The organism is Ezakiella massiliensis, from assembly GCF_059862345.1.
On sequence record NZ_JCBCEO010000002.1, the window covers coordinates 173,014 to 228,820 of the forward strand.

The 55,807-nt window shown below is 35.9% G+C and carries 71 protein-coding genes and 1 other annotated feature (2 of these 72 running past the window's edge); of the genes, 64 read left to right on the forward strand and 7 right to left on the reverse strand.

Annotation, left to right across the window (positions count from 1 at the left end):
* From AC6FXG_RS03705 to AC6FXG_RS03750, 10 genes are all read left to right on the forward strand, one after another.
* Positions 1-28, forward strand: partial view of an L-2-amino-thiazoline-4-carboxylic acid hydrolase gene (locus AC6FXG_RS03705; RefSeq protein WP_500571629.1) — the final stretch only. The gene continues 599 nt to the left of window position 1, outside the view; the window shows 28 of its 627 coding nt (coding positions 600-627); its start codon lies beyond the left edge, outside the window; it ends in the stop codon at positions 26-28.
* A gap of 68 nt (positions 29-96) precedes the next feature.
* Positions 97-843: an alpha/beta fold hydrolase gene (locus tag AC6FXG_RS03710; RefSeq protein ID WP_500571630.1), complete on the forward strand. Its 747-nt coding sequence runs from the start codon at positions 97-99 to the stop codon at positions 841-843.
* 10 nt (positions 844-853) lie between these two features.
* The gene (locus AC6FXG_RS03715) at positions 854-1,360 is read left to right on the forward strand and encodes a hypothetical protein (protein WP_500571631.1); all 507 of its coding nucleotides are present in this window, start codon (positions 854-856) and stop codon (positions 1,358-1,360) included.
* Positions 1,361-1,483: 123 nt separating this feature from the next.
* Positions 1,484-1,921 carry a GNAT family N-acetyltransferase gene (locus AC6FXG_RS03720; protein ID WP_500571632.1) on the forward strand — a complete coding sequence of 146 codons (438 nt, stop codon included), beginning with the start codon at positions 1,484-1,486 and terminating at the stop codon, positions 1,919-1,921.
* Positions 1,922-2,253: 332 nt separating this feature from the next.
* The gene (locus AC6FXG_RS03725; protein WP_500571633.1) at positions 2,254-3,957 is read left to right on the forward strand and encodes an ABC transporter ATP-binding protein; all 1,704 of its coding nucleotides are present in this window, start codon (positions 2,254-2,256) and stop codon (positions 3,955-3,957) included.
* Positions 3,947-5,677 (forward strand): ABC transporter ATP-binding protein, encoded by a 1,731-nt coding sequence (locus tag AC6FXG_RS03730; protein WP_500571634.1) that lies wholly within the window; start codon positions 3,947-3,949, stop codon positions 5,675-5,677. The genes AC6FXG_RS03725 and AC6FXG_RS03730 overlap by 11 nt, the downstream gene beginning before the upstream one ends.
* A complete protein-coding gene (locus tag AC6FXG_RS03735; RefSeq protein WP_500571635.1) occupies positions 5,667-6,698 on the forward strand; it encodes a FecCD family ABC transporter permease in 1,032 nt (343 codons plus the stop codon). Before AC6FXG_RS03730 ends, AC6FXG_RS03735 begins: the two co-directional genes overlap by 11 nt.
* Positions 6,698-7,471 carry an ABC transporter ATP-binding protein gene (locus AC6FXG_RS03740; RefSeq protein WP_500571636.1) on the forward strand — a complete coding sequence of 258 codons (774 nt, stop codon included), beginning with the start codon at positions 6,698-6,700 and terminating at the stop codon, positions 7,469-7,471. Before AC6FXG_RS03735 ends, AC6FXG_RS03740 begins: the two co-directional genes overlap by 1 nt.
* Positions 7,472-7,482: 11 nt before the next feature.
* The gene (locus tag AC6FXG_RS03745) at positions 7,483-8,544 is read left to right on the forward strand and encodes an ABC transporter substrate-binding protein (protein WP_500571637.1); all 1,062 of its coding nucleotides are present in this window, start codon (positions 7,483-7,485) and stop codon (positions 8,542-8,544) included.
* A 15-nt stretch (positions 8,545-8,559) separates the two neighbouring features.
* Positions 8,560-9,828, forward strand: a complete 1,269-nt coding sequence (locus tag AC6FXG_RS03750; protein WP_500571638.1) for an MFS transporter — start codon at positions 8,560-8,562, stop codon at positions 9,826-9,828.
* Positions 9,829-9,972: 144 nt separating this feature from the next.
* On the opposite strand, the gene rpsR is transcribed toward AC6FXG_RS03750, so the two are convergent.
* The 6 genes from rpsR to AC6FXG_RS03780 form a co-directional block, all read right to left on the reverse strand.
* Entirely contained in the window at positions 9,973-10,197 is a 225-nt protein-coding gene (gene rpsR / locus AC6FXG_RS03755) for a 30S ribosomal protein S18 (RefSeq protein ID WP_075574159.1), read from the reverse strand.
* Positions 10,198-10,213: 16 nt separating this feature from the next.
* Complete coding sequence (locus tag AC6FXG_RS03760) at positions 10,214-10,672, reverse strand: single-stranded DNA-binding protein (protein ID WP_075574158.1); 459 nt, start codon at positions 10,670-10,672, stop codon at positions 10,214-10,216.
* Between the two features lie 8 nt (positions 10,673-10,680).
* A complete protein-coding gene (gene rpsF, locus AC6FXG_RS03765; RefSeq protein ID WP_075574157.1) occupies positions 10,681-10,965 on the reverse strand; it encodes a 30S ribosomal protein S6 in 285 nt (94 codons plus the stop codon).
* A 100-nt stretch (positions 10,966-11,065) separates the two neighbouring features.
* Positions 11,066-11,722 (reverse strand): hypothetical protein, encoded by a 657-nt coding sequence (locus tag AC6FXG_RS03770; RefSeq protein WP_500571639.1) that lies wholly within the window; start codon positions 11,720-11,722, stop codon positions 11,066-11,068.
* Positions 11,715-12,815, reverse strand: coding sequence for a M50 family metallopeptidase (locus AC6FXG_RS03775; protein ID WP_500571640.1), 1,101 nt, complete (start codon positions 12,813-12,815; stop codon positions 11,715-11,717). The genes AC6FXG_RS03770 and AC6FXG_RS03775 overlap by 8 nt, the downstream gene beginning before the upstream one ends.
* A gap of 101 nt (positions 12,816-12,916) precedes the next feature.
* Positions 12,917-14,215 (reverse strand): GntR family transcriptional regulator, encoded by a 1,299-nt coding sequence (locus AC6FXG_RS03780; protein ID WP_500571641.1) that lies wholly within the window; start codon positions 14,213-14,215, stop codon positions 12,917-12,919.
* Between the two features lie 183 nt (positions 14,216-14,398).
* On the opposite strand from AC6FXG_RS03780, the gene AC6FXG_RS03785 reads away from it, so the two are divergent.
* Genes AC6FXG_RS03785 through AC6FXG_RS03795 form a run of 3 tightly spaced genes read left to right on the forward strand, consistent with a single transcriptional unit; the run spans position 14,399 to position 15,778 of the window.
* Positions 14,399-14,971: a hypothetical protein gene (locus AC6FXG_RS03785; protein ID WP_500571642.1), complete on the forward strand. Its 573-nt coding sequence runs from the start codon at positions 14,399-14,401 to the stop codon at positions 14,969-14,971.
* Positions 14,972-15,027: 56 nt separating this feature from the next.
* The gene (locus AC6FXG_RS03790) at positions 15,028-15,372 is read left to right on the forward strand and encodes a hypothetical protein (protein WP_500571643.1); all 345 of its coding nucleotides are present in this window, start codon (positions 15,028-15,030) and stop codon (positions 15,370-15,372) included.
* Positions 15,362-15,778: a hypothetical protein gene (locus tag AC6FXG_RS03795; RefSeq protein ID WP_500571644.1), complete on the forward strand. Its 417-nt coding sequence runs from the start codon at positions 15,362-15,364 to the stop codon at positions 15,776-15,778. Before AC6FXG_RS03790 ends, AC6FXG_RS03795 begins: the two co-directional genes overlap by 11 nt.
* Before the next feature lie 67 nt (positions 15,779-15,845).
* Here AC6FXG_RS03795 and AC6FXG_RS03800 read toward each other — a convergent pair whose 3' ends face one another.
* The gene (locus AC6FXG_RS03800; RefSeq protein ID WP_500571645.1) at positions 15,846-16,862 is read right to left on the reverse strand and encodes a 3D domain-containing protein; all 1,017 of its coding nucleotides are present in this window, start codon (positions 16,860-16,862) and stop codon (positions 15,846-15,848) included.
* Between the two features lie 151 nt (positions 16,863-17,013).
* Between AC6FXG_RS03800 and AC6FXG_RS03805 the strand changes: the two genes are divergently transcribed.
* The 51 genes from AC6FXG_RS03805 to obgE all read left to right on the forward strand — a co-directional run.
* Positions 17,014-18,639, forward strand: coding sequence for a putative manganese-dependent inorganic diphosphatase (locus AC6FXG_RS03805; RefSeq protein ID WP_500571646.1), 1,626 nt, complete (start codon positions 17,014-17,016; stop codon positions 18,637-18,639).
* Between the two features lie 207 nt (positions 18,640-18,846).
* On the forward strand, positions 18,847-19,947 hold the full coding sequence (locus AC6FXG_RS03810; RefSeq protein WP_500571647.1) for a hypothetical protein: 1,101 nt from the start codon (positions 18,847-18,849) through the stop codon (positions 19,945-19,947).
* A 13-nt stretch (positions 19,948-19,960) separates the two neighbouring features.
* Positions 19,961-21,049: a 6-bladed beta-propeller gene (locus AC6FXG_RS03815; protein ID WP_500571648.1), complete on the forward strand. Its 1,089-nt coding sequence runs from the start codon at positions 19,961-19,963 to the stop codon at positions 21,047-21,049.
* Positions 21,050-21,245: 196 nt separating this feature from the next.
* Positions 21,246-21,503 carry a hypothetical protein gene (locus AC6FXG_RS03820; protein WP_500571649.1) on the forward strand — a complete coding sequence of 86 codons (258 nt, stop codon included), beginning with the start codon at positions 21,246-21,248 and terminating at the stop codon, positions 21,501-21,503.
* 40 nt (positions 21,504-21,543) lie between these two features.
* The gene (locus AC6FXG_RS03825) at positions 21,544-22,635 is read left to right on the forward strand and encodes a 6-bladed beta-propeller (protein ID WP_500571650.1); all 1,092 of its coding nucleotides are present in this window, start codon (positions 21,544-21,546) and stop codon (positions 22,633-22,635) included.
* A gap of 214 nt (positions 22,636-22,849) precedes the next feature.
* Positions 22,850-23,092: a hypothetical protein gene (locus tag AC6FXG_RS03830; protein WP_500571651.1), complete on the forward strand. Its 243-nt coding sequence runs from the start codon at positions 22,850-22,852 to the stop codon at positions 23,090-23,092.
* Between the two features lie 44 nt (positions 23,093-23,136).
* Complete coding sequence (locus AC6FXG_RS03835; RefSeq protein WP_500571652.1) at positions 23,137-24,228, forward strand: 6-bladed beta-propeller; 1,092 nt, start codon at positions 23,137-23,139, stop codon at positions 24,226-24,228.
* A gap of 5 nt (positions 24,229-24,233) precedes the next feature.
* On the forward strand, positions 24,234-25,049 hold the full coding sequence (locus AC6FXG_RS03840; RefSeq protein ID WP_500571653.1) for a hypothetical protein: 816 nt from the start codon (positions 24,234-24,236) through the stop codon (positions 25,047-25,049).
* Positions 25,050-25,072: 23 nt separating this feature from the next.
* On the forward strand, positions 25,073-26,188 hold the full coding sequence (locus AC6FXG_RS03845) for an ABC transporter permease (RefSeq protein WP_500571654.1): 1,116 nt from the start codon (positions 25,073-25,075) through the stop codon (positions 26,186-26,188).
* Positions 26,188-27,414, forward strand: coding sequence for an ABC transporter permease (locus tag AC6FXG_RS03850; protein ID WP_500571655.1), 1,227 nt, complete (start codon positions 26,188-26,190; stop codon positions 27,412-27,414). Before AC6FXG_RS03845 ends, AC6FXG_RS03850 begins: the two co-directional genes overlap by 1 nt.
* 53 nt (positions 27,415-27,467) lie before the next feature.
* Positions 27,468-27,746, forward strand: a complete 279-nt coding sequence (locus AC6FXG_RS03855; RefSeq protein ID WP_500571656.1) for a hypothetical protein — start codon at positions 27,468-27,470, stop codon at positions 27,744-27,746.
* Between the two features lie 95 nt (positions 27,747-27,841).
* The gene (locus tag AC6FXG_RS03860) at positions 27,842-28,804 is read left to right on the forward strand and encodes a DUF4300 family protein (RefSeq protein ID WP_500571657.1); all 963 of its coding nucleotides are present in this window, start codon (positions 27,842-27,844) and stop codon (positions 28,802-28,804) included.
* A gap of 266 nt (positions 28,805-29,070) precedes the next feature.
* Complete coding sequence (locus AC6FXG_RS03865; RefSeq protein WP_075574140.1) at positions 29,071-29,676, forward strand: CadD family cadmium resistance transporter; 606 nt, start codon at positions 29,071-29,073, stop codon at positions 29,674-29,676.
* 507 nt (positions 29,677-30,183) lie between these two features.
* Positions 30,184-31,929, forward strand: a complete 1,746-nt coding sequence (locus AC6FXG_RS03870; RefSeq protein WP_500571658.1) for an ABC transporter ATP-binding protein — start codon at positions 30,184-30,186, stop codon at positions 31,927-31,929.
* Between the two features lie 912 nt (positions 31,930-32,841).
* Positions 32,842-33,153, forward strand: a complete 312-nt coding sequence (rpsJ, locus tag AC6FXG_RS03875; protein ID WP_075574137.1) for a 30S ribosomal protein S10 — start codon at positions 32,842-32,844, stop codon at positions 33,151-33,153.
* 50 nt (positions 33,154-33,203) lie between these two features.
* Positions 33,204-33,830, forward strand: coding sequence for a 50S ribosomal protein L3 (gene rplC, locus AC6FXG_RS03880; RefSeq protein ID WP_075574136.1), 627 nt, complete (start codon positions 33,204-33,206; stop codon positions 33,828-33,830).
* Positions 33,831-33,841: 11 nt separating this feature from the next.
* Positions 33,842-34,462, forward strand: a complete 621-nt coding sequence (gene rplD / locus AC6FXG_RS03885; RefSeq protein ID WP_075574135.1) for a 50S ribosomal protein L4 — start codon at positions 33,842-33,844, stop codon at positions 34,460-34,462.
* Positions 34,462-34,752: a 50S ribosomal protein L23 gene (rplW, locus tag AC6FXG_RS03890; protein ID WP_407920181.1), complete on the forward strand. Its 291-nt coding sequence runs from the start codon at positions 34,462-34,464 to the stop codon at positions 34,750-34,752. Before rplD ends, rplW begins: the two co-directional genes overlap by 1 nt.
* A gap of 10 nt (positions 34,753-34,762) precedes the next feature.
* Positions 34,763-35,593, forward strand: coding sequence for a 50S ribosomal protein L2 (gene rplB / locus AC6FXG_RS03895; protein ID WP_075574133.1), 831 nt, complete (start codon positions 34,763-34,765; stop codon positions 35,591-35,593).
* 11 nt (positions 35,594-35,604) lie between these two features.
* Positions 35,605-35,886, forward strand: a complete 282-nt coding sequence (gene rpsS / locus AC6FXG_RS03900) for a 30S ribosomal protein S19 (protein ID WP_500571659.1) — start codon at positions 35,605-35,607, stop codon at positions 35,884-35,886.
* Between the two features lie 9 nt (positions 35,887-35,895).
* Positions 35,896-36,228: a 50S ribosomal protein L22 gene (gene rplV / locus AC6FXG_RS03905; RefSeq protein ID WP_075574131.1), complete on the forward strand. Its 333-nt coding sequence runs from the start codon at positions 35,896-35,898 to the stop codon at positions 36,226-36,228.
* 10 nt (positions 36,229-36,238) lie between these two features.
* Positions 36,239-36,958 (forward strand): 30S ribosomal protein S3, encoded by a 720-nt coding sequence (gene rpsC, locus AC6FXG_RS03910; protein ID WP_500571660.1) that lies wholly within the window; start codon positions 36,239-36,241, stop codon positions 36,956-36,958.
* A 16-nt stretch (positions 36,959-36,974) separates the two neighbouring features.
* Positions 36,975-37,418 (forward strand): 50S ribosomal protein L16, encoded by a 444-nt coding sequence (gene rplP, locus AC6FXG_RS03915; RefSeq protein WP_075574129.1) that lies wholly within the window; start codon positions 36,975-36,977, stop codon positions 37,416-37,418.
* Positions 37,408-37,614, forward strand: coding sequence for a 50S ribosomal protein L29 (gene rpmC, locus AC6FXG_RS03920; RefSeq protein ID WP_099950088.1), 207 nt, complete (start codon positions 37,408-37,410; stop codon positions 37,612-37,614). Before rplP ends, rpmC begins: the two co-directional genes overlap by 11 nt.
* Before the next feature lie 2 nt (positions 37,615-37,616).
* Positions 37,617-37,871, forward strand: coding sequence for a 30S ribosomal protein S17 (gene rpsQ, locus AC6FXG_RS03925; RefSeq protein WP_099950872.1), 255 nt, complete (start codon positions 37,617-37,619; stop codon positions 37,869-37,871).
* Between the two features lie 12 nt (positions 37,872-37,883).
* Positions 37,884-38,252 (forward strand): 50S ribosomal protein L14, encoded by a 369-nt coding sequence (gene rplN, locus AC6FXG_RS03930; protein WP_075574127.1) that lies wholly within the window; start codon positions 37,884-37,886, stop codon positions 38,250-38,252.
* 10 nt (positions 38,253-38,262) lie between these two features.
* Positions 38,263-38,574: a 50S ribosomal protein L24 gene (rplX, locus tag AC6FXG_RS03935; protein WP_075574126.1), complete on the forward strand. Its 312-nt coding sequence runs from the start codon at positions 38,263-38,265 to the stop codon at positions 38,572-38,574.
* A gap of 11 nt (positions 38,575-38,585) precedes the next feature.
* On the forward strand, positions 38,586-39,128 hold the full coding sequence (rplE, locus tag AC6FXG_RS03940; RefSeq protein WP_075574125.1) for a 50S ribosomal protein L5: 543 nt from the start codon (positions 38,586-38,588) through the stop codon (positions 39,126-39,128).
* Positions 39,129-39,137: 9 nt separating this feature from the next.
* A complete protein-coding gene (locus AC6FXG_RS03945) occupies positions 39,138-39,323 on the forward strand; it encodes a type Z 30S ribosomal protein S14 (protein WP_075574124.1) in 186 nt (61 codons plus the stop codon).
* A 13-nt stretch (positions 39,324-39,336) separates the two neighbouring features.
* A complete protein-coding gene (gene rpsH / locus AC6FXG_RS03950) occupies positions 39,337-39,732 on the forward strand; it encodes a 30S ribosomal protein S8 (RefSeq protein WP_075574123.1) in 396 nt (131 codons plus the stop codon).
* A gap of 10 nt (positions 39,733-39,742) precedes the next feature.
* Entirely contained in the window at positions 39,743-40,279 is a 537-nt protein-coding gene (gene rplF / locus AC6FXG_RS03955) for a 50S ribosomal protein L6 (RefSeq protein WP_075574122.1), read from the forward strand.
* Between the two features lie 9 nt (positions 40,280-40,288).
* Positions 40,289-40,651, forward strand: a complete 363-nt coding sequence (gene rplR, locus AC6FXG_RS03960) for a 50S ribosomal protein L18 (RefSeq protein ID WP_075574121.1) — start codon at positions 40,289-40,291, stop codon at positions 40,649-40,651.
* A gap of 14 nt (positions 40,652-40,665) precedes the next feature.
* Complete coding sequence (rpsE, locus tag AC6FXG_RS03965; protein WP_075574120.1) at positions 40,666-41,169, forward strand: 30S ribosomal protein S5; 504 nt, start codon at positions 40,666-40,668, stop codon at positions 41,167-41,169.
* 10 nt (positions 41,170-41,179) lie between these two features.
* Positions 41,180-41,356 (forward strand): 50S ribosomal protein L30, encoded by a 177-nt coding sequence (gene rpmD, locus AC6FXG_RS03970; RefSeq protein ID WP_075574119.1) that lies wholly within the window; start codon positions 41,180-41,182, stop codon positions 41,354-41,356.
* A gap of 11 nt (positions 41,357-41,367) precedes the next feature.
* Positions 41,368-41,805 (forward strand): 50S ribosomal protein L15, encoded by a 438-nt coding sequence (gene rplO, locus AC6FXG_RS03975; protein ID WP_075574118.1) that lies wholly within the window; start codon positions 41,368-41,370, stop codon positions 41,803-41,805.
* Entirely contained in the window at positions 41,805-43,085 is a 1,281-nt protein-coding gene (secY, locus tag AC6FXG_RS03980) for a preprotein translocase subunit SecY (RefSeq protein WP_075574117.1), read from the forward strand. Before rplO ends, secY begins: the two co-directional genes overlap by 1 nt.
* A gap of 1 nt (position 43,086) precedes the next feature.
* Entirely contained in the window at positions 43,087-43,737 is a 651-nt protein-coding gene (locus tag AC6FXG_RS03985) for an adenylate kinase (protein ID WP_500571661.1), read from the forward strand.
* Positions 43,734-44,024: an RNA-binding protein gene (locus AC6FXG_RS03990; RefSeq protein ID WP_500571662.1), complete on the forward strand. Its 291-nt coding sequence runs from the start codon at positions 43,734-43,736 to the stop codon at positions 44,022-44,024. Before AC6FXG_RS03985 ends, AC6FXG_RS03990 begins: the two co-directional genes overlap by 4 nt.
* Complete coding sequence (gene infA / locus AC6FXG_RS03995; protein ID WP_075574114.1) at positions 44,003-44,221, forward strand: translation initiation factor IF-1; 219 nt, start codon at positions 44,003-44,005, stop codon at positions 44,219-44,221. The genes AC6FXG_RS03990 and infA overlap by 22 nt, the downstream gene beginning before the upstream one ends.
* A gap of 18 nt (positions 44,222-44,239) precedes the next feature.
* Positions 44,240-44,353: a 50S ribosomal protein L36 gene (gene rpmJ, locus AC6FXG_RS04000; RefSeq protein ID WP_075574113.1), complete on the forward strand. Its 114-nt coding sequence runs from the start codon at positions 44,240-44,242 to the stop codon at positions 44,351-44,353.
* A 12-nt stretch (positions 44,354-44,365) separates the two neighbouring features.
* Positions 44,366-44,707 carry a 30S ribosomal protein S13 gene (rpsM, locus tag AC6FXG_RS04005; RefSeq protein WP_500571663.1) on the forward strand — a complete coding sequence of 114 codons (342 nt, stop codon included), beginning with the start codon at positions 44,366-44,368 and terminating at the stop codon, positions 44,705-44,707.
* 10 nt (positions 44,708-44,717) lie between these two features.
* Positions 44,718-45,116 carry a 30S ribosomal protein S11 gene (rpsK, locus tag AC6FXG_RS04010; protein WP_075574111.1) on the forward strand — a complete coding sequence of 133 codons (399 nt, stop codon included), beginning with the start codon at positions 44,718-44,720 and terminating at the stop codon, positions 45,114-45,116.
* 27 nt (positions 45,117-45,143) lie between these two features.
* The gene (locus tag AC6FXG_RS04015; protein WP_075574110.1) at positions 45,144-46,097 is read left to right on the forward strand and encodes a DNA-directed RNA polymerase subunit alpha; all 954 of its coding nucleotides are present in this window, start codon (positions 45,144-45,146) and stop codon (positions 46,095-46,097) included.
* Between the two features lie 14 nt (positions 46,098-46,111).
* A complete protein-coding gene (rplQ, locus tag AC6FXG_RS04020; protein WP_075574109.1) occupies positions 46,112-46,450 on the forward strand; it encodes a 50S ribosomal protein L17 in 339 nt (112 codons plus the stop codon).
* Between the two features lie 650 nt (positions 46,451-47,100).
* The gene (locus tag AC6FXG_RS04025; protein WP_500571664.1) at positions 47,101-51,336 is read left to right on the forward strand and encodes a copper amine oxidase N-terminal domain-containing protein; all 4,236 of its coding nucleotides are present in this window, start codon (positions 47,101-47,103) and stop codon (positions 51,334-51,336) included.
* 257 nt (positions 51,337-51,593) lie between these two features.
* Positions 51,594-52,850, forward strand: coding sequence for a hypothetical protein (locus AC6FXG_RS04030; RefSeq protein ID WP_075574107.1), 1,257 nt, complete (start codon positions 51,594-51,596; stop codon positions 52,848-52,850).
* 112 nt (positions 52,851-52,962) lie between these two features.
* A complete protein-coding gene (locus AC6FXG_RS04035; protein WP_500571665.1) occupies positions 52,963-54,141 on the forward strand; it encodes a MalY/PatB family protein in 1,179 nt (392 codons plus the stop codon).
* A 345-nt stretch (positions 54,142-54,486) separates the two neighbouring features.
* Positions 54,487-54,561: a sequence feature (ribosomal protein L21 leader region), on the forward strand.
* Between the two features lie 11 nt (positions 54,562-54,572).
* Positions 54,573-54,887, forward strand: coding sequence for a 50S ribosomal protein L21 (gene rplU, locus AC6FXG_RS04040; RefSeq protein WP_075574105.1), 315 nt, complete (start codon positions 54,573-54,575; stop codon positions 54,885-54,887).
* Positions 54,887-55,219 carry a ribosomal-processing cysteine protease Prp gene (locus tag AC6FXG_RS04045; RefSeq protein WP_500571666.1) on the forward strand — a complete coding sequence of 111 codons (333 nt, stop codon included), beginning with the start codon at positions 54,887-54,889 and terminating at the stop codon, positions 55,217-55,219. Before rplU ends, AC6FXG_RS04045 begins: the two co-directional genes overlap by 1 nt.
* A 1-nt stretch (position 55,220) precedes the next feature.
* Positions 55,221-55,508 carry a 50S ribosomal protein L27 gene (rpmA, locus tag AC6FXG_RS04050; RefSeq protein WP_075574103.1) on the forward strand — a complete coding sequence of 96 codons (288 nt, stop codon included), beginning with the start codon at positions 55,221-55,223 and terminating at the stop codon, positions 55,506-55,508.
* A gap of 45 nt (positions 55,509-55,553) precedes the next feature.
* A protein-coding gene (gene obgE, locus AC6FXG_RS04055) for a GTPase ObgE (RefSeq protein WP_407920186.1) crosses the window boundary here: on the forward strand, positions 55,554-55,807 show its 5' portion. Its footprint extends 1,009 nt past the window's final position; 254 of the gene's 1,263 nt are visible here — the first part of the coding sequence; it begins with the start codon at positions 55,554-55,556; the stop codon falls past the right edge of the window.

The window sequence follows — 55,807 nt, forward strand, 5'->3', positions numbered from 1 at the left end:
TTACTTCATCGTGGGAGATAAAGAGTAATAGATAATTTTATTATTAGAGAGGATATTTTTACTTGCTTTTGAAAAAATTAAATAATGAGGAATTAAATGAAATTTATTAGCTACGGAAATAGAAATAATAAGTCAATATTATTTATTCATGGGCTTGCCTCTACTGCAGACCTATGTTTCAAACCCCTTCTGCCTTATTTGCAAGATTATTTTGTGATTTTCTGTGAATTGGACGGACATTATGGGACTAATCCCAAAGATTTAACTTCAATGGAAGAAACCATAAATTCCATCGAAAGCTATATATTAAATGAAATGGGCGGGAGTGTGTATGGAATGTGCGGATTTTCTATGGGAGCGACTATTGCGGTTGAACTAATTGGAAGAGGAAATATTTCTGCTTCGAAAGTCCTCTTAGATGCGGCGATTACTACTGAGTTGGGCTTGATGGCAAGGCCATTTACTTGGGCTTTTATCATTGGGACAAGTAGGATTAAAAATAAAAAACCCATTCCTAAATTTTTATTAGATAAGCTTATGGGCAAGGATAATCTAAGCATAATAGAAATGATGTATCCGCAAATTTCAAAAAACACTATTAAAAACGCCTGTAAGTTTATCTATCATTACAAGCCTCCAAAAAATTTAACCAAGTTTTCAAATCCGGTACTATTTTGGCGAGGAAGCGATGAGCCTATACCTGAAAAAAGTGAAAAAATATTAAGAGATTATCTTCCGCAAATGGAAACAGAAGTATTTGAAGGAAGGGGCCACGGACAATTTCTCCACGAACATCCCAAAGTATACGCCGAGAAATTAAAGATATTTTTGGAAAATAAATAAGGAGATTATTATGGATATAACAAGAGCAATATTAGATGGAATTGCAATGGCTGCTATCTTTAACGGTTCGGTGGCAGCTTTTGTACTGATTAACCCAAGATTTTTCTTCGATTCCTATCCAAAAGAAATACAAAATTCGGCACCGGAAAAGATGACCAAAGAAGAAAAAAGAATAAATGCAATACTTACGATTATAATTTCAGGAATCGTATTTATATATGGAGTGACCTCTCTTTTACATACTGGAATAAGAGAGCTTAGAGATCTTTTTTGGATGAGCTATATTCAGTGGATAATATTAAACTTGGGAGATTTCTTTTTATTGGATGTACTTTTGTTCCAAGGAAAGTACAAGAATAAGATAGTCATACCAGGTACAGAAGGACATGAGGACTACGAATTTGGAAATTGGATGAAGCATTTGGCTATTAAAGAACATTTTATCTTAATGCCATTTTTGATAATTCCAATCGTATCTATAGTCCAAGCGTGGCTAGTGATTCTACTTGGATTATAAAATAAAATTGACAAAAGTTGTGACACAAAAGAAGTTAGAGAAAGAAATAACACTTTTAAAAATGTGACTGATATACAATAATAAATAAAATAAATTTAAGTAAAGAATCACAAGGAGAACAATTTGGAAATTAGAAAAATATTAAAATCAGATTTAGAAGAATTAGCAAAATTAATGGTAAGTGTCTATAATGCCCCACCTTGGAATAATAAATGGACAACAGAAACAGCCCTGGAATCCTTAACCGATATTTTAGATTTTCCTAAATTTTTTGGCAATGTAATTGTCGATGGAAATAAAATAATTGGTGGGATAATTGGTCACATAAGGAGATATTCAAGTGAATCAACTTTTTATATTGATGAGTTTTTTATTGCTGAAGAATATAGGGGGACAGGTCTGGCAAAAAAACTTTACCAAACAAGTATAAAAGAATTGCAACAAAGAGGTATAAGTGGTGCATTTTTCACTACTCTAAAAAATTCTCGAGCCTATAATTTTTATATAAAACAAGGCGCCTGGGATTTGGAAGATTCTGCATGTTTCTACCATAAATTTTAGGAGTATTCCATCAAGTTGAGAGGTGTTTTTATTAAAAGTTTGTGTGCTTTAAATATTATTAAACATATAAATTCAATATTTTAAAAAACGAAGTTGTAAGTGACTTTATTTTTTGTTTGAAAAATTTAATATTATATTTTTTGCACATTAATGTTGACAATATATATATATATATATATAATGGAAGAGAACATTTTAGGATAATGATAAAAATTATTGATTAGTGCTCAAGAAAAATATTGTTAATAAGCACTATTACATTATGAAAAATTGCATAAGCAAATTAAGTATTTTAATTTGTTATTAATCGCAAAAACAAATGGGGAAATAATATGAAAAATTTTAAAAACATTTCAGGCATTATATATCATAATTCATTACAATTAATCAATTTTGCTTTAAACTTAATAATTTTAAATTCAACTTTTGTATTTATTGTATCTAACGAGAGACTAAGTATTAATAAAATATTTTTTGCGCTGGTAATAAAAGCATTTTTATATGTAATCTTATTCTATCTTAAGAGAAAAAATGAAAATTTGCATGGAAAATTCAAAAATAAAATTAGAAGAGAATTTATTGAGGCTATTTTTCTTACTAAGAACATTGATGATTCAAAGCATACTGGAGAACTAACCACTGACTTATGGATGGGCATAGAATGGATGGGGGTTTATTATTTTGAAGCCTTGCCAGATCTAATATTTAAGCTCACTCTTTTAATATGTGGGACTTTGTATATGCTTTATGTAAATTACAAACTTGCTTTGTTATTTGTTGCCACGCTAGCAATTATCTTTTTACTTGAGAAGATATTTGATCCATTAATTTCCAAAAGCAGCCAAAGTGAAGGGCAAATCAATGAAGAATATTCTATGATGTCGATGAATGCATTGAATGGATCAGAAACCTTAAAGTCTTTAAATGGTGTGGATTTTTACAAATCTAAACTTAAAAACAAATCTAAATTGCTTAAACAAGCATCTATGGGCTTTGTTTATCTAACGACATTATCACAATTATTTAAAGATGTAGTTCTAAATATAATAAAATTATTATCATTAATAATATTATTTAGATATATGATAGTTAAGAAATTTGATATGAATATAGTTATTACAAATACATTCATATTGTTTATCATTTACAATTCAATAAGCACACTTCATGGGTCATTTTTAAAAATGGCAAAGGCAAAGGTATACAAGGAAAAAATTTCGACTTATATCAAGTGTTCTGAAGATTATGGAAGTTTAGATAGAACAGATAAAATTATTTCTGATTCAGATTATATTGTTTTTACCGAGGATTTATCTTACAAATATCCTCAAAGCAAAGATAGTGTTCTTAAAAATATTAATCTAAGAATAAAAGAGGGGCATAAGTTAGCTCTAATTGGGAGCAGTGGATCTGGTAAAAGCACAATAATAAAATGCCTTAGTGGATTTTTAAATAATTTTCAAGGTGAAGCTTTTGTATTTGGATTGAATATAGCTGGGACAGAGAATTTAAAGAAAATAAAAAGCAAAATGTGTATTATTTTGCAAAAAAATCATATATTTAGCAACTCAGTATTTGAGAATATAAGAATATCCAAGAAAAATGCTACTGAGGATGAAGTTATAGATGCTTTGAAAAAGGCTAACATTTACGATTTTATATCCTCATTAAGCGATGGGATTTATACAAAAATTGGAGAAGGGGGCTTTGAACTATCAGGTGGACAAAAAAGTAGAATTGCAATAGCAAGAGCTTTTTTAAGAGATGCCTCTATAATTTTGCTAGATGAACCTACAAGCTCACTTGATAGAGAAAATGAGTTTAGAATAATCTCTAATTTAGAAGAACTGTTCAAGGGAAGAACTGTAATTCAAACAGCACATAGGTTAGAAACCATAAAAGACTTTGATGAAATATCTTATATGGAAAGCGGACAGATTATCTATTCGGGCAATCATGAAGAGCTAATAAATATTTCAAGTGAATATAGAGAGTATTTTAATAGATTAGGAGATGATATGGTTTATGAAGAATAGATTTGACAAAGCTATGTTTTTTATAAATAAATGCAAGTTTTTAAAACTTAAAATCTTCTTATCATCTTTTATAAAAGCACTTGTTTATATTTTACAAACGGTAAATTTAATCTTAGTATTTTTTTTACTATATGATTTTTATGAAAGTAATATCCTTGATAAAAAGGCCATAATTTATTTGGCAGGTCTTTATACTTTATATTTAGGACTAAGGTTTATAGATGTATATTATTCTCATTATATTTCTTATGATGTTATAGAAAAACTTAGGGGAGATGTTTTTTCCCATTATTATAAAATTTCTCCAGGAGCAGTAGAAAATATTAAAGTCGGTGACTTTGTACAGATGATAATAAATGATATCAATGTATTTGAATGGTTTATAGCTCACATACTTACTGAGTGGATAGCCTTTTTGATGTTATCAATTATTGTTATTACCCTTATAAGTTTAAAATCCATATCGAGTGGAATTATTATATTCTTGTTTTTATTTTTTGTAATTAGGCTGTTTATAGGCAGTCTGGACGAAAAAGAAAAGCAGGGGATAGAAATTAAAAACATGGGTGGAGATCTTATTGCTAATGCGACTGACGGCATATTGGGCTTTAAAGAATTATTATTTTTCGATAGGGAAACAGATTTTTTTAATAAAATTGAAAAAAAGTCTAAAGAATATAATAAGGTTTCAGGGAAGTATTCAAACAAAGAATTAAAAGACAAATTAGTCTTAGATTTATTGGGATTGGCTTTGTTTTTAATTATATTGATTGTTTTTCCCGCTGCGGCTTTTGAAAAAGTAGTTTATTTAGCCTTAGTAGTGGTATATTATTATTTTCTTAGAACTTGCATGCATCAAACTGGAAATTTTGGCTTTATTTTTGGGGCATTGAATAGATTGAAAAATTTATATGATATAAAACCTCTAATAGAGAAATACGGACCTAATGAAATAGATAGGAGTAAAATTGATCAGGGAATTGAGTTTTCAGACTGTTATTTCTATTATGAGAAAAACCCTGATAAGGCAATATTAAGAGATTTTAGCTTTAAGGCTAATAGGGGTGAAAAGACAGTTATTGTGTCTGCATCTGGCGGTGGCAAAAGCACCATCTTTAAACTCATAAATAGGTACTATGAATTAAATGGTGGACATATAAAAATATTTGATAGGGATATAAAGTCTTATACAGAGAACACGCTAAGAAAAAACATAACAACTTTTAGCCAAGACATATTTTTCTTTAATGATAGCTTGTTAAATAATTTTAAATATGCAAAGGAAGATGTGAGCATTGATGAAATTGAAGACTTATCTAGAAAATTAAACTCATACGATATGATTATGGCTAAAGAAAAAGGTTTAGATAATTTAGTTAAGGAGGCAGGGCAAAACTACTCGGGAGGAGAGTTGCAAAGATTAGCTATAATTAGAGGTCTTATAAAAGATTCGCCAATTTTATTAATGGACGAGGTTTCATCTGCACTTGATGAGAAAAACGAAGAGCTTTTAAATGAGCTTTTAGATGAGATAAAAAAAGATAAAGTAATTATTATATCTGCCCATAAATTATCAACAATACAAAATGCAGATAGGATAATATTTATAAAAGATGGAAGGGTTGAAGGCACTGGCAAGTATGATGAGCTGATTCTTAACAATAAATCTTTTAATGAATTATTAATGGGCAGTGAATGGAGAAGAGAAAATGAAAATTAATGTAAAAAGAAATTATGAAATTATGCTAGTTTTAGGCATTGTAATTATATTGACCAGTTTTTTATTCTCTGGATTTATGGGATCAGCAGATATAAGCGTGAAGTCAGTTCTTGATGTTATCAAATATAAGGTTTTTGGAATTGGAGATATTAGTGATGTTGAATCTCATATTCCTATAATATGGAATTTAAGAATACCCAGGGGATTACTAGCGATATTTATTGGAGGGGGTCTTGCCATATCGGGAGTGGTAATGCAGTCAATAACACAAAACATTTTGGCTGAACCATACATGGTAGGCGTATCAAGTGGAGCATTAGCCTTTGTAACATTTGGTTATTTTATAGGTTTGCCATTTATAAATTCTTGGCTGGGTAGGGCTGGAATGGCTTTTTTAGGCTCAATATTGGCTCTTACTCTTGTGTACAAACTTTCACATGCTGGAAGAAAAGTTGCGAGTAGCAGGTTAATCTTAACAGGAATGGCAGTCTCAACAATGCTAGCTGCCCTATCAAACTTTTTTATAATAGCAACCCCTAATACGAACATAATAAAGGGAATCCTTTCATGGACAATGGGTTCTGTTGGAAGTGCAAGATGGAATAATATTTTCTTTCCCTCGATTATAATTATAGTTTGCACCATATATATTCTCTTTCAAGCGAAAAAATATGACGTAATATCTTTGGGTGACGAGACAGCATTAAGTTTAGGTGTAAATGTTCAATCTTTAAAAAAACAATCAATTATTATAGTTTCGATAATGTCTGGCGTTGCAGTAGCTTCTTGTGGGTTAATAGGTTTTGTTGGGTTTATTGTGCCTCATATCCTAAGAAAAATCATAAGCCCCAAACACCTATATTTATTACCACTTTCATTTATTTATGGCGGAGGATTTTTATGTCTTTCTGATATATTAGCAAGAACAATTTTATCTCCTCAAGAACTACCTATAGGAATAATTACAGCATTTTTTGGAGCTCCAGTTTTTCTTTATTTATTGATAAAGGAGGAACTATAATGGATAACATTATGATTAATATAGAAAACCTTTCTTATGATATAAAGGGAAAAAAGATTTTGGAAAATATTTCATTTAATGCTTGTACAAATAAGTTTATAGGAATAATCGGAGCTAATGGTTCTGGCAAAACTACAATGCTTAAACATTTGTATAACGCGATTGTACCCTATAAAAAAACAGTTTATATAAAAGGCATCCCATTAGAAAATTATAGCCAAAATGATATTGCAAAAAATTTAAGTGTTATGAAGCAAGAGAATAATAGTGATTTTGATTATAGGGTTATAGATATAGTATTAATGGGAAGACTCCCTTATAAGAAATCGCTTGAAGATTATTCTAGGGAAGATCATGAAAAAGCTATGAGAAACTTGAATAAGTTAGGCATGAGAGACTTTGCACAAAGAAAATATAATAGTTTATCAGGAGGTGAAAAACAAAGAGTGCTAATTGCAAGGGCTCTAACACAAGACACAGAAATTATGATTTTGGATGAACCAACGAATCATTTAGATATTTATTATCAAATGTTTTTAATGCAAATATTAAAACAAATTTCAATGACAGTAATATCTGTTTTTCATGATTTAAATTTCGCATCGAAATTTTGTGATGAGATATATGTATTAAAGGCTGGCAAGATATTGGTCAATGGAAGACCAGAAGAGGTTATAAACCCTAATGTTATAAAAGAAGCTTTTAATATGGACTCTAAAATCATAAATGATGGTAAAGAAAGAATTGTTGTCTATAATAATATTTTAGAATAGGAGATTAAAATATGAAAACAAAGAAAATTTTAAGCTTAGCATTAACATTATTGCTAGTAGTAGGTTTTGCAGGATGTGCAAAAAAAGACAATGTAGAAAGTGACACAAAAAAAGAAGTAGTTGAAAACAAAGTTGAAGAAAAAGTAGAAAGTAAAGCTGAAGAAAAAACAGATGAAGCAAAAAAAGACCATTATCCGGTTGAGATTGACAACTTTGATCATAAGACAGTGTATGAAAAAGCGCCAGAAAGAATAATTGCTATGGATTACAACGCAGCTTCAACTTTAGTAGCCCTAGGACAAAAAGATAAAATTATTGCTTCAAGAGAAGCGGGGTTATTATCAATTGATGATGTAGCAGAAAAATACAGGGAAGATGTAAAAAATATTCCAATACCTGAAGGATATTTAAAGAGTCCATTTCCAAGTCTTGAAGTAAATTTATCTCTTAAGCCAGATTTTATTTTAATGGATAGTTTTTACTTCAATGTTCCTGATATTTTTGGTGAATATAAGGATTATACAGAAAATGGAATAAATATATTGGTTACTGAAGGCTCTTTAGATAAACAACCTGAAATTAATGATATGTATGTTGATATCATGAATCTTGGCAAAATATTTAATGTTGAAGATAAGGCAAAGGAACTTTGTGATGAAATTGAGGCTAGATTTAAAGAAATAAAGAACAAGGTTGACACATCAAAGAAGTATAAAGTTATGGGATTTGATAATGGAGATGATAAGCCAATGGTAGCAGCAGGAAAGAGTTTGGAAAATTTATTGATTGCTGAAGCAGGCGGAGAAAATATTTTTAGTGATATTGACAAGCAATTTGCAACTGTTGGATGGGAAGATGTTATTGCTAAGAATCCTGATTATATAATCTTGCACGAAACTCCAGGAGACAAGGGAGCAGAGAATTTAATAAGCATATTGAAAAACAATAAAGAACTTGCAAATGTCAATGCAATAAAAAATGAAAAATTTATTGTAGTCCCATTAAGATATATGTTCTCAGGAATATACACAGTAGATGCTTTTGAAATGATAGTTGAGGGATTAGGAAAATAGAAAGGGGTTTAAATATTGAAGAAACCTATTAAAAGTTTATTAAAAAATAAAAGCTATCTTAGCTATTTTTTTGCGACAGCTTTTTCTATGGGTTCTAGCAATATTCTTCAATTTACCCTAGCCTTATATATTTTGGAAAAAACAGGATCGCCACTTGTATATGCATCAATTCTATCCATTATAGTTATTCCAAGAATTCTACTAACTCCTGTGGGTGGAGTTGTAGGTGATAGACTAAAACGAATTAGCATTATGAAAACTTTAAATATGCTTCAAATTTTAGTTATGAGCATATACGCGGTTTACTCAGGTATGTATGGCGATATTTCACTCATTTCAGTATATATTCTTGTTATAATTTTGGAAATGGTTGAGGTATTTTATAATTCAGCCGAAAGCTCTATACTGTCCGAGATTATAGATAAGGATTTGATGGAAGAAGCTGTAACTTTATCAAGAGTCGATGATGGTATTGTATATATTACAACACCAATGCTGGCAGCATTTATATATAAAAGCTTTGGAATTTTTGGTTCCTTTGTTTTGATAAGCACTTTATTAGTTTTCTCGCTAATATTAAATTTCTTTATTGAAACGCCCTATGCTGATGAATTAAGGGAGAAAAAATCAAAGGGTATCAAAGCATTCTTCTCTGAATTTATTGAAGGTATTAATGAGTTAAGAAAGGATAGGTTCACAAAAATATTTGTAATAGTAGCTCCGTTAATTAACTTTTCATTTTCAGCTGTATTCAGTGTTGTGATCACATATGTATTTTTGGAAGTATTTAAAACGAGTGAGTATATCTATGGTATATATAGGATGGTTACTGCGGGTATAAGTATCCTATTGCCATTTTTGATCCTTCCAATTATCAAAAAGATTAAACCTGAAAGATTATTAAAGTACAGTGCCATATCTATATCCGGATTTTTATTTTTAATAGCTTGTTGTGTTTATTATGGAATGGGAGCGGGAAAAGACAATATTGTTTTGGTAGTATGTCTAATAACATTTTTAGATTGTTTGGTAATTAGTTCAGTTATGCCATTAAATATAGCTACGCAAGTATTTTTTCAAAAAAATATAAAAAATGAATTTAGGAGCAGAATTATGTCTGTCTTTAGCATGCTTGCATTATCATCAATTCCTTTAGGGAATATGTTTTATGGATTTTTGGCAAATATCATGCCAGCATATATGTGTATATTTATTGCGAGCTTAGCTGTACTGATCACGTATCCACTTATTTTGTATATATCGAAAGATAAAAGTATTGGGTAATTACAAAAATATAAATAGATAATTTAAAGTGCTGTATCATATATTTTTTTCTAAAAATAAGATATATGATAGGGCACTTTTTAATTACACACCTCCTCCATTTTCCCCACAAAAAAACTGGAGGATGAACCTCCAGCTTACATATTAATTATCTGCGTATGGTAGCAATGCTACTTGTCTTGCGCGTTTGATGGCAAGAGCGATCTTTCTTTGGTGGGCTGCGCATGCGCCTGTTGCCCTACGTGGTAAAATTTTACCGCGATCAGATGTGTAGCGTTTTAATTTTTGTACGTCCTTGTAATCGAACTTTTCGTTTTTATCAAGGCATCCTTGACAAACTTTTTTTCTTGGACGAAATCTTCTTTGCATATTTAACTCCTTTCACCTAGAAAGGGATATTGTCGTCGTGTCTTGGTTCGAAACCTGAGAAGTCGTCGTTGTCAAAACCGTTGTTGCCACCAAATCCGCTGTTTGGTTGGAAGGATGTGGATGGTTGTGGGCGGTCTTTCCATTCGATAAATTCTACATTGTCTGCCAAAACTTCAGTTACATATCTTCTTTGCCCTTGGGCATCGTCGTATGATCTGGTTTGAATTCTACCTCTGACTGCGACTAGAAGTCCCTTTGCTAAATAATTTGCAACATTTTCAGCCGTTTTACCAAAAGCAACTACCATTGGGAAGTCTGCTGTTGGTTGTCCTTTGGCTTCCATTTCTTGTTTTTTGTCCTTACTTAGGCCCTTGTCAACTGCTAGGGTAAAGGTTGTAACCGGTAAATTTTGGTTATTTGTGTACCTTAGCTCTGGGTCTTTGGTAAGTCTACCTATTAAAATTACGTTATTCATACAAACTCCTAATCATCAAGTGAGATAGTCATATAGCGTAATAGGCCGTCTGTAATTTTAGAAACACGGTTGATTTCTGCGATTACTTCTGGTTCAGCTTTGTAGTTAAGAACTGCGTAGTATCCTTCTGGATAATCATCGATTAGGTAAGCAAGTTTTCTTAGTCCCCAATTGTCGACTTCGAAATCTTGTCCCTTCTCAGTGATTATGGATTTTAGTCTTTCTACAAATGCTTCACGCTTTTCGTCTTCTAGATCTGGACGAAATACTAACATTGTTTCGTAGTCTCTCATAATACACCTCCTTATGGTCTTTGGCAATTTCTTGCAAGGAGCACTGTTTTAGTAAATACTCCAAGGGATATTTTATCATAAAGAAAATCTTTTTGCAAGCTTAATCCATCTGAGCTTTTAATTTTTTTATATTTTCTCTAATCTTTTCATCATCAGTCGTGGCCATAGCCTTGTCCAAAAATTCTTGGGCTTGGGATTTGTGACCCTCCTGGTATTTTAAATTTGCAATATTGGTATAGATTGAATAGGCAAAGGACGATGAAAAGTTGGCCTCCAGTATATCCTTGTACTCATTGTAAATGGCCCGGGCCTTTTTGGTCTCTTTTGTTTGAACCAAGAGTCCCAAAAGATTGTTGTAATAAACGCCCAGATTTGCCGTATCCAAATACTTGGGATGGTAGGCTTCAAGGACCTTGATGGCCTGGTCAGCCTTGTTAATCTTTGCCAGGGTGTTGGCCTTGTGTAAAATTAAATAATCGTGCTCGTAGCCATTTGAAGACTGGATGAGTCTGTCTAGCTGGTCGAAATAAGACTCAGGATCCGTTTTCAACAGGGGAGTCATGGCCTTTAAATCGTCCAGGTTTTTCATGGTCCGCTTGACCGTAAAGCGCTGAGTGAGGACCGCCACCAAGATAATTGTGGCGAGTGCCCCGATTACAAAGCCCCAATTATTTATATAACCCTGCTCGCGCAGCCAAAAAAATATCATTACAATGGCAATATTTTTAAAGGTCTGAAAAAATCTTTTCCTATACATGGTCACCTCTCAAGTCGTCTGCATAATCCATAAGGTATATTATTTTTTCTAAGCTCGGTGGGAAGAGATATTTCCCCCTCATGTTCTCAATATTTTCTCTAAAGTCATCGGCTTTTGGGTCGTCCTCATGCTTGGCCCTCAGGTAATTTACCAGGTAAACCATGGGCATGTTTTTGCTTTTCAGATAATTCTTGTAGGCCTTGTCGTGGTCGATGGTCTTTAAATTTTCCTCGTCGTTATTTATAAAATAAATTACTTCTAAAAAGTTTTTAGTAAAATTCTTAAAGATAATATTGAGGCCGTCCACTTGCAAGAGCCTTTGCAAATTTTCTGCCGCCTGGTCGAATTTTCTCTCAAACAAGAGGTCGCCGGCATGATTTATATAAGCTTCCTGGTTAAAGACCATGGTCAAGTCAGTTAGATCAGAGTAGTCAACCTTGTATTCTCTGCCGTTTATCTCTTCTTTTTCCATGTACATGGATTCGTATAATCTGTCCCTGGTCTCTGCACTTTTTAAAAGATTTATAATATTCCTGCCGTCATTTACCATTGACTGGAAGGGGATTAGATTTGTTAAAGCTAAATAAATTCCCACAGAGATAAAGATTATTAAAAAGGCCTGGGTGATTTGGTTGCCGACATTCCTAAAAATTATATAGGCGATTGCAGACAGGATTAGATTTGCAATAATTCCGCCCAGATGGTAGAGGACAAAGGGGTAGGACCCATCTGATTTTTTCTTAGGAATCATCAGGCATTGGCCGCCCGTTCCCGGTATGGTGAAGACTCTTTTTTGCATGCCGGCCTCTGTATTTGCCAGCGTATGTGAGCCAATCCTAAAATATAAAAGCTTATAGCCAGTTAAAAATCCAAAGACCATGTGGCCCAGCTCGTGAAAAATAATTTGCAGGACCATGGCAGTAAATACAAATAAATAGAGGACACTTAGGCCCACTATCAAACGCTGCCAGTTAGCAGTGAAGTTGATTATAGCATCCAAACCTGCAGCCAGCCTGTAAGTTGCAAAGCCTGCAAAAAACATGACTGCTAAAAACATGACAATCATTATAAATTTATCTAAAAACTTTCTCATATGCTCTCCTTGATTGCTTCTTCTACATTAATTTTAAAGGAGAGGATGGACTTTGTCAAATGATTTTTAGTGCATACAAGACAACTTATATACTCCTTGTACTAATTAAAAGACAGCTTGTTAAAAAATAGGAAATCAATGAATTCTCCGACTTTATCTAATTTTATATTTATATATTTAAAAGATACTGCATCGAGGCCATCACTTGTTTTAAAAAACTGCCCATTAATTTCAAAGGGAGTTAATTTAATTTGTTTTTTTATTTGCCTTATCTTTAATGGGCCATCTATAATTACACTTATATATGGTCCAGACATAGGCTCATAAAATTTTATATTTCTTTTCTTTAACTCTAGGATAAATCTATCACGAACATCATTCAAGAGGAACCATATTTTATCTGTGATTTGATAAAAACTTCCATCCTCAAACAAACTCAGGACAAAGTTTTCTGTTAAAGATGAAGCACTTGATTTATAATTTGTGGCTTCAAAATTGGTGGGCACTACCATATAGGCAAATTTAATAGACCTTGGGAAAATAGCGGCAAGGTCGTCAATCAAAAACAAATTCTTTTTATTATACAAAAAATCCTTGTGTTCAAAGATAAATTGCCTGTTATATAAATCATCTATAATAAAAATATCATTTTGTAAGCAAAATTCTTCAAGCTCATTGATTCGCTGGGGAGAATAGTTAATACAAGTCGGTAATTGGTTGTGGCTCTCTATGAATAAAAGGCTGGGTTTTTTGGGAAGATCGTCAACCTTTACTCCGCCATCATCCATTTTGATATATCTAATTTGACTTCTATAAGCTTGAAAAAGATTAGAGTCGCTAGTTTTATTATATTCTTCCAAGAGAATGTATTTTTTATTAAATTCATTTAGCAAATAATCAACCAAGTCTTTTTTTGATGAAGATATGAGAATCCTATCCGGGTGAATGTAATGACCGTAAAGTTTGGACAAGTATTTAGAAATTTCCTCGCGAAGTCTAGGCATACCAATTCCTGAAGATGAATAGTAGAAAGAGTCTAGTTTTAAATTGTATGTATTCTTTAGACCCCTTAACAATAAAGAGTCGGTTAGTTTTCTGTAGGGGTCATTTTTATAAAAAATTTGCAACATGGGAACAATTGTGTCTGTTGATTGTGGAACATTATCCACATCTGACGCATATCTACCTTGATTACTTATAACAAAATAACCCTTGCCAGCAATTGATTTTACATAGCCTTGGATTCTCAATTTTTCATATGCAGACTCAACATAATATTTCTTAACATTAAAAAAAGATGCCTGATACCTTATTGAAGGCAACTTGTCACCAGGCAAATAGTTTTTGTTTCTGATTTTTGATAAAAGAATATCATATATCTCTTGAGAAGTTTTATTCATATCCACCACCTGAATATATTTTATCATCATATACTTATAAAATCAACTGTCCGAAAAAATAAGTGCCAACTGTCTGAGAAAAAATGAAAATATATGGTATAATAAAGGTAGATTTAAATAGGAAAAGTTGTCGATGTCCACTTGGTAAGTGATAATATTATTAAAACAAAGGGGGAGTGTGGAATGTACAAAGAAAAGAAAAGTTTTTTAAATTATAATACAATGAAAGGAAGGCTTATATTTGCCGTTGTATTTGGGTTGGCAATCATAATAGGTATAAAGATTATAGATACAGAAACCCTTCACAATATTAATTTAAATTTGCAAAATAAGGCTGTTGGAAAATATTTAGATGCAATGAGCATATTCGTATTTGTCTATGGAGTTATGTTTTCGCTTTATGGTGCTATGGGGATATATGATGCTATGACTTATATTACTTCTGAAAAAGCTTATGCACCCAAAGTATTGTTTTTCCTTATGGGAATACTTGGATTTTTACAAGGCTTAACTGGGACTGATATGATAGTTAGATTACTGCAGATGAATGGTATGTTAGTTCAAAGGCATGCTAATATATTCTCAGGCATATACTTATTTACACCAGCTATAAAGTGTCTGATATACTCACTTATAATGTATGTTATAAGGCTTTCTACAGATTATTTTAATAGAAAAAAATACGAGAAGCTGATGGAAGAAAATCAGGAAATGAGAAATAGAAAGAAACAACTAGAAGAATTTCTTTATAAATAAGATATTATTTAAAACACAAAATAGAAATTAATAACATAAAAAAGGAGAGGAAGATCTTGAACAAGGTTCTCAACACTAAGAAAATATTATTAATTTTATTTCTTGGATTTTTGCTTGGAGTGTTTTTTAGGGCACTCCAAGCTTATCCATCACTTAGTTTAGACTTGGTAGAGATAGATTTGACTAATAATTCAGAGATTTTGCCGATTATGAAGTCTAATACGAATTTATTTTTTGAAAAGTATGAAGAGAATTATTTCTCGAATTTTTTTAGGTTTTTCAATAAAAATCAAAAATATACTTATGAACTAGATCCAGTAAGTAATGGAAATGATTTTCTAAAGATAAGTTTAGGTGAATATTTACTTTATATTCCGGCGGAGGTTTATAATGAGAGGTAAAGATTTAGCGACTATTATTTTTTTGTTTATCATATCTTGTTTGTTAGGTTTTATAGTTACTCCTGAAAAGGGGATTAAGCTTTTAGAAAAAACTCAGACTGAGGTGAATTTAAATTCTAGTGAAATAAAAGAAGTGCAAGCTCATCTAATAAATTTAAAGAGATTCTTATACAACAGAGAAGAGGAATATAAATCTGAAGTATCTACAGAAATTTTAAGCGAAAATCTTGCAAAATCAAGTAATTGGGAAAAAATAAAAGATAATAAAAAAATTAATGATTTTGTTGCTGATGCCTGTTCTGTTGCTCTTAAATCTTTGAGAAATAAGGACCAAATAAAAGCTATGACCTTAATAAGGATAAAATACAATGGGGTTGATATATCATTTCCAATTGCATGTAGATAAATATACTTAAAATACAAAATCTAACCCACAAAAAAAGACCAAGTCGCACTTGGTCTTTCGTTTTGTCTTAATTAAATAAGTCTGCCGGTGTGTCTGCTGGTAGGATATAGACTTCTACCTGCCTTCTACCGAATTGGAAGCATTCGCTGACTGTGTTCATAAATAGGTCGATCTTCATGCCCTTGATTGCTCCGCCTGTGTCTTCTGCAATCGCATAACCGTAGTCAGGAATGTCTGGGTTCAAGCTCTTTACATAAAGCTTGGTGCCTAGTGGTATAACCCTTGGGTCTACCGCTACTGTTCCTCTTCTTGCTCTGGTGCCTGAGGCTGTAATTCCATAGCCACGATCTCCTGGGCGTTTACCAGTTGATAATGGGCCTGCCTCATAAGCGGTTGCATTCATCACGTACTTGCGTGAAGCTCCGCGTGTTAGCACTTCTGCCTTACTTTCTTTTGACTTCATTGGTACTTCTATTATTTGAGGCACAGCCTCTTTGATAATTTCTTCTTTCAATACTACGCTGCCCCTTACAATACCGTTTACGATTTTGTTTTTCAGCGTAACTTTCTTTTCGCCAGGTACACCTTTTTGGATGGTGACCTCGGACTTTAAAATTGGGTTTGTGCTTTCGCGTTTAATGACCAAAAATTCTTTTGGCATTGTTTCTTCTTTGATTTCTTCGCGAACTCTAAAGATATTTACAATGCTATCTGTAGGCACTTCGTCTAGGCCTGGGACTGTTAGGTCATCCTCTCCCAGCTCGATGTTTAGGTAGGCGAGCATTTCTCCAACGGTCCTGTTTGGAACTTTGACCCTGGAGCCCTTGCTATCGTCTTTTAAATAAATTTCAATCAGAGGTTCGAGCTCGTACACCTGATTGTTCTTAAATTCTTTTTGTTCTTTTATAATGAAGTCGGGGTAGTTTTGTTTTACAAACGCTTGGAGTTCTTCGTAAGATTCTACTTTGGTAAATACTTTGAATTTACCTTGCATTAGAACCACGTCTTTCTTTTCAGCGGCGTAAACGACGCTGGATGTTAAAATAAGAAAGAATAGAACTCTAAATATTTTTCGAAAATTCATAACTTCCTCCTTAGGTCTTTTATTTTATACTTTTTTTGCCCTTTTGTCAAGTTGGAGGCAAATTGAGGACTCGTAAATGTGTTTACAATCACATCTGCCCTTGATTTTATAAATATTTTTTGCTATGATATATAAATTATAAGGAGGACTTATGAAAGAAAAAGTTTACATCAGCGGTCATAGGAATCCAGACACAGATTCAATCTGTGCAGCCCTGGCCTATGCCGATTTAAAAAATAAAATATCAAACTACGAGGCCGTGCCAATTCGCTTAGGGACTATCAATCGCGAGACCCAGTTCGTCTTGGATTATTTTGGCGTGGACCAACCCATCTTTATGGACACAATCAAAAGCGAGGTCAGAGATTTAAAGCTCGACAGCCCATTTATATTGAGCCCAGACACTTCCTGTGCCAAGGCTCTTGAATTTATGCAGGAGAAAAACGTCAACGTCTTTGCAGTGGATAGCGAGGAAAAACTTATGGGCATTGTCTCTCTGTCAAATATTACAAAGAATTATATGGACGTGTGGAACGACAAGGTCCTTAGGAATTCCAATACGCCTTTTGAAAATATCGTTCAAGTTTTATCGGGCGAAACGATTTATATGCCAGAAAAAATCAGAGACTTAAATTCTATGAGAGTTTTTGCCATGAGCCTGCCCCACGCCCTCAAAATTATCGAGGAGGGGGACGTGGTAATCACGGGTAATCGAACAGATGTTCACGAACTCTGCGACAAAAAAATCTCTATCTTGATTATCTCTGGTGGCGGAGAAATTGACGACGAATTATTGGCAGCCGCCAAGGCAAATGGAGTTGCCCTTATCAAAACCCAGTTCAACACCTTTATGGGATCCAGACTTTTGCCCCAAGCCGTGCCAATCGAAGCTGTAATGGCCAAGGAAGACTTGGTGACCTTTGGCCTGGACGACTTTGTCGACGAAGTTACTGCCAAGATGAGCGAAACCCGTTTTAGGTCTTATCCAGTTTTGGATGCCAAGGGCAAGGTTGTGGCAAGCATTTCTCGTTATCATTTGATCTCGACCGAGAAAAAGAAATTAATTCTGGTGGACCACAACGAGCGCAACCAATCCATCCACGACATTCAAGACGCGACCATTATCGAAGTCATCGACCACCACAGGGTGGCAAATATAAATACAGAGGCGCCGATTTATTTTAGGAATATGCCAGTGGGTTCAACCTGCACAATTATCGCCAGCATTTACGGGGAAAAGGGCATTAGCCCATCAAAAGAAATTGCAGGACTCCTTTGCTCAGGAATAATTTCCGACACCCTTTTATTTAAATCGCCAACGGCAACCAATATCGATAGGATCATGTTGGACCGCATGGCAAAGATTGCGGAAATCAATCCAGAGGACTACGCCAAGGCCATGTTTAAGGCCGGCACAAGTTTGGAAGGCAAGAGGCCAACCGATTTATTGAACGAAGACGTCAAAGAGTTTACCATCGAAGGCCACAAGATGCACATAGGCCAAGTCATGACCATGGACATGGACAGCCTGGAAAAAATAAAGGCCCAGCTACTTGTAGCCATGGAAGACCGTCGAAAGGCAGACGGAGATGATTTAAATATCTTTATACTGACAGATATCTTAAAGGAAAATTCCAAAATCCTAGTCGTGGGTGACCAAGGAGAAAAAATCGCCAAAGCCTTCGGCCAAGAATTAAAAGAAAACGAATTCGACGCACCCGGAGTTCTCTCCCGTAAAAAACAAGTCGTCCCAGTCGTCGGCAAGGCGCTGGCATAAAATAAAATAGAATTTCAAACCACGCTTAAGATACCAGCGTGGTTTTTTAATGCAAATACATATATAATAAGAAGAAAGAATTTATATTTACTCATGTGAATGTATAAAAATGTTAAATAAGAGTTCAAGAGGGGTAGATAATAGCTAAGAACGATTTATTCCGTTAAAAGAAAAGCCAAGAAAATTAGAGGAGGAATTAGCTCAGCCATGAAAAAGAAAATTGCTCTTGTTTTACTAATCACAATACTATTAATATCCTGCGGAAAAAATTCAGGAGACCAGGCGGCACTGGATGAGTTTGAAGTGCTGGATATAAATATTAATGGACTCAGTGAATCTGAGGCAAGTCGAAAGGCCGGCGCATATATTTCTGAAAAATATCCCAGGGACGACTATGAATTTAAAGAAGAAAATAAAATTTCCCAGGTCATAGACATAGATGTCGACCCTATAAAATCCATTGCTGGATTTAGGATTACTGACCAGGAGATTATTATTCTGGACCAAGAGGCCAAGGATATAAAGATTTTAGATTTGCAGGGGCAAGTCTTGAAGACGATTGCGAGCGAGGACATGGGCTCTTCATATTTTAGCGACCCAAGTGCCTTTTACTTTGATGAGGAAGAAGGGCTTTATTATATTCTGGATAATGGGGAGATTTTTGATAAGAAGATTATAAGAGCTGATGAAAATTTTAATTTTGTAGACGAGATTAAATTTCAATTTTTTAAAGAGCAGGCAAATGGAAGACCTTTTTACTCCATAGTCCACTATAAGGATAAGATTTACATATCAACTTATTCTGCTAATGAAAGCGTTATGGCCATTTTATCTATCGATAAGGATGGCAAGGAAAAGATGTACGACCAAAGGTTTGGTGGATTTTTAAAGGTGGCTGATGGAAAATTATATGCAGTCCAAACCTTAAAGGGTTTTAAGTATGGTAAGAAAATAAAGTCTGACTACAAAAATTCTCGTGAGTATGAGACCTGGGGCCAGTGTGGAGACGCTATTTATCTGGTAGAAGGAGATAAAATGCAAAAATTATACGACCTGCCAAGTCATTCATCCGTTACGGACTTGATTAAAAAAGGAGAATCATATTATCTATCAAGTGGGAGTAGCTCTTATCTACACGAGTTTAAAAGCTCAGCAGAAGGACTAGAATATGTTAGGAGTCTTACAGATTTTTTAGGCATTCCCAAAAAAAGTGTTGACAAGCGGTTTTTATTGCAAGAGTACGAGGGCAATATTGCCCTGTGTGACTCTGAAATGAAGAAGATTTATGAAATAGATTTAAATGAATAATAGGGAGGTAGTTATGAAAAAGAAGATTTTAGCAATAATTTTAGCAGCCTTGTTTTTGGTCTCCTGCAAAAGCCAAAGTCAAGAATACTCTGGTCTAAATGAGTTTGAAGTGCTGGATGTTGATATAGAGGGTCTTAATGATAATGATGCCATGGAAAAGGCTTATAATACTGTAAAGGAGCGATATCCAATTCCAAATATAGAATTTAAAGAAGAAGACAGGATAGTGGATGAAATAGATTTAACAAAAGCAGGTATAAAACTACTGGCAGAATTTAGAGCTACAGAAAATGAGATTGTAGTCCTTGACCAAGAGGATAACAATATAAAAGTTATTGACTGGGAGGGAAATTTACTTAAGTCCGTAGGTAAATTAGGCTCTGGGAACATGGAATTCAAAATCCCAACAGCTTTTTTCTTTGATCAAGCAGATAAGCTCTATTACATTTTAGATAATGGTAACAGGAGAATTGTCGTTATTGATGAAGACTTTAATTTTGTAAAAAACATCGAAGTAAAAACCTTTAAAGATAAGGAAAATGCAGATATATTTAACTCAATAGTTTTATATAAAGACAAGATATACTTATCAGAAACTTACGGCGGCGAAAAAACTATGGCTATAATAAGCGTAGATATGGATGGCAATGAAAAGCTATATGACCAGAAGTTCGGCGGATTCTTAAAGGTTATAGATGACAAGTTATATGCCATTGAGCAAAGACGAGGTTTTAAATTTGGTAAAAAGATTGATACGAGCATGGGGTCACATGAGTATGAAATTTGGCCAAACTGTGGGGATGCTATATATTTGGTAGAAGAAGATGGTATGGAAAAGCTTTATAGTATACCAGCAAGATTCTCTTTTACAGATGTAATTAAAATTGGAAATTTTTATTATTTTGCTGGTTCAACTTTTGGGACAGTAGATGAATTTACAGAAGAAAATGGTGAAATGAAGTATATTAAAAGTATTAATAAGCAGATAATAGGGGATCCAGGGGATGATTTTAAAAGATTTAGGATGCAGGAACTTGGTGAAAACATATTATTATCTGATTATGGTACTGACAAGATTTATATAATAGATTTAACTAATTAGAAAGCGGTTGATTCTTGTGTAAATGAAATGAATAATTATTTAATTCAAACAAAAATATAGGGCAAGTAAGAAGTATATAAATAAATATGATTTATCCTATAAAAATGATTAATAATTGTTAAGGGGTATTTAATTATTAAGAAATTGATTTATCGAAATAAATCGATTTCTTAATAAAAACAAAGGAGGTACAGATATGTACAAAAAAACATTGGCAGTATTACTAGTGGTACTTATGCTAGTAATGGGAGGAGTAAAGATTAAGGCTGAAAGCTGTGAAGTCATCGATACTAGAACCTATAGGAATTGTGAAGGTAACAATTGTTATAAAAATAAATCTACTAGTGCACATTATATAGTACAAGTTAATACTATTTTAAGATGTTGGGATAATGGTGGTAGAGAATATATTACAGAAGAGCCAGGTGGAAGACAAAATTCAGGTTGTTGTTAAGAAGATGGTGTACACCATCTTCTTTACAAAGGAGCGTAATATGAAAAAGAAAATTTTTATAATAATTTTGGCAGCCTTGTTTTTGGTCTCCTGTAATAAGCAGGGGCAAGAATACTCTGGCCTAAATGAGTTTGAAGTTTTGGATGTAGATATAGAAGGTCTATCTGATAGTGAAGCTATTAACAAAGGTTCTATGGAAGTTCAAAAGAAATATCCTACCAGTGATTTAGATGCTGAAATATATAATAAAATAGTAGATGAGATTGATTTTAAAGAAAAGATAAAAAGTATATCAGAATTTAGAATTAATAATGATGAGATTGTGATATTAGATCAAGAGGACAACAATATCAAGATAACTGACCTTGAAGGCAACTTAATAAGAGAGGTTGGAAAGCTGGGTTCAGGGGATATGGAATTTAAAATTCCAACAGCCTTTTATTTTGATGAAAAAAATGGTGATTATTATATTTTAGATTTTGGGAATAAAAGAATAGTTGTTACTGATGAAGATTTTAATTTTATAAAAAATATAAATGTTGAAACTCTTAAAGGAAAAGAAGATTATTACAATCCATTTAATTCTATTGTCTTATATAAGGGTAAGATATATTTATCAGAAACTTATGGCAGAGAACAAACTATGTCTATTATATCCATAGATATGGATGAAAATGAAAAGCTATATGAGCAAAAGTTTGGTGGTTTTTTAAAGGTAATCGATGATAAGCTCTATGCAGTTGAAAACATGAGAGGTTTTAAATGTGGAAAAAAGGTTAGCTCAGGAGGATCAAGTCATGAATTGGAATTTTGGAATCAAAATTGTGGCTCAATATATATAGTAGAAAATGAAGGGATGAAAAAAGTTTATTCATTACCAAGAGGTCGTTACTTTACGGACTTAATAAAAAAAGATAATAGATACTATTTACCTGGAGCCAGTTATGGATGCCTTTATGAATTTGAACTAAATTCTAATGAATTAATTTGCAATAGAGTTGTTACTAATCAAATTTCAGCTGGAGAAATAGGAAGCTTATCAAAAAGATTCCGACTTCAGGAATATAAAAACAAAATTTTCATGTCTGAAAATGGAAATAATAAGATTTATATAATAGATTTAACTAATTAGAAAGCGGTTGATTCTTGTGTAAATGAAATGAATAATTATTTAATTCAAACAAAAATATAGGGCAAGTAAGAAGTATATAAATAAATTTTATTTATATTATAAAAATGTTTAATAGTTATCACTAAGGGGTACTTAACTATTAAGAAATTGATTTATCGAAATAAATCGATTTCTTAATAAAAATAAAGGAGGTACATATATGTACAAAAAAACATTGGCAGTATTACTAGTGGTGCTTATGCTAGTAATGGGAGGAGTAAAGGTAAAAGCAGATCATTGCGAACAAACTGGATATTATACTGTTGGTAATTGTGAAGGCGATAATTGCTATAAAAATGGTAATACTGGGCCTCACTATATAAGTCAAACTTTTTATCGATTGAAATGTTGGACAGATGGAGGCAGAGAGTATGATGCAGTTAAGCCTGGTGAAAGACGGAAATCAGGATGTTGTTAAAATATGATTATTGCTAATATTTTAGCAGTAAAGGTGATATTAATATGAAAAAGAAAGCAATAATTATTATGCTAATTTCTGTATTATCACTACTACTTTTATCCTGCGATAAAAGTAGTAGTGATAATGAGTTTGCCATTTTAGATATCAATGTGGATGGACTGTCTGATGATGAGGCTTATAATCTTGCATATAGAATAACTGATGAGAAATATCCAGTAGGGGACTATGAATTTAATATAGAGGACAAGATAAAGAAAACTATTGACTTAAGCAAGTCAAATTTGAAACTGATTGCAGATTTTATGGCAAGACCTGATGAGATTATTATTTTAGATCAAGAAGATAATAACATTAAAGTGATTGATTGGGATGGGAATTTAATCAAAACAATTGGCAAGCTGGGTTCTGGAGAAGTTGAGTTTAAGAAGCCAGCTGCATTTTATTATGATGAAGATAGTGGATACTACTATATTGTGGATGATGGCAATGGAAGAGTAGTTGTTTTAGACACGGATTTTAATTTTGTGAAAAATATAGATGTAAAGTTTTTAAAAGAAAAGTCATCGTTAAATGCTTGTAGTTCTATAGTTTTATATAAAGGCTCCTTATATTTATCTACGGCTTTTGCTCGGGAAGAATATATGACAATTTTAAAAATAGATCCAGATGGCAATGAAAAATTGTATGGTCAAAGATTTGGTGGCTTTTTAAAAGTTATTGATAACAAGCTATATGCGGTTCAAAATCACAAGGGATTTAAATTTGGAGATAAGGACAGGCAGACTGGTAAGTACGATTATTCTATTTGGCCATCCTGTGGAGATGCCCTCTATCTTGTCGAAGAAGATGAGTTAAAAAAACTGTATGATTTCCCAACTCTGTCTAATTTTACAGACATGTTAAAGATAGGAGACTCATATTATTTGCCGAGTGGCAGTTTTGGAATCTTGCACGAGTTTAAAGTTGTTGGCAATGAAATGCAATACCAAAAGAGCCTAACCCATCAGATGCTCGATGACTTTAAAAGTGGTGTATTTGTAGCAAGAAGATTTAAAATGCAGGAAATGGAAGGAAATATATTGTTGATGGATGCCGAGACAGATAAGATTTATATAATAGATTTAAGCAGGTGAAATAAGTGAGAAATAGATTTTTTTTGATAAGTTTATTAATAATCATACTTTGTTTTTTAGCTTGCAAGGGTAGACCTGAGAATTCATATACCAATTATGACTTGGTCTATGGGGATGAGTTTGCAGGTTTCGACATTTATGATGAAGATGGAAATTTGGCAGAATTACCTGATAAGAACTATGCTGGATTTTATGTGTCAAAGGGTTGCGGCTCTTGTGCCAGTGCCATTAGAAACATTGACCGATTTTCTAAGATATTTAAATCAGATGATTTGGATTATATTGTACTTTGGGAAGACGAGATTCCAAAGAATTTAATAAAAAAATATAATATTGAAGAGAATAAAAATTATAGTTTGGATGGCAAGTCAAAATTATTTGGTATCACTCCCTCATACTTTACTCTGAAAGACGGTAAGGTTGATTTTCAAACGGAAGATATGGATATGTTTTTAAGGAAAATTTCTTCTGGAGACTATGAATCTAAGGATAAATTGATGAAAAGAGTTAACAAGCTTATTGCTGATGAGTATGGAGCAAATGATAAGACAAAATTACTTTATTTTGCTATGGAAGGTTGCAATGATTGCAAAAAGGCAAATGAAGTTTTAGATGACAAGGATATTTTGGATAAATATGATATAATAAAGATGTATAGGCCATCAGATCCTGATGATGGTAGGTTGCTTGACAAAGGTGGATTTTTAGCTGGCCTATATGATGTTGACTGGTATCCAACATTTGTAAAAATTTATGAAGATGATTTTGAGATAATTAGGGAAGTTCCTATAGACCAGTTAAAGGATATGCTTTTAAAATAAGTACAATTTTAAAAGAGGTTATTATGGAAAAGTTTAAATTTAGGATGGATAATTTAATAAAGAACATGGTTTACAATCGCAAGCTGACCATAGTGGTGCTTTTGACGGTTGTTATTTCCATGTTTTTTCCCTTTATGACCATTTCTAATTTGATGTACCAAGCCAGAGAGGACACCATGAAGGGCCTCTACCGTGAGGGTGATCTCAAGTTAAGTTATGTCGGCGAGTGCGTAGAGCCGGACGCTTTTCGCGGAACTTTGGACAAGCTCTTTGACAGCCATGTGGATTATTTTTTTATAAGTCCAGTTTCTCCAGTCTCGGTTGCTGGACAAACTTTCGTTCACACGATCGCCGGCCTTGATGAGGGCATGGTTGAAAAGCCCATGCTGATTTTGGAGGGGAGGAATTTGACTGCAGAGGAAATAAAAAATGGGGCTGATGTGTGTTTGATTAGACCTACTGCAAAAGAACTCTCCAATGTAAAGATCGGCGAATATGTTTCCTACAAGGGGAAAAAGCTGGAGGTCGTTGGCAAGTATTCCAGCAGGGATGTCTTTGCAAGCGTCGCTATGCCAGCCAAGACTCTGGCAAAGATATCCAAGGGCAGCAGCCTCCAATATTATTTGCTCTTTACCGGAGTGGATGAAGATCCGGACCAAATTGTAAGTACCATCAGAAAAAATGTGGACGGGATTACTGCCGATAGGATCATGACTGCTGACTATAAAGAGCTGGTCAAGCGGGAAGAGGAGGGCAAGCGGATGAATTTTAAATACAACATCCTAAGTGGGCTTTTGATTTCCTTTGTTTCCTTGGTGACCATAATTGCAATTTACATTGGTAGGCTCTTGCAAAACAAAAGAAATATTGGCATTAAACTTAGCCAGGGGTCAAGCAGGAGGGATATTTTGATAGATTCGATTTTGGAAGTCCTGATTTTTTCTCTCTTTGCCATTTTGATAAATTCTCTTATATTTGCCTTTGGCTCATCCTTTTTATCTTCCTTTATCAACTTATACAAAGAACCTTTATTTTATTTGGTCTCCAGCCTGGTAGTTATTTTGCTTTCGGTTTTGCTGGGTCTAATTGGCGGACTTTACGTCACCAGGTCTAGCGTTAGCGATATGGTAGGTGCATGATGAAGTATTCATTTCAAAGAGTTAATAGCAGATTTATGGCCAAGGCCTATATGTATTTTGCCTTGTCATTTTTGATTGCCATTGGGACGGGAATTTTATTTATTTCCCTATCAAATTTGACCAGTGAAAATAGACTTTACAACAAGACTTATAAGGAACTTCAGACTACAACGACTGTAATTGAGCCGCAAGCAATGGGACTCTCTGCCATTACTTATGACGATTATCTTTACTTAAATGAAAAGTACAAAGACCAGATAGATATTTTTTATAGTGGGAACACAAAATTAAGTTTTATGTTAAATCAAGACTTTGTAAGCATAGATTTAATTTTTATTACAGATGATGAGATCAAGGAGCTCTGCGATTTGTCCTTTGACGGTGGGGCAATTATAGGCAGGTCGGCCCTGGAGTCTTTAAATAAAATTAAAAATAAAAAGCCCATTGAAGCTGGCCAGACTCCCAAAAATGGAGAGTACATTCCCCTGGATAACAAGGCAAGCTTTGATGGGGACAAATTAAAAATAGGGGGAGAGGATTTTTCTTTCAAGGTCATTGAAAGCAAGTATGAAACCCGGGTTATGGTTTACAACACCGACACGCTCTGGGACGGGACCAGTAGCGGAGTCAGGCTGGGCTACACCATATTTTTGCCCATAGAAAAACTCCAGGCTTTTAAAAATGAATTTAATGGGGAACAATTTATGACGCGGATTGCAATTAAAGAGGAAAATCCAGATTCAAATAAGCTTTGGGAAATTTTGGATTATCTTGGAGGGGCCCATCCCGAGTATTCTTATAGTTTAAACGACCAACTGGCCAGGGCCAAGGACAGGCTGGGCCAGATGACTTGGAACGCATCCAGGTACAGGATTTTATCACTGCTTTTGATCGCCCTGGTATCGATTGCAAGCTCAGGATTATTTTATATAATTTTTTATAGGAGAAAGAGGGACATTGCAGTTTCCATTGCACTGGGTTCGACCTTTAAGGGACAAGCTATGGAGCTTCTCTTGGAAATTACCTATGTGGTTGCCTTTGGACTCTTGCTTGGCATTAGCGGCGGGTCAATGATGGCTGACATTTTAAAGATTGAATTTAAATTTGAGCCTCAGGCATTTTTAATCACAGTCTTGGTCGCTATTGGGATAATTTTGGTAAGCGCCTACTTGAGTTTGAGGTCCCTAAAAGACTTGTCGCCAGTTGAAATTTTACAAAATGAATAAGCTGATAAGGGCCTTTATTGAAAAGCCATTAACAAAGTGCTATAATTAGGTCAATGAAAGGGGGACTTACCATGGGTATGAACGGAATGGGCGGTTTACAAACCATCCAAAAGATTCTTCTCTATACGCAAATTGTCGACAGCTATGTTAAATTAGCTTTGGATATTTGCCTAGTCATCGGCGTTATTGTCTTGATCAAATACATTAGGCAAAGAGCCTGCATCGAAAAATCTCAACACGATTGCGGTGTTAAAGCAAATGAAGCACAAAAAATTGTCCAAGACATGAGACCAAAGACCGTTGAAGAAGAAATGGAAAATATGGATATATAGATTAGAACCAGGCTGAGCCTGGTTTTTTCTTGGATTTTTTTAAGAATTTGACAAGGCCTGCATAAAAAAATTATAATAGGCCTGGAGGTAAGATAATGAAAAAAATATATATATTAATACTAGCTTTGCTATTGAGTCTATCTGCATGCAATAAGTCAGGCGTGGATAAGAGCAAGGAGACGGACAAGATTGAAGAGGCGGACACTAGTGAAAGCACGGATACTAATGAAAGCACAGACGCTAGTGAAAGCACGGACGCTAGTGAGCAGGCGGACAAGAGTGAAAGTGCGGACAAGAGTAAAAACACATTTAAGTTTTCTGCATTGGGAAATGCTGAATCCCAAGAAAAGACAGGCGAACTTTTAAAGGCAGCTGGCATTAGTCAGGAGAGAATTGACGAATTCCTCGGCCAAGTGAAAAAATACAATGACTATTATAACAATAAGTCAGGGGACTTTGTTGACTACGAGGAACCCGATTATTTGGATATGATTGGCAAGGCTCAGGCGGATTCAACTAAGACCCCAATCGGCCTTGGCAACAATTGCCGGATCACGACCTTTGGATTACTCCGTGATTCTATATATATTGGCGAAAAAATCGAGGACAAGACCTCGGTCCTGGCCTTTGACAAGTCGTCACTTGCCGAATCAAAACTTTTTAATGATGAAGACATGGAAAAATTCGAATCCTTTTACGCACCGATTGCCGCAGCTGACTCTGCTGATGCTGACAAACAAGTCGAGGCCATCAAAAAAGCCCTGGCTGATCGCAAGATTGAATTTACAAATGACAAGGCCAAGATGATCAGCGTCTATTTAAATTCCAAGGACGAAATCGACGGCAATATTTTATTTGTCGGCCACACAGGCGTCATGGTTGAAGATGAAGGCAAATTTTACTTTATAGAAAAACTCTCCTTCGAAGAACCCTACCAGGTTTTGGCCTTTGAAAGTAAAGAGCAGATGGTCGACCATCTTTTGAAAAAATACGATTTTCCGCTGGGAGAAAACACCGCTGGAGCGGTAGTATTTGAGAATAATGAACGTATAAAATAAAAAATAAAGAGAAGATAAAACTTATCCTCGCCCACGTGGCATCGAGCCTGCGTGTGCGAGGTGTCTCTAAAGTTTGCGTGGATATCTATCAGCATGCTTGACAAAATCCGATAAATCAATTAAACTTTAAGCAATATTAAAAAGAAAGGTGAGAAAATTATGAAATTATTTCTTCAAATGTCTCCATTGGCAACTGTCAAGGCAAAATGTATTTGTAGTTAATTTTTGATTGTCTAAAAAAATTAAATATTTTGAAAGGAGAAATAATGGAAACAATAGTATCTGCTTTATTAGTTTTTGTCTCTACATCAATTGACTACTTAGTTGTTTTGACTATTTTATTCGCCAGTCAAGGCAAGGAAGGTTTGAAATCAATTTATGCAGGACAGTATTTAGGTACAGGACTGCTTGTACTGGTTAGTCTTATAGCCGCTTACTTTTTAAATTTTATTCCACAAGATTGGATTATCGGACTTCTTGGTTTAATTCCATTAGGTCTTGGGATAAGATCAATTTTTGTGGATGAAGATATTGATGAAGAAGACATCGAGGGAAAAATTACCGGAGATGGATCAAAAATCTTAGCATTTACAAGCTTAACAGTGGCAATGGGTGGAGATAATTTAGGAATTTACATCCCCTATTTTACAGGAATGAGTTTGATTGAGATTAGTATAAGTTTAGTAATATTTGCGTTAGGGATTTTGATTCTATGCAAATTATCTCAAAGTCTCGCCTCAATTTCTGCTATCGGAGAGACTGTAGAAAAGTACGAAAAAATAATTGTACCAGTCGTGTTTATTGGACTCGGTCTCTATATATTGATTGAAAATGGAACGATTAATTATCTCATATCCATAATCACAAGCTAATAGTCTATTTTTATATTTCAGACCTATTAAAGAAAATCTTTAGTAGGTCTTTTTGTTTATTTAAAATTCTCTTATATGTCTAAAGAAATATGAGAAGTAAGAAAAAGAAGGTTTATTTGAAGAATGTTCAAAAGAATATGTAATAGTAAAATCAAAATAAAAATAAAAAATAATTTAAAAATCTGACTCCACAAAATTTGTGGGGTCTTTATATTTGCCGTGTAAATAGATATCCGTAGTAGAATGATTTTTTCTTGCCAACGGGACATCGAGTCTCCGTTGGCAAGGTGTCCACAATAAAGTGGACGGTACATGGCTACATGGATATACGTAGGAAAAATGCATTTGGTTTTTACTCGCCACTTGACACGACCGCTTTAATGGGATATAATAATCTTGTAAGAAATGGTTTTATAACACTAGGAGGGCTGTAATGATAATTGCTTAAGGAGGCTTGAGTCTCCCATAATTTAAAACTTAATATTATCACAAAGGAAGGTGTTATAAATGAAAGCGATAAAAAACTTTTTTCATTCGATTAAACTCATCTACCAAAGCAAGCCGTCGGTTTTTATTCCGCTAACGGTTTTTTTGCTTGCCATGAGTTTTGTACCAATTTTGCAGCAAAATGCCTTGCAAATTTTTATAGACCAAGCAGGCTCCATTGAATCTGTAAGGGAGGGGCTGATTATTTTGGCTCCCTTCTTTATAGCTCTCTTGATTGACCTGGTAAGTGGTCCTATCCTCATGTTTTTACAGGGGGATTTGACCGATCAACTTATCAGGAAGGTCAACTCCGACCTGCAAAACAAGATTAACGAGATCAACCACTTGGAGATTTTGGAAGATCCGTCTTATTATGACAAGATTGAGCTGATCGAGGGGGAAATTGCCTGGAGGCCGATAAATCTTTTGGTATACAGCCTTTCAGTTTTTAGGATGGCTTTGACTCTTATTATTATGATGGTCCAGCTGGCGACTTTTAGGGTGTGGATTCCAATTCTAATGCTCTTATCACTCATTCCTCAAAGCATTTTGCTTTACAAATTGCAAGTTGAGGCCTATGAGAATACGGTCACCAGGAGTCCGCTGGCAAAGGTCCTCAGGTATTTTTCGGATGTGCTTTTAAAGAGGGACTACGCCAAGGAGAGGATTTCCTTTGCCTTTGGCAAGAAGATTCAAAGCGATTATGAAAAGACCTTTGAAAGCATTTATGAAATTACCAAGAGGGACAGGCGGAAAAAAGGTCTGGCCTCTGTCATTATGTCCATAGTTGGGACGGGGCTTATTGCCTTTACCATTGGATTTTTTGTGTCACGAGTTATTGCAGGCGAGTTTACCCTTGGCAGCCTGGCACTTTTTATTTCCTATACGGTCTACACCGGCGCTTCGTCCATTACCCTGGTCCAAGAAGGGGCTCTTTTGATCGAGACCGAGCTCTTTATGGAAAATTATTTTGAGTTTTTGGACACAGATGTAAATATGGAGGCTGGCGACAAGGTTATTCAAGAGATAAACTCCATTGAATTTAAAAATGTCTCCTACCAGTACGCAGGCAGGGACGATTATGCACTGAAAAATGTCAGCTTCAAGGTCCAAGCACCCAATAAGGTCGCCCTGGTGGGCATAAACGGATCGGGCAAGACAACTCTGATCAAGCTCATCTTGAGACTTTACGATCCGACTGATGGAGAAATTTTTATAAACGGAGAAAACATAAAGGCCTATGATTTAAAGGCCCTCAGGAAATGCTTTGGCATCCTTTACCAAGACTTCAATAAATTTGAAATTTCCGCATTGGAAAATATAATTATTTCCGACACGGAAGATGAATTAAACAAAGGACGACTACAAGACGCCCTCAAAAACAGTGGGGCTGATGATGTGGTCGACAGTCTAAAAAATGGCCTGGATACAAATTTGGGCAAGCTTTACGAAGACGGGACAGACTTATCTGGAGGCCAATGGCAAAAGATTGCCTGTGCCCGCGCCTTTTATAAAGAGTCATCGTGCAAGATCTTTGACGAACCATCGTCAGCTCTGGACCCAATCAGCGAACGCGATTTTTGGGACAGGTTAATGGCATGGAGCGAAAAAGATTTGACCATCTTTACAAGTCACAGACTCCAAGGCATTAAAAATGCAGGATATTTCTTGGTTTTGAAAAATGGAGATTTGGTTGAAGAGGGGACATTTGATGAGGTCTTCAATTTGAAGGGAGAGTTTTATAATCTATATAATGCACAAAAATAGAAATATAGAGAAGCAGACGTTCAAGAATACGTCTGCTTTTTTGGTTTTAACGACGAATGTTCATGCCCACAAGGGGCAATCACATTCGCCTAATGTCCACAATAAAGTGGACGGTACATGGCTACATGAATATCCGTTGAGAAAATTATTCCATTTATAGATCGCTTTGCGGTGTAGGGTCAACTTGCAGCCCTGCCCAAGAGACAAGTCCGCAAGGACGCCGTCGATTGGTATGCAGCGACTCACGCAACCTCTTGTTCAATCGTTGGACCGAAGGGAAAAACGATTGAGGACAAGAGTCTGAGGAGAATGTGGACCGCCACAACCGTGATCCCCCTTGTGGGGTGAGGGGGTGTGGAATTATATACGCTAAATTTTTATTGGGGCAATTTTTTGGGCTACATGAATATCCATCGGAAAAATGTTTCTTCTCTTCCTATTATATAGGGGCATATATTTATCTTTTATAAACACAATTTATTTTTAATGTCTAGAATTTTCCTTCGGATAAAAATTTTTGGCCGAAATAAATCGGCCGCTACCCGCTGCGCGAAATTTTTATCCTCTTGGGCGAGAAATATATTTTCCCTCGCCACACATCCAAACGAAACTTAACTGCATACACTTGTTATTTTTATCCCGTCTTTTAACTTTGATGGTTTTTATAAGTTTTTTTTAAAAAAATACTTGATAGATTTATTCATTTTTGTTATACTAGTTAAGTGCCCGGAGTCGAGGCGTAGAAGCGAGAAGTTGCTTGCGGATGCAAGGTAATTTTCGTGGAGAAGTTGGACTAGATTCCAACGAAACCAACAGCGTCTGACCGGTTTTTCTTTTGAAGCGGAATAAGAAACACACGGTTGCGTTGTAGGTGACGTCGTATGTAGGGCAAATCATACGAAGGAGGGTATTATGAGCACAAATAACAAAATCAGAATCCGTCTTAAAGCATATGATCACGAGGTTCTTGATAATTCAGCAAAGAAGATCGTTGAAACTGCTAAGAGAACAGGCGTTGAAGTGTCTGGACCGGTTCCACTGCCAACACGCAAGGAAGTTGTTACTATCCTACGTTCTGTTCACGTTAACAAGGATTCAAGAGAACAATTTGAGCAAAGAACTCATAAGAGGTTGATTGATATTATCAATCCTACACAAGCTACTGTGGACGCTCTTATGAAGATGAATCTACCAGCAGGCGTAGATATCGAAATCAAGCTATAAGACATTTATATGATTGAAGGTCAATCCGCTATAAAATATGGAGGTGCTTAATGAAAGGCATTATGGGTAAAAAACTCGGCATGACACAAGTATTCGGACCAACAGGCGAACTTGTGGCCGTAACTGTTGTTGAAGCAACACCAAACGTTGTTGTTCAAAAGAAGACAGTTGAAAAGGAAGGATACAATTCAGTTCAACTTGGATTTGATCCTATTAGAGAAAAATTGGCTAACAAACCAGCTCAAGGTCATTTTAAGAAGGCTGGCGTTAAACCAATGCGTTATTTAAAAGAATTAAGAGATTCTTCTCTCCAAGATTTAGAACTTGGAAGCGAAGTAAAGGTTGATATTTTTGAAGAAGGTAATTTTGTAGACGTTATTGGTACTTCTAAAGGTAAGGGAACTTTGGGTGTTGTTCAAAGACACGGTTTCCAAAGAGGTCGTATGAGTCACGGTTCAAAATTCCACAGAAGACCAGGCGGTCTATCAGCTGCTACTTATCCAGGACGTGTTTTTAAAGGTCACAGAATGATGGGTAAGACTGGTCACGAACAAGTAACTGTACAAAATCTTGAACTTATTAGAGTGGATGCAGATAAGAATTTACTTTTAATTAAAGGTGCTATTCCTGGTCCAAAGAACTCTATGGTTCTTGTAAAGAGTGCACATAAGAAATAAAGGAGGACGAGATGCCTAAGATTAAAGTTTTAAATATGAAGGGTGAAGAAATTAAAGAAATCGATCTTCCGGAAGAACTTTTTGCTGCAACGATTAGCGAAGCCTCTGTTCACCAAGCTGTTGTTAATCAATTAGCAAATAAACGTCAAGGTACACAAAGCGCAAAAACTCGTGCAGAGGTTAGAGGCGGCGGAAGAAAGCCATGGAGACAAAAGGGTACTGGTCGTGCTAGACAAGGTTCTATCAGATCACCTCAATGGAAGGGTGGCGGTGTTGTATTTGCACCAAAGCCAAGAGATTACTCCTACAAGCTTCCTAGATCAACTAGACAAGCTGCTTTAAGATCAGTTTTGACAAGCAAGTTTGAAGAAGGCAAGTTGGTAGTTGTTGATAATATTACTTTTGACGCTCCAAAGACCAAGGATATGGTTAGCTTCATTTCAAATGTTGGTGCAGTTAAGCCACTTATTGTAACTGAAAAGGTTGACAAGAATGTTTACATTTCAGCTAGAAATTTACAAAAGACAGCAGTAACTTTCGCAGATCTTATCAATGTATATGACATCTTAAAGCACGATACACTTGTTGTAAGTGAAGCTGCTTTAGCAAGGATTGAGGAGGTATTTATATAATGAATGCTTACGATATAATTATCCGTCCTATCGTCACAGAAAAATCTATGGATGATATGGCTGAAAGAAAATACACTTTTAAGGTTAACAGAAAGTCAAACAAGACTGAAGTTAAAAAGGCTGTTGAAGAAATTTTCGACGTTGAAGTTGAAAAGGTTAACATTGTTAAGATGCCTGGCAAAAAGAAACGTCAAGGTATGATCGAAGGTAGAACATCTGACTGGAAGAAAGCTATTGTTAAGCTTAAAGAAGGTTCAAAGCAAATTGAGTTCTTCGAAGGTCTAGAATAGGAGGCTAAAGATGGCGATTAAAGGATTTAAGCCAGTAACCCCTGGTAGACGTCACATGACGGTTTCAACTTTTGAGGAAATTACAAAGACAAGTCCTGAAAAGAGCTTGCTTGTAAGTCTTCCAAAAAATGCTGGAAGAAACTCAAGAGGTATGATTACTATGCGTCACAGAGGTGGCGGGGCTAAAAAGAAATATAGAATCATCGATTTCAAGAGAGATAAAGACGGTATCGAAGGCGTAGTAAACGCTATCGAATACGATCCAAATAGAAGTGCAAACATTGCTCTTATTTTCTATCGTGATGGTGAAAAGAGATACATTCTTCATCCAGATGGATTAAAGGTTGGCGATGTTATCGTTTCAGGTGAAGATGCTGATATCAAGGTTGGTAATGCTCTTAAATTAAAGGACATCCCAGTTGGTACAGTTGTTCACAACGTTGAGTTAAAACCTGGCAAGGGCGGACAACTTGCTCGTTCAGCAGGTATCTCAGCTCAGCTTATGGGTAAGGAAGGCAAATATGCTATCCTCAGATTACCTTCAGGCGAAATGAGAATGGTTTTACTTGAATGTAAGGCTACAATTGGTGAAGTTGGCAACTCAACTCACGAGCTTATCACTATTGGTAAGGCTGGTAGAAGCCGTTACTTGGGCAGACGTCCACACGTAAGAGGTTCAGCTATGAACCCTGTTGACCACCCTCACGGTGGTGGTGAAGGTAGAGCACCAGTTGGTCGTCCATCACCAATGACTCCATGGGGCAAGAAGAGCCGCGGGGTTAAGACACGTAAGAAGAATAACAAGTCTAATAGCTTAATTATTAGAAGAAGAACCAAGTAAGGAGGAATAATTTGAGTAGATCAATTAAAAAAGGGCCTTTCGTAGATGATCATCTGATGAAAAAGATTGAAGCATTAAACGAAGCTAATGAGAAAAAAGTTATTAAAACATGGTCTAGAAGATCAACTATATTCCCTGAATTTGTAGGCCACACAATTGCTGTTCATGACGGCAGAAAACACGTTCCTGTATATGTTACAGAAGATATGGTTGGCCACAAACTTGGCGAATTTGTTTTGACAAGAACCTTTAAGGGTCATGGCGGAAAAGACGCTAAAGCAGTAAGTAGGTAGGGGGAAGTTATGGAAACAAGAGCAATTGCAAAATATGTTAGAATTGCCCCAAGAAAAGTTCACTTTATTTGTGACGAAATCAGAGGCAAGCAAGTTGATGATGCGTTAGCTTTCCTAATGTTTACACCTAAAAAGGGTGCACGCATTCTATCGGATGTTTTAAAATCCGCAGTGGCTAATGCTGAACATAACAACAATGCTGATAGATCAAAATTATATGTTAAGGACGCTTATGCAAACGACGGTCCAAGAATGAAGAGATATCGTCCAAAGGCTAAGGGTATGGCATATCCAATTTTAAAACGTACTAGTCACATCGGCGTAGTAGTCGAAGAAAGATAAGGAGAGTGTTATGGGTCAAAAAGTAAATCCACACGGCTTAAGAGTTGGCGTTATTAAAGACTGGGATTCCACATGGTTTGCGAATAAAAAAGACTTTTCTGATCTTTTGGTAGAAGACTACAATATCAGAAATTTCATTAAAAAAGAGTTATATCAAGCTGGAATTTCAAAGGTTAACATCGAACGCGCAGCCGGTAAGGTTAAGGTTTCAATCTACACACAAAAGCCAGGTGTAGTTATCGGTAGAGGCGGCGAAGGTGTTGAAGCCCTACGCGCTAAATTAAGCAAGATGACAGGTAAGGACGTTGTAGTAAACGTTGAAGAAATAAAAAATCCTGATGTTGATGCACAACTTGTTGCAGAAAACATTGCAGGTGCGCTAGAAAGACGTATCGCATTCCGTCGTGCTATGAAATCAGCAATTCAAAGATCAATGAGAGCGGGTGCACTTGGTATTAAAACCCAAGTTTCAGGTCGTCTAGGAGGAGCAGATATCGCAAGAGCTGAAGGTTATAGTGAAGGAACAATTCCTCTACAAACTTTAAGAGCTGATATCGATTATGGTTTTGCAGAAGCAAACACAACTTATGGTAAGATTGGTGTTAAGGTTTGGATCTACAAAGGTGAAGTTCTAAACGGCGTTTTACCAGAAATCGAACCTCCACGCGATGATAGAAAGAAAAGAAGAAGAAAAAGATTTGTCAAGGGACAAGCCGGACAATCTAAGTAAGTAGGAGGAAATAATTATGTTGATGCCTAAAAGAGTAAAAAGAAGAAGAGTCCACCGTGGCAGAATGAAAGGTAGTGCTCAAAGAGGTAACACCATCACTTATGGTGAATATGCCCTCCAAGCATTAGAGCCAGCATGGATTACCTCCAATCAAATAGAAGCCGCACGTCGTGCTATGACAAGATCAGTTAAACGTGGCGGTAGTATCTGGATTAAGATTTTCCCAGACAAACCTGTATCACAAAAACCTGCTGAAACTCGTATGGGTTCAGGTAAAGGTGCTCCAGAGTACTGGGTAGCTGTAGTTAAACCAGGTAGAGTTATGTTTGAAATGGGTGGAGTAAGTGAAGAAGACGCAAGAGAAGCTATGAGACTTGCTGCTCACAAGCTACCAATTAAGACAAGATTTATCAGTAGAGATAATTTTGAACCAAAGGCAGGTGTTGGTAATGAAAATTAAAGAAATACGCCAACTATCAGATGCAGAACTTGTAGCAAGACAAAAAGATCTTAAAGCAGAGCTTTTCAATCTTCGCTTCCAAGCAGCCACTGGTAGTTTAGATAATCCTTTAAGAATAAGAACAGTTAGAAGAGAAATTGCAAAGGTTAAAACCATTGAGCAAGAAAGAGCTCTAGGTATCAGGAAGGAGGCATAATGATGGAAAGAAATTTAAGAAAGTCAAGAGTTGGCATCGTTACAAGCGATAAAATGGACAAGACTATTTCCGTTAAGATTGAAACAAAGGTAGCCCACCCTGTATACAAGAAGAGAATTAATCGTACAACAGTTTTTAAGGCACATGATGAAAACAACGAAGCTAAAATTGGAGATAAGGTAAAGATTACCGAAACAAGACCTCTAAGCCGTGATAAAAGATGGAGACTCGTTGAAATTATCGAGCGTGCTAAGTAAAAGGAGGATTATATGATACAACAAGAAAGCCGCATGAGAGTTGCTGACAACTCCGGGGCAAAAGAAGTCCTCGTTATCAAAGTTCTAGGTGGTTCTAAAAAGAGAATCGCTAAGGTTGGGGACATAGTAGTCGTTGCTGTTAAAAGTGCAACACCCGGCGGAGTTGTTAAAAAAGGAGACGTTCAAAAGGCTGTTATAGTTAGGACAACTTATCCACTATCACGTCCTGATGGCTCATATATCTCCTTTGATGACAATGCATGCGTTATTATAAAAGATGACAAGAATCCGGTTGGAACCCGTATATTCGGACCTGTTACCAGAGAGTTAAGAGCTGGCGGTTATATGAAGATCGTAAGTCTTGCTCCTGAGGTTTTATAAGGAGTGCTTTATGAGAATTAAAAAAGAAGACACAGTTATAGTAATTGCCGGAAAAGATAAGGGTAAGACTGGTAAGGTATTACGCACTTTTCCTAGAGAAAAAAAGGTAATTGTTGAAGGTGTTAATATTCAAGTTAAACACCAAAAGCCAATGGGACCAACAAAACCAGGCGGATTAATTAAAAGAGAAGGTAAGATTGATGTAAGTAATGTTATGTACTATGATCAAGTGAACAAGAAACGTACAAGACTTGGGTACAAATTCCTAGACGACGGCACTAAAGTAAGATTTAGAAAGTCCGACGGGGAAGTTATTGACTAAGGGGGAACAATATGGCTCCAAGATTATTAGAAAAATATAAAACTGAGGTTGTGCCTGAACTTGTTAAGAAACATGGCTATGAAAACGTAAATCAAGTACCAAAGTTAGAAAAGGTAGTTTTAAACGTTGGTCTTGGCAAGGCTAAGGACAATCCAAAGATGTTAGATGATGTAGTTAGAGAACTTGCACTCATTTCCGGTCAAGCTCCGGTTGTAACTCATGCTAGAAAATCAATCGCTAACTTTAAGTTACGTGAAGGCATGAAGATTGGTGCTAAAGTTACTCTTCGTGGCGACAAGATGTACTACTTCTTAGACAAGTTTATGAACATCTCACTCCCACGCGTTAGAGACTTTAAGGGCGTTAGCTCAAAGAGTTTTGATGGAAGAGGAAATTATGCTATCGGTATTAGAGAACAATTGATTTTCCCTGAAATCATTTATGATGAAGTAAACGATATTCACGGTATGGATATTGCAATTATCACAACTGCAAATACCGACGAAGAAGCTTACTCACTCTTAGAGCTCTTAGGTATGCCTTTTAAAAAGTAAGGAGGAACAATGGCAAAGAAATCAAAAATTGCAAGTCAAAAGAGAGAACCAAAATTCTCAACCAGAGCATATAATCGCTGCAAGATTTGCGGAAGACCACACGGCTATTTGAGAAAGTACGGAATTTGTCGTATTTGCTTTAGAGAACTCGCTTATAAGGGCGAAATTCCTGGAGTAAAGAAAGCAAGTTGGTAAAGGAGGAAAAAAGATGTTAACAGATCCTATTGCAGATATGCTAACTAGAATCAGGAATGCAAACCACCAAAGACATGCAACAGTGGACATTCCTGCTAGCAAAATCAAGCTTGCTATTGCGGAAATTCTCAAAGAAGAAGGCTACATTGCTGACTATGAAGTTATTGAGGAAAATGTGCAAGGCACAATTCGCATTAGCCTAAAATATATCAACGAAAAAGAAAGAGTTATTACCGGTATTAGAAGAATTTCAAAACCGGGTTTAAGAATATATGTAAATTCAAATGAACTTCCAACCGTACTTGGCGGACTTGGCATTGCAATCATTTCCACATCAAATGGAATTATGACTGACAAAGAAGCTCGCAAGCAAAAAGTCGGTGGCGAAGTACTTTGCTACGTCTGGTAAGGAGGATAAGATGAGTAGAATTGGTAGAAAACTAATTGAAATCCCAGAAGGCGTTACATTTAACGTAAATGGCCAAGACGTAAGCGTCAAAGGGCCAAAGGGAGAGTTAAGTCTCACAATGGTTCCTGAGATGAAACTAGAAAAAGTAGACGGAGGATACGAAGTTATCCGCTCGAATGATACCAAAAGAGTTAGAAGTCTACACGGCTTAACAAGAAGTTTAATTAATAATATGGTTGTAGGTGTACACGAAGGCTACAAGAAGGAATTAAAGATCATCGGTACTGGTTACAGGGCCCAAATGAATGGCAAAAAACTTGGTTTAACACTTGGTTTTTCACATCCACTTGATCTCGACATTCCAGAAGGACTTACAGTAGAAGTTCCTGCTCAAGATACAATCGTTGTATCAGGTGCAGACAAGCAAGCTGTTGGTCAATTTGCCGCCCACATCCGTGGATACAGACCACCTGAACCATATCTAGGAAAAGGTATCCGCTATGCTGATGAATATGTTCGTCGCAAAGTTGGTAAGACCGGTAAGTAGGAGGTATAAATGATTAACAAAGCTGATAAAAATGCACTGCGTCAAAAAAGACACCAAAGAGTGCGCAATAAGATTAGCGGTACAGCTGAATGTCCAAGATTATGTGTTAGAAGATCTTCAAAACACATCTATGCACAACTTATTGACGACGTAAAAATGGTTACACTTGCAAGTGCATCAACCTTAGATAAAGAATTTAGCCTCGATAAAACAGAAAATAAAGAAGCGGCAAGAGAAGTTGGTAAGCTAATCGGTAAACGTGCTGTTGACAAGGGAATCAAAGACGTTGTTTTTGATAGAGGTGGTTACATCTATCACGGACGCGTTAAAGAACTTGCAGATGGCGCTAGAGAAGCTGGCCTGAACTTCTAAAGTAGGAGGGAAATATGACCAATAATATTAAACCACAAGAGCTCGATCTAGAAGAAAGAGTTGTTGCTATAAACAGAGTCTCAAAGACAGTTAAAGGTGGTAAGAACTTCCGTTTTGCAGCTCTTGTAGTAGTAGGAGATAAGAATTCACGTGTTGGCGTTGGCATGGGCAAGGCTCTGGAAGTTCCAGATGCTATCAGAAAAGCTGTTGCAGATGCTAAGAAAAACATGATCCAAGTTCCAATTCAAGGCACAACTATTCCACACGAAATCGTTGGAATCAAAGGTGCAGGTACAGTTTTACTAAAACCTGCTAAAGAAGGTACTGGTGTTATCGCTGGTTCTGCTGTCCGTGCTGTTTGCGAACTTGCAGGAATTCAAGATATAAGAACAAAGTGCCTTGGATCAAATAATCCAAGAAACGTTGTAGATGCGACAATTCAAGGTCTACTCAGTCTGAAACGTCCAGAAGACGTTGCCAGAATGAGAGGCAAGAGTGTTGAAGAAATTTTAGGATAGGTGACTTATCATGGCTAATATTAAATACAAACAAACAAGAAGTCTTATTGGCAAACCTGAAAGTCATAGAAAAATTGTAAAGGCTCTTGGACTTAGAAGAATTGGACATGTTGTTGAAACTACAGACACACCACAAATTCGTGGTATGATCAAAAAGGTTTCACACATTGTAGAAGTTATTGACTAGGAGGTTCTATAATGAAATTAGAAAATTTACAAGCTTTGGAAAGAACTTCCAAAAAAAGAGTCGGTAGAGGAACCGGTTCTGGCATGGGTAAAACTTCAACTCGTGGTCACAAAGGACAAAACTCCAGAAGTGGTGGTGGCGTTAGACCAGGATTTGAAGGTGGCCAAATGCCATTATTCAGAAGGCTCCCAAAAAGAGGCTTCACAAATATTTGGGGTGTAAGCTACAAGGTTATTAACGTTCGTGACTTAGAAGAAATGTTTAACGACGGTGACACAGTTGATCGTGAAGCCCTAGTATCAGTTGGACTTATCCACAGATCAGACAAGAACATCAAAATCCTAGGCAACGGTGAAATTAGCAAAAAGCTTACAGTTACTGCTTCAAAATTCAGCCAAGAAGCGAAAAATAAAATCGAAAAAGCTGGCGGCAAAGTAGAGGTGCTATAATGATTAAGACCTTGAGAGATGCCTGGAAAGTAAAAGAATTAAGAGACAGAATGCTCTTTACTCTTTTATGTCTTCTTGTTTTTAGATTTGGTAACCAAATCCCAGCACCATTTATGGACATTAACAGGATTAAAGAAATCTTTGGTGCAGCAAGCGACAGCTTACTCGGATTTTTAGACCTTATGGCCGGTGGCGGCTTCTCAAATATGTCGATATTCGCCCTCAGCGTTTATCCACACATTACAGCCTCCATTATCATCCAACTATTGACAGTTGCTATTCCATCATTGGAACAACTTTCAAAAGAAGGAGAAGAAGGCAGAAAGAAAATTCAAAAGATTACAAGAATCGTTGGTGTTGTGCTTGCATTTATTCAAGCAGCAGGTTCAGTTTATGGAATCTACTCTGGCGCTATCGTTGCCAATAGATTCATCGAACACCTTTTAATCATCATTACACTAGTAGCAGGTTCAAGCTTCCTAGTATGGCTTGGTGACCAAATTACTGAAAAAGGTATTGGTAACGGCATGAGTCTTATCATCTTTATCGGTATCATCAGTAGAATGCCTGCAACATTTATGAAGCAAATCAGACTAGCACAAATCGGACAAATTTCATGGATCTCATTTGCTCTATGGATTTTAATCCTAGTTGCAATCTTTGCTTTCGTTGTTCTAATTCAAGAAGGTGAAAGAAGGGTTCCTGTTCAATACGCAAAGAGAGTTGTAGGAAGAAGAGTTTACGGCGGACAAGCCACACACATTCCAATCAAGGTAAACATGGCTTCAGTTATGCCAGTTATCTTTGCATCAACCTTTATGCAAATTCCAGGCACCATAGTATTACTAACAGGCGGAAACAGTGGTTTCTCCAGATTTTTGAGAAACTTCCTTACAACAGAAGGCAAGGTAGGTTTTTGGATATATTTGGTAATAAACATTATCCTAATCATATTCTTCACCTATTTCTACAACGCAATTCAATTCAACACAGTTGAATATGCAAAAAATATACAATCTCAAGGTGGATTTATCCCAGGTATCAGACCTGGTAAACCAACAAGCGACTATTTAGGAAGAACAGTCAACAGAATTACCTTTGTTGGTGGTGTTGCACTTGCAATTCTATCAACATTACCATTATTATTAGCACACTTTTCCAATTTGGAAGTCGGATTTACCGGCACAGGAATCATCATTGTCGTAGGTGTTGCCCTAGAAACTGTAAAACAACTAGAAGCACAAATGACAATGCGTCACTATAAGGGGTTCTTAGGATAATATGAGACTGATAATATTAGGACCGCCAGGAGCGGGTAAGGGTTCACAAGCAACTTTTATAAAAGAAAAATATAATATAGTGCATATCTCAACAGGAGATATATTCAGAGAACATTTGAGAAATGAAACCGAGCTTGGCAAACAAGCCCAAGTCTATATGAACAAGGGACAACTAGTTCCTGACGAACTCACTATAGAACTTGTAAAGGACAGACTCTCACAAGACGACGTCAAAGACGGATTTTTGCTTGACGGATTTCCTAGAAATCTAGATCAAGCAGCTGCACTAACAGACTTCTTAAAATCCAGAAACGAAGACTTAGATGCAGTTGTAAATCTTAACGTTGACAAGGCATCGCTAGTAGACAGAATCACAGGCAGAAGAATGTGCAAGGACTGCAAAGCAAGCTTCCACATCAAAAACTACCCACCCAAGGTAGAAGGCGTCTGTGACCACTGCGGAGGCGAGCTCTACCAACGTGAAGACGACAAAGAAGAAACAGTGTTAAAGCGTATTGGTGTGTACGAAGCCGAAACTGCCCCCCTAATTGATTACTACAATCAATTTGGACTTGTGCTTAACATTGACGGCAACCAACCTCTAGAAGAGGTTAGTGACCAAATTTTTAGAGGATTAGACAATCTTAAATGATAGATAAAATCGAAAGAGGGGCCATAGTCAGAAGTAAAGCAGGTAGAGATAAATTTAGATACTTCGTCGTAATCGAAGTCATTGACGAAAGCTACTGCCTAATAGCAGATGGAGATTTAAGAAAAATCGAAGCTCCAAAAAAGAAAAAAATATCTCACCTAGCCTTTACAAATGACAAGGCCACAAATATTGAAGATTTTGAATTTACAAACAAATCATTGAAAGCTCTAACTAAAAGTTACAATAATAGGGGGAATGGACATTTATGTCAAAAAAAGACACTATAGAGGTAGAAGGCGTAGTAGTCGACGCATTACCAAATGCTATATTCAAGGTGAAACTGGACAACGGTTATGAAATCATTGGCCACCTCTCAGGCAAACTCAGAATGAACAACATCAGAGTCTTACCTGGAGACAAGGTCACAATGGAATTATCACCATACGATCTAACCAAGGGCAGAATCACCTGGAGAAACAAATAATAAAGGGGATGAATTATCATGAAAGTAAGACCATCTGTAAAAAAGATTTGCAGCAAATGCAAAATCATTAAAAGAAAAGGAAAAGTGATGGTAATCTGTGAAAACCCTAAACATAAACAAGTACAGGGTTAAGGAGGACAAATAATGGCAAGAATTGCAGGTATTGACCTACCTAGAGATAAAAGAATAGAAATCGGATTAACCTACATCTACGGAATTGGACGCCCAACAGCAACAAAAATCCTTCAAGATGCAGGCGTAAATCCAGATACAAGAGTAAGAGACCTTACTGAAGCTGACGTAGCACAAATCAGAAACGCTATGGAACACATCACAGTAGAAGGTGACTTAAGACGTGACACATCACTAAACATCAAACGTCTACGTGAAATCGGATGCTACAGAGGCCTCCGTCACAGAAGAAACCTTCCAGTAAGAGGACAAAGAACAAAGACAAACGCAAGAACTAGAAAAGGTGTAAGATAAGGAGGTAAAAATGGCAAAAGCTAAAGGAAAAACAGCTAGAGTTAAGAGAAGAGCCAGAAAAAATATTGAAAAAGGACAAGCTCACATTTCGTCATCTTTCAACAACACCATGGTAACCTTATCTGACATGCAAGGCAACGTAATCAGCTGGGCATCAGCAGGCGGACTAGGATTCAAAGGAAGCAGAAAATCCACACCATTTGCAGCCCAAGAAGCAGCTGAAGAAGCAGCAAAAAAAGCCATGGAACACGGCTTAAAATATGTTGAAGTATACGTAAAGGGACCAGGCGGTGGAAGAGAATCTGCAATCAGAGCTCTACAAGCAGCAGGACTTGAAGTTACACTCATCAAAGATGAAACTCCACTTCCACACAACGGATGCAGACCACCAAAGCGCAGAAGAGTCTAGTGACAAACTTTTAAAGGGGGATGACTCATGGAAATTGAAAAACCTTCAGTACAAATACTGGAACAAAGCGAAGATAAAAGCTATGCAAAAATAGCTATCGAACCATTAGAAAGAGGATACGGTACAACGCTTGGCAACTCAATGAGAAGAGTACTTCTGTCAATATTGCCTGGATCCGCAATTTCTAATATAAGAATCCAAGGAGTGCTTCACGAATTCTCAACAATAAAAGGAGTACTTGAAGACGTTCCCGAAATAATACTAAACATAAAAGGACTAGCAATAAAAAGCTACACAAAGGATAACCTACTCCTAACAATCGATGTAACAGGGCCAAAAGTAGTAACAGGAGCCGACATAGTAACAGGCAGCGACTGTGAAATCATGAATCCAGATCACCACATCGCAACCGTAAACAAAGGCGGACACCTAGCCATCGACATGGACTTAAAACACGGCAGAGGCTATGTACTACAAGAAAAAAATAAGGCTGTCGCAGAAGATGGAAAAACAACCAACATCCAAGACATTCCAATCGACTCAGAATTTACACCGGTTAAAAAAGTAAACTTCCACATAGAAAACACCAGGGTAGGACAAAGAACAGACTACGAAAGACTAGTGCTTGAAGTCTGGACAAACGGCACAATCGAAGCAGACGCTGCAGTATCATTTGGAGCAAAAATTTTGATTGAACACCTAAACCTATTCGCAGACCTGGTAGAAGATGTGGACACCAAAGGCATATTAAAAAACAAAGGCGAAAAACAAAAAACAATGCTACTTGACATGGACATCGACCAACTCGAACTATCAGTCAGAAGCTACAACTGCCTAAAAAGAGACGGCATAGACACAGTCTCAGATCTGATTCAAAAATCAGAAGAAGATATGCTGGGAGTAAGAAACCTAGGTAAAAAAAGTTTAGAAGAAATAAAGAACAAGCTGGACGATATCGGTCTTAGTTTGAAAGAAGAATAATTAAGGAGGATTGTATGGCGCAAAGAAAATTAGGACGCACGTCCGACCACAGAAATGCAATGCTTAGAAACATGACAACCTCGCTACTACTAAACGGCAGAATCGTTACAACAGTAGAAAAAGCAAAGGAAACAAGGAGACTTGCTGACAAAATGGTAACCCTCGGCAAAAGAGGCGACCAACATGCAATGAGACAAGTCAACTCATACCTATACGACAAAGAGGCTGCTAAAAAAGTATTCACGGAATACAGCGAAAAGTATGCAGAAAGAAATGGTGGCTACACAAGAATATTAAAAACAACAGCCCGCCGTGGAGATGGCGCGGAAATGTGTATCATCGAAATGGTATAAGATAAAGACGATCGAAAGATCGTCTTTTTTGATGGGAAATTTGCGGTTAAAATTGCGAATTTTTGCAGTGTTCGACTTTTTGCGAACTGAAGCCCTGCCCAAGAGAGCGAGTGACAACGATGCTCGATTGGTATGCAGCGACTCACGCAACCTATTTCTCAAGAAAACGAGCCAGAGGCGATGTTTGATTGAATGAAATAGTCTGAGGAAAATTGTGGACATTAGGCGAATGTGATTGCCCCTTGTGGGCATGAACATTTGTCGTATAAACCAATACAATACGAAAATATTTTGCTTGCAAAAAATTTTCTTTAAAAAATGAAAATAAAAAACAATTTCAAAAACCGAAATACATAAAAAACTAATAAAATACCAAAAAAGAGAATTTTAAAAATGTAACACAAATGTAATATAAAAGAAAAATATAAAAACAAAAATAAAAAGCAAAATCGAAAGAATCTAAGCCTGTAAAATCAAGGACCAGGGGAATAAATAAAAAATAAAAATATCTTTGCCATTTTACTAATTAAAATATAAAATAATTACCATTGACATTATATATATATATATATATAATGGAAGTACATAGATTTAGGTGGATGCAAGCAAGTATTACACTAAAATAAATATAAATAAAATAGGAGGAAAAAATGAATAATTCTAAGAAATTATTAGCCCTGCTAATAGCCCTAGCCATGCTAGTGAGCTTCGCAGCGCCAACATTCGCAGCTGGTGAAGAACAACCAGTCCAAGCAGACCCCAATAGAGAGTATAACATTGAATTTAAATTCAGTGACGATATTGTGAATTTAAAGCCAGAGGAATTAAAAATAATAAATACGTACAATTGGAGTTCTGAGAGTTTAACAAAGGCAAAGGCTGGAACTCAACTTACAATCTATCCTGTTGACAACAGTAATTTTTCGTGGAATTCTTATTATAACTATTATTACGATGGGAAAAAAATAGAAGATCGTAAATTTACAATGCCTGATCACGACGTTGTTATATATGTAACTACAAAATCACACAAGGCAAAAAACTATGTTGTCTCAAAAGCTACATCACAGCCTACAGGTTGGGTCAAAGTAACTGTAAATGCAGGAGACCATGGTGGGTTTATACCTCAACCTCGGAGCAAAGGGGACCAACCTTATAAGAATGAAACTTTTTATGTAAATCCTTTGTATGAGGTAGAAATAATAGAAAGAAATCAAGCACATTTTGATGTAGTTTTTTTTGATACAGATTCTGGTTATAAGTTGAAAGATACTTCAAAGGTTAAAGGCATTTTTACAGAAAATACAAATAAAACTTTGGAATATGATAAATATCTTGATTATAAGGTTATCTTGCACAAGTATGGAACAGATGAAACTGAAGTATTAACCTTTGCTCCAACAGCTACTTATGAAGAAGTAGTAAAGGTATTGAGGTCAAAAGAAACATCTAACCCACCACAAGGACAAAAGTTTGCGGGCTGGCTTGGTGAAGAAGAACATGGTTCAAGAAAAATCTATGCACTTGATAAAAAGTATGATGAATTTAATTTTTTTAACGCAATTTATTTTAACAACCCAACATATGAAGGCAAATTAGAAGATGTAGACCTATATGAAGTATATACTCCAAATCGCATTGTGTACACAGGCCAAAAAGGTTGGAGGAATAATTTATCATTAGATTATGGAGAAGCACGTACTGTAGAAGACGGAAAAAAAGTTTCTTTATATGGTAATGATTATTATGAATATAATTTAAACACTAAGAGCTTTTCTTCAGAAAAATTTGATAAAGAAACAGAAATTAAAAAAGATTATTTCCTAGGCATGGATACATCTGGAAACAGTGAAGAAGCTAAGATTGAAATTATCGGTGAACCACAATATGATTACAAGGAAATGGCTGAACCAAAAATTGACCTAAGCAAAATGCTAGTTGGAATTAATAAATATGATGCAGAAGGTCGAGGAAGTACAACATATGTTCATCCTAGAGATTTTGCGGCCAAGGGTATTACACTCAATTACACAGATGGTCAAAAGCTAACAGGTGAAGACAATGGCAAGTATATCAAAGTAACTTATACAGAAAATGGCAAAGAATACTTTGTTTATACAAATAAATCCTTAGAAGTTATTGATGATGGTTTTGACAAGGATAATATTAAATCCATAAAAGTTACAAGGAACCCATCAACATCTTATCAAGTCGCTGACTCAGAACAAGTGAAATTTTATTTAGATAATTTAGAAGTTGAATTAAAAGCAGCTAATAAAGATAACACCCAAGCAGATGTGACTAGAAAAGTTTCCTATAAGGATTTTAAAGACTACGGATTAAAAGTTAAGATAGTTGATGGAGAAGACATCGACAATAACACCCTTGTTAAATTAGAATATAATGGCAAGAAGCTTGCTGTTTATTGGGACAAGGCAGGCAAGGATGTAGATGATGCTGAAATTGATACAGCCCTAGAAGTAGTTGACAAGGACGCAGCAAAAAAAGCAGCTTTAAAGAAAGCAAAAGAAGATGCTAAAGATAAAATAGATAAGCTTGAAAACCTAACTAACGATCAAAAAAATGAAGCTAAAGCAAAAGTTGAAGAAGCAAAAGATGAAGCTGGAGTAAGTGCAGCTTTAAAAGAGGCTCAAGATAAAGATGCTGAAATTAAAGCCAAAAAAGAAGCTGAAAAGGCTCTTGAAGAAAAGAAGGCAGAATTGCTTAGAAAGATTGATGAAGCAAATTTAAAAGATACAAAAGCTGTTGAAGCTTTGAAGAAAAAAGTTAATGATGCAACAGTTGATACTGATCTTGATGAATTAACAAAAGAAATAGAAGATGGAATCAAAACCGAACAAGACAAAGAAAACTTTGATGAAAGAAAGACTGAATTAAAAGGTGAAATTGAAAAATCTGATTTAGACGCTGAAACAAAGAAAAATCTAACTGATAAAGTTGATGCATTAGAAGATCCAGCAGGATTAAATGATATTAGACAAGAATTTGATGCAGCTAAAGAATTGAAAGCTGCTAAAGACCAAGCTAAGAAAGATATTGAAGCTTTAGAAAACTTAAACGATGATGAAAAGAAAGATGCTCAAGCTAAAGTTGACCAAGCAAAGGACAAAGCTGGAGTAGATAGTGCTGTTGAAGCTGCTAAGGCTCAAGATACTAAGAACAAAGAAGAAGCTGAAGCTAAGAAAGCTCTTGAAGAAGCAAAAGACGCAGCTAAGAAAGATATTGATAAGCTTGAAAATTTAAGTCCTGAAGAAAAGAAAGATGCTCAAGATAAAGTTGACCAAGCTGATAACAAAGAAGCTGTTGAAAAAGCTCTAGAAGCTGCAAAGACATTAGATGAAGAAAACAAGAAAGAAGCTGAAGCCAAGAAAGCTCTTGAAGAAGCAAAAGATGCAGCTAAAAAAGATATTGATAAGTTTGAAAATTTAAGCCAAGAAGAAAAAGATGCAGAAAAAGCAAAAGTTGACCAAGCTGATAGCAAGGAAGCTGTTGAAAAAGTATTAGAAGCAGCTCAAGCTCAAGATGAAGAAAACAAGAAAAAGAAAGATGCTGAAGAGGCAAGAGCAGAAGCAGATAAAGCTCAAGAAGCAGCAGACGCAGAAAAGGTTAAAGCTGAAGAAGCTGAAAAGAAAGCAGCAGACGCAGAAAAAGCAGCTGAAGAAGCACAAACAGAAGCAGATGCTAAAGCTAAAGAAGCAGCAGACGCAAAAACTAAAGAAACTGAAGCACAAAAGGCATATGAAGATGCAAAGGCTAAAGAAGAGGAAGCTGAAAAAGCTGCAAAAGAAAATCCTAATGATGCAGAAGCACAAAAGGCACTAGAAGAAGCTAAGAAAGCAGCAGACGCAGCAGAGAATGCTCAAAAGGAAGCCAAAGAAGCAGCAGATACTAAAGAAATCGAAGCTAAGGAAGCTCAAAATAAAGCTGACGAAGCCAAAAAAGAAGCTGACCAAGCTAAAGCAGATGCAAAAGACGCTCAAGACGCAGCTGACAAGGCACAAGATGCAGCTGACAAGGCCAAGGCTGATGCTGAGGCAAAAGAAAATGCTCTTGCTCCTACAGCCCAAGAAAAGGATAAAGCTAAGAAAGCTATAGACGCCTTAGATAATCTAAGTCCAGAAGAAAAGAATGAATTTAAGGATGCTGTTGATAAGGCTCAAACCAAGGGTGCTCTTGAAGAGGCTCTAGCAGATGCAAAGGAAAAGGATAAAGAAAATAAAAACAAACCGCAACCAGAACCAGAAAAACCAGGTGAAGATGAACCAGGTGAAGATCCTTATCAACCTTCAAATCCACCTTACTATCCAGGTTACTACTATGATGAACCAAGTCCAAATTATCTAAGAGACTACAGCAAAAAAGACGAATATAAACCTTCAGAAAGAAATGAAGATAAGAAGGATGAAGTTAAGGAAGAAGAAAAGAAAGATGCCTTTAAGACACTTTACTTCTACTTGGAAAAATATTACTATGAAATGGAATTAAACGGAAATATTAGCCAAATTCCAATGGACGTAGCACCAACAGCTATCAACCAAAGAACCATGCTACCTATCAGATTTGTAGCAGAAGCTATTGGAGCTACAGTTGAATGGCACCAAGACACACAAAGTGCAACCTTCACAAAGGATGGTATCACAGCAACAATCACTTTGGGTTCAAATATCATCCAAGTTTCAGACGGCCGTCAAATCGTAATGGACGCTGAACCAACAGTTATTTCTGAAAGAATCTTTGTCCCACTCACAAACATCTCACAAATCTTTGGCATGACCAATGGCGACCTAAGAGATGGCGTATACAATGACATCGAATGGGATCAAGAAAATTACAGAGTAATTATCACTGTAAGAGAAAATCAATAATAAAAGAAGAAGATAAATTATTCTTTTTGTAAATTCCTTTAAACTACAGCGGGGTTAATCCTCGTTGTAGTTTTTTGTTGGGAAAATGTCGGGTGGTCTTTTTGGGCAATATATGATCAAATCCTCACCCCATAAATGGGGATCGCCTCTACTGGAAATTGACCTATTGGCTCTGTCTGATCAATAAATAAATATAGCTTGATTTATACTTCCATATCAAATATAATTATATATAATAATATATTTAGGAGGTAATTATGAGAAGATTACTAGCGATTGCTCTTAGCGTTTTGCTACTTGTATCAATGGTACCAAGCGTGAAGGCAGAGGGAGATATGGCAGGGGCTGTAAAGAGTTTTCAGCCATTTAAATTGGACGGGGAGTCTGTTGAAATTGGCGGTTATTTGATCAATCAAAATAACTATTACAAGCTCAGAGACTTGGCTGCGATTTTATCTGGCACAAAGAGTCAGTTCAATGTTACTTTTAACAAGGAAAAGAAACAGATTGAACTTGAACTTGGAAAGCCTTATGAAAAGTTGGAAACAGACTTGCAAGCGATGAAACACGACAAGACTGAGGCCAAGATGCTTACAAATAATATTTTGGTGGACGGCGAGGAAGTTATGTTAAAGGCTGCCCTAATCGACCAAAATAACTATGTTAAGCTCCGTGATTTGGCTGATGTTGTTGGTTTTTCTGTAGGTTATAACAAGGAAACCCAAGATATTTTGCTAAACACTGGCATTAGCGCAGAAGATTCTAAAGAAAAAACTGAGGAAAAAACTGAAGACAAGAAAACTGAAGACAAGAAAGCTGACAATGCTGAAGGTAAGTCTTTCTATGAAAGATATGGCCAAAGCATCAAGGAAATAAATGCAAGCCAAGAAGAAATTGAAGCTTACATTAATGATCCTGATAGAAACACTCAAGACTTTATTATATATATAATAGAGGGAAAGACTTTTTATAAATTTAATCGAGCAGATGACAGCAGATTATTTTATTTAAGTGATATTAATTACGAATTTACAAAAGACGCTTTTAAAAATGCTTATAGACAAACTAAAGAATTTGAAGCCCTAGAAGGGGTGCCTGAATTCTACACAGAACGTCCTTACCCAGAATATCCGATTTATTTTATTAAAAAAGACAGGATAAAGGATGACAAGATTTATTTAAATAGCATTTTTGATGCAATTAAATTTACTATGTACAATGATCGTACAAAGAAAGCGTATACTGACTATAGTGATAATGCATTTGGAGTTGTAAAAGTTGTAGATCTTTCGGCAGATGAAAATTCTTACAAAAATTATCCAGAGGAAGATTTTGAAAAGACTGTATTTGGTTTTGTTCCACTCAATACTTCCAAAGTTGTGAATGGAAAAGTTAGCAATATCTCTTTAGCAGAGGGCCTAACGATTTCAAAGAAAGATCTTGATGGTCTTGAAATGCTCATGTTTAAAGAATTGTTTGGTTATCAAGCCACTTACTATGTAGTTTTTATTTAAGCTGCTATTAAACGGGGGATATATTTCCCCGTTTTTTATTGCTTATAAGTCTTCTTTTCTTGCCATGAGTTTCAAAAAGTGTTATAATGGAGTAAAGAATAGGAGGATATTCATGTACGATTTTGAGACAGTAGTTGATAGAAGGGCCCAAGGTTCTAAGAAGTGGCTCATTATGAAGGATTTGAAGGCTGATGTTTCTGACGACGTTATGCCTTTTTCAGTTGCAGATATGGAATTTAAAACTGCTCCAGCACTTGTGGAGGGTTTGAAGGCTTATTTGGATGAAATGGTTTTGGGCTATACTGTGGGCAATGAAGCTTACTATAATGCCGTTAAATCATGGATGAAGAGGCACCACGATTTTGAAGTTGAAAGCGATTGGATTGTCAATTTCCAAGCTATTGTTAGCGCAATCTATACAGCTATTGAAGAATTTACTGAGCCTGGCGATGGGATTATCGTTATGCCACCAGTTTATTATCCATTCTTTATGGTTATTGAAGCTTTGGGCAGGAAGATTGTCGAATGTCCTTTGATTAAAAAAGATAATACTTATGAGATTGATTTTGATCTCTTTGAAGAACTCATTGCCAAACCAGAAAACAAGGCTCTGCTCTTCTGCTCGCCTCACAATCCTGTTAGCAGGGTTTGGAAGCGTGAGGAGCTCCAAAGATTGGCTGATGGTATTATAAAAAATGACAAGCTTCTATTTGCTGATGAAATTCACAATGATTTGATTATGCCTGGCCACAAGCACACAGTTTTCCAAACTCTTTCTGATGACTTGGCAGATAGGGCCATTACTTTTACATCTGCATCCAAGACTTTTAATGTTGCAGGTATGGACCTTTGCACAGTTTTTGTTAAGAATCCTGAAATGAGGGAAAGGTATGTGAACAGGGCTGCTTGCACATCTAGGCTAAGTCCAACAGCACTGGGTTACAAGACAGTTGAAATTTGCTATGACAAGTGTGAAGACTGGTACCAAGAAATGATGAAAAAGATTGAAGAAAACAGCAAATATATCAGGGACTACATGGCTAAAAACCATCCTGAAATTAAAATTGCTGACCACCAAGGAACTTATCTCTTGTGGTTGGATTTCAATGCTCTTGGCATGGACCATGAGGCTCTTGAAAAGCACATGATAAAGCACGATGTATTTTTAGATGAAGGCTATATCTTTGGCAAGGGTGGCCACGGTTTTGAAAGAATTAACCTGGCATCACCAACCAGATTTATCGAAGACCTTTGTAAGAAAATTACCGCCGCAATCGAAGATGCAAAATAAATTTATAATTTAAACTGGAGGACTCCTCCAGTTTTTTTATTGGCTTTTGATGTGATTTTAAAATAATTTTTAAACTTGAAAGTTATGGGCGCGGAGTTTTGAAAAAATAATTATATTTTATTTTAAGGAATTAAAGGCAGGGCGATTTAGAAAAATAATTGCATTTTATTTTAAGAAGTTAAAGGCTGGGAGTTTTGAAGAAATAATTGTATTTTAATTTGAAAGTTAGAGGCCTTGAGTTTTGAAAAAATTTTTTGAATTAAAAATATTTTACAAGAAAAAAATTTACCAATAAAATTCCACGCAAATCCTTGACAGATGGCTTTTTATGTGGTATTATTAGTAGGTAATCTTCCGCACGGAACAGGTTTTTAAGTGCTTATTTTTAGGCCACCTTAGACGGCGAGACTAAATCACAATGGAGGTGGATTATGTACGCAATTATTGAAACTGGTGGAAAGCAATACCAAGTCAAAGAAGGCGATGTGCTACACGTTGAAAAACTAGGCGCAGGCGAAGGCGAAATGGTAGTTTTCGACAAGGTTCTATTAGCTTCTGGTGATGATGGGGCGATTAAAGTTGGTAAGCCATATGTTGAGGGCGCAAGCGTAAGTGCGAAAGTTCTTAAGAATGGTAAGGCTAAAAAAGTTATCGTTTTCAAATACAAAGCTAAAAAGAACTATCGCAAGAAAAAAGGCCACAGACAACCTTTCACAAGAGTACAAATTGAAAGCTTGGCTATCTAATGATAGTCGTAACTCTTTTTAAGAATGAAAAGGGTTTTTACGGATTTAGGTCACAGGGTCATGCAGATTATAATGACTACGGCAAGGACATTGTATGTGCGGCTGTGAGTATTCTCACCCACACTGTCTACAGGTCGGCCATAGTTAATTGCCATCTTAAGAAGGGCGATTATACTGAAAAAATGATCGAGGACGATGACGAGAGTCTGATGGAATTTATTTCCAAGGTCCAAAGTGACGACTTAGATCTGATTATGAAAACTCTATTAGAAGGGGTTAAGAGTCTGGTGGAAAGCTATGGGCAATTTGTCCGATTAGAAATGGAGGAATAGAATGTTTAAATTAAATCTTCAATTATTTGCTTCTAAAAAGGGAGCTGCATCTTCTAAAAACGGTAGAGATTCTATTGCTAAGCGCTTGGGAACAAAACGCGGCGATGGCCAAATTGTTACAGCTGGTAACATCCTTGTTCGTCAAAGAGGAACAAAGATTCACGCTGGCAACAATGTTGGTAGAGGATCCGACGACACGCTATTTGCTAAGATTGATGGCGTTGTAAAATTTGAAAAGAAAAGTAAGAAGAGAACACAAGTAAGCGTTTATCCAAGAGAAATCGCTTAAGAATCAGCTTGACCTAGGTCAAGCTTTTTTTGTAAGTAGGTGATTATTATGTTTGATAAGGTTAGACTACAATTAAAAGCGGGCAAGGGCGGTGACGGACATATTGGTTGGAGACGCGAGAAATATGAGCCTAAAGGCGGCCCGCACGGTGGCGATGGTGGCAAGGGCGGCGATATTATATTGGTCGCAACTGACAATTTAAATTCGCTCATCGATTATAGATTTAAAACAAAATTTAAGGCAGAAAACGGCGAGAACGGCATGAATAATCTGAAAAAAGGCAAGGATGGCCAAGATCT

Coding starts and splice junctions, on each gene's coding strand:
- AC6FXG_RS03710 (WP_500571630.1), top strand. CDS start 97: ATGAAATTTATTAGCTACGGAAATAGAAATAATAAGTCAATATTATTT.
- AC6FXG_RS03715 (WP_500571631.1), top strand. CDS start 854: ATGGATATAACAAGAGCAATATTAGATGGAATTGCAATGGCTGCTATC.
- AC6FXG_RS03725 (WP_500571633.1), top strand. CDS start 2,254: ATGAAAAATTTTAAAAACATTTCAGGCATTATATATCATAATTCATTA.
- AC6FXG_RS03730 (WP_500571634.1), top strand. CDS start 3,947: ATGAAGAATAGATTTGACAAAGCTATGTTTTTTATAAATAAATGCAAG.
- AC6FXG_RS03735 (WP_500571635.1), top strand. CDS start 5,667: ATGAAAATTAATGTAAAAAGAAATTATGAAATTATGCTAGTTTTAGGC.
- AC6FXG_RS03740 (WP_500571636.1), top strand. CDS start 6,698: ATGGATAACATTATGATTAATATAGAAAACCTTTCTTATGATATAAAG.
- AC6FXG_RS03745 (WP_500571637.1), top strand. CDS start 7,483: ATGAAAACAAAGAAAATTTTAAGCTTAGCATTAACATTATTGCTAGTA.
- rpsR (WP_075574159.1), bottom strand. CDS start 10,197: ATGCAAAGAAGATTTCGTCCAAGAAAAAAAGTTTGTCAAGGATGCCTT.
- AC6FXG_RS03760 (WP_075574158.1), bottom strand. CDS start 10,672: ATGAATAACGTAATTTTAATAGGTAGACTTACCAAAGACCCAGAGCTA.
- rpsF (WP_075574157.1), bottom strand. CDS start 10,965: ATGAGAGACTACGAAACAATGTTAGTATTTCGTCCAGATCTAGAAGAC.
- AC6FXG_RS03770 (WP_500571639.1), bottom strand. CDS start 11,722: ATGTATAGGAAAAGATTTTTTCAGACCTTTAAAAATATTGCCATTGTA.
- AC6FXG_RS03775 (WP_500571640.1), bottom strand. CDS start 12,815: ATGAGAAAGTTTTTAGATAAATTTATAATGATTGTCATGTTTTTAGCA.
- AC6FXG_RS03780 (WP_500571641.1), bottom strand. CDS start 14,215: ATGAATAAAACTTCTCAAGAGATATATGATATTCTTTTATCAAAAATC.
- AC6FXG_RS03785 (WP_500571642.1), top strand. CDS start 14,399: ATGTACAAAGAAAAGAAAAGTTTTTTAAATTATAATACAATGAAAGGA.
- AC6FXG_RS03795 (WP_500571644.1), top strand. CDS start 15,362: ATGAGAGGTAAAGATTTAGCGACTATTATTTTTTTGTTTATCATATCT.
- AC6FXG_RS03800 (WP_500571645.1), bottom strand. CDS start 16,862: ATGAATTTTCGAAAAATATTTAGAGTTCTATTCTTTCTTATTTTAACA.
- AC6FXG_RS03805 (WP_500571646.1), top strand. CDS start 17,014: ATGAAAGAAAAAGTTTACATCAGCGGTCATAGGAATCCAGACACAGAT.
- AC6FXG_RS03810 (WP_500571647.1), top strand. CDS start 18,847: ATGAAAAAGAAAATTGCTCTTGTTTTACTAATCACAATACTATTAATA.
- AC6FXG_RS03815 (WP_500571648.1), top strand. CDS start 19,961: ATGAAAAAGAAGATTTTAGCAATAATTTTAGCAGCCTTGTTTTTGGTC.
- AC6FXG_RS03820 (WP_500571649.1), top strand. CDS start 21,246: ATGTACAAAAAAACATTGGCAGTATTACTAGTGGTACTTATGCTAGTA.
- AC6FXG_RS03825 (WP_500571650.1), top strand. CDS start 21,544: ATGAAAAAGAAAATTTTTATAATAATTTTGGCAGCCTTGTTTTTGGTC.
- AC6FXG_RS03835 (WP_500571652.1), top strand. CDS start 23,137: ATGAAAAAGAAAGCAATAATTATTATGCTAATTTCTGTATTATCACTA.
- AC6FXG_RS03845 (WP_500571654.1), top strand. CDS start 25,073: ATGGAAAAGTTTAAATTTAGGATGGATAATTTAATAAAGAACATGGTT.
- AC6FXG_RS03850 (WP_500571655.1), top strand. CDS start 26,188: ATGAAGTATTCATTTCAAAGAGTTAATAGCAGATTTATGGCCAAGGCC.
- AC6FXG_RS03855 (WP_500571656.1), top strand. CDS start 27,468: ATGAAAGGGGGACTTACCATGGGTATGAACGGAATGGGCGGTTTACAA.
- AC6FXG_RS03860 (WP_500571657.1), top strand. CDS start 27,842: ATGAAAAAAATATATATATTAATACTAGCTTTGCTATTGAGTCTATCT.
- AC6FXG_RS03865 (WP_075574140.1), top strand. CDS start 29,071: ATGGAAACAATAGTATCTGCTTTATTAGTTTTTGTCTCTACATCAATT.
- AC6FXG_RS03870 (WP_500571658.1), top strand. CDS start 30,184: ATGAAAGCGATAAAAAACTTTTTTCATTCGATTAAACTCATCTACCAA.
- rpsJ (WP_075574137.1), top strand. CDS start 32,842: ATGAGCACAAATAACAAAATCAGAATCCGTCTTAAAGCATATGATCAC.
- rplC (WP_075574136.1), top strand. CDS start 33,204: ATGAAAGGCATTATGGGTAAAAAACTCGGCATGACACAAGTATTCGGA.
- rplD (WP_075574135.1), top strand. CDS start 33,842: ATGCCTAAGATTAAAGTTTTAAATATGAAGGGTGAAGAAATTAAAGAA.
- rplW (WP_407920181.1), top strand. CDS start 34,462: ATGAATGCTTACGATATAATTATCCGTCCTATCGTCACAGAAAAATCT.
- rplB (WP_075574133.1), top strand. CDS start 34,763: ATGGCGATTAAAGGATTTAAGCCAGTAACCCCTGGTAGACGTCACATG.
- rplV (WP_075574131.1), top strand. CDS start 35,896: ATGGAAACAAGAGCAATTGCAAAATATGTTAGAATTGCCCCAAGAAAA.
- rpsC (WP_500571660.1), top strand. CDS start 36,239: ATGGGTCAAAAAGTAAATCCACACGGCTTAAGAGTTGGCGTTATTAAA.
- rplP (WP_075574129.1), top strand. CDS start 36,975: ATGTTGATGCCTAAAAGAGTAAAAAGAAGAAGAGTCCACCGTGGCAGA.
- rpmC (WP_099950088.1), top strand. CDS start 37,408: ATGAAAATTAAAGAAATACGCCAACTATCAGATGCAGAACTTGTAGCA.
- rpsQ (WP_099950872.1), top strand. CDS start 37,617: ATGGAAAGAAATTTAAGAAAGTCAAGAGTTGGCATCGTTACAAGCGAT.
- rplN (WP_075574127.1), top strand. CDS start 37,884: ATGATACAACAAGAAAGCCGCATGAGAGTTGCTGACAACTCCGGGGCA.
- rplX (WP_075574126.1), top strand. CDS start 38,263: ATGAGAATTAAAAAAGAAGACACAGTTATAGTAATTGCCGGAAAAGAT.
- rplE (WP_075574125.1), top strand. CDS start 38,586: ATGGCTCCAAGATTATTAGAAAAATATAAAACTGAGGTTGTGCCTGAA.
- AC6FXG_RS03945 (WP_075574124.1), top strand. CDS start 39,138: ATGGCAAAGAAATCAAAAATTGCAAGTCAAAAGAGAGAACCAAAATTC.
- rpsH (WP_075574123.1), top strand. CDS start 39,337: ATGTTAACAGATCCTATTGCAGATATGCTAACTAGAATCAGGAATGCA.
- rplF (WP_075574122.1), top strand. CDS start 39,743: ATGAGTAGAATTGGTAGAAAACTAATTGAAATCCCAGAAGGCGTTACA.
- rplR (WP_075574121.1), top strand. CDS start 40,289: ATGATTAACAAAGCTGATAAAAATGCACTGCGTCAAAAAAGACACCAA.
- rpsE (WP_075574120.1), top strand. CDS start 40,666: ATGACCAATAATATTAAACCACAAGAGCTCGATCTAGAAGAAAGAGTT.
- rpmD (WP_075574119.1), top strand. CDS start 41,180: ATGGCTAATATTAAATACAAACAAACAAGAAGTCTTATTGGCAAACCT.
- rplO (WP_075574118.1), top strand. CDS start 41,368: ATGAAATTAGAAAATTTACAAGCTTTGGAAAGAACTTCCAAAAAAAGA.
- secY (WP_075574117.1), top strand. CDS start 41,805: ATGATTAAGACCTTGAGAGATGCCTGGAAAGTAAAAGAATTAAGAGAC.
- AC6FXG_RS03985 (WP_500571661.1), top strand. CDS start 43,087: ATGAGACTGATAATATTAGGACCGCCAGGAGCGGGTAAGGGTTCACAA.
- AC6FXG_RS03990 (WP_500571662.1), top strand. CDS start 43,734: ATGATAGATAAAATCGAAAGAGGGGCCATAGTCAGAAGTAAAGCAGGT.
- infA (WP_075574114.1), top strand. CDS start 44,003: ATGTCAAAAAAAGACACTATAGAGGTAGAAGGCGTAGTAGTCGACGCA.
- rpmJ (WP_075574113.1), top strand. CDS start 44,240: ATGAAAGTAAGACCATCTGTAAAAAAGATTTGCAGCAAATGCAAAATC.
- rpsM (WP_500571663.1), top strand. CDS start 44,366: ATGGCAAGAATTGCAGGTATTGACCTACCTAGAGATAAAAGAATAGAA.
- rpsK (WP_075574111.1), top strand. CDS start 44,718: ATGGCAAAAGCTAAAGGAAAAACAGCTAGAGTTAAGAGAAGAGCCAGA.
- AC6FXG_RS04015 (WP_075574110.1), top strand. CDS start 45,144: ATGGAAATTGAAAAACCTTCAGTACAAATACTGGAACAAAGCGAAGAT.
- rplQ (WP_075574109.1), top strand. CDS start 46,112: ATGGCGCAAAGAAAATTAGGACGCACGTCCGACCACAGAAATGCAATG.
- AC6FXG_RS04025 (WP_500571664.1), top strand. CDS start 47,101: ATGAATAATTCTAAGAAATTATTAGCCCTGCTAATAGCCCTAGCCATG.
- AC6FXG_RS04030 (WP_075574107.1), top strand. CDS start 51,594: ATGAGAAGATTACTAGCGATTGCTCTTAGCGTTTTGCTACTTGTATCA.
- AC6FXG_RS04035 (WP_500571665.1), top strand. CDS start 52,963: ATGTACGATTTTGAGACAGTAGTTGATAGAAGGGCCCAAGGTTCTAAG.
- rplU (WP_075574105.1), top strand. CDS start 54,573: ATGTACGCAATTATTGAAACTGGTGGAAAGCAATACCAAGTCAAAGAA.
- AC6FXG_RS04045 (WP_500571666.1), top strand. CDS start 54,887: ATGATAGTCGTAACTCTTTTTAAGAATGAAAAGGGTTTTTACGGATTT.
- rpmA (WP_075574103.1), top strand. CDS start 55,221: ATGTTTAAATTAAATCTTCAATTATTTGCTTCTAAAAAGGGAGCTGCA.